At 43.8% G+C, this 57,671-nt stretch carries 42 protein-coding genes and 1 pseudogene (1 of these 43 running past the window's edge); 26 read left to right on the top strand and 17 right to left on the bottom strand.

Going from position 1 to position 57,671, the window contains the following annotated elements:
• Both DWX84_RS07850 and DWX84_RS07845 read right to left on the bottom strand, forming a co-directional pair.
• A protein-coding gene (locus tag DWX84_RS07850; protein ID WP_005867331.1) for a DNA topoisomerase IV subunit B crosses the window boundary here: on the bottom strand, window positions 1-449 show its start. The gene continues 1,417 nt to the left of window position 1, outside the view; 449 of the gene's 1,866 nt are visible here — the first part of the coding sequence; the start codon lies at window positions 447-449; the stop codon falls past the left edge of the window.
• A gap of 5 nt (window positions 450-454) precedes the next feature.
• The gene (locus DWX84_RS07845) at window positions 455-1,582 is read right to left on the bottom strand and encodes a hypothetical protein (protein ID WP_005859806.1); all 1,128 of its coding nucleotides are present in this window, start codon (window positions 1,580-1,582) and stop codon (window positions 455-457) included.
• A gap of 138 nt (window positions 1,583-1,720) precedes the next feature.
• Here DWX84_RS07845 and DWX84_RS07840 point away from each other — a divergent pair, with 138 nt between their 5' ends.
• Both DWX84_RS07840 and rnr read left to right on the top strand, forming a co-directional pair.
• On the top strand, window positions 1,721-2,629 hold the full coding sequence (locus DWX84_RS07840) for an SMP-30/gluconolactonase/LRE family protein (RefSeq protein ID WP_005859808.1): 909 nt from the start codon (window positions 1,721-1,723) through the stop codon (window positions 2,627-2,629).
• Between the two features lie 138 nt (window positions 2,630-2,767).
• A complete protein-coding gene (gene rnr / locus DWX84_RS07835) occupies window positions 2,768-4,954 on the top strand; it encodes a ribonuclease R (RefSeq protein WP_008779123.1) in 2,187 nt (728 codons plus the stop codon).
• Window positions 4,955-5,057: 103 nt separating this feature from the next.
• On the opposite strand, the gene DWX84_RS07830 is transcribed toward rnr, so the two are convergent.
• The 6 genes and pseudogenes from DWX84_RS07830 to DWX84_RS07805 form a co-directional block, all read right to left on the bottom strand.
• Window positions 5,058-5,270, bottom strand: coding sequence for an immunity 17 family protein (locus DWX84_RS07830; RefSeq protein WP_005859813.1), 213 nt, complete (start codon window positions 5,268-5,270; stop codon window positions 5,058-5,060).
• A gap of 4 nt (window positions 5,271-5,274) precedes the next feature.
• Window positions 5,275-5,694, bottom strand: coding sequence for a tRNA (adenosine(37)-N6)-threonylcarbamoyltransferase complex ATPase subunit type 1 TsaE (gene tsaE, locus DWX84_RS07825; protein WP_048927062.1), 420 nt, complete (start codon window positions 5,692-5,694; stop codon window positions 5,275-5,277).
• A 10-nt stretch (window positions 5,695-5,704) separates the two neighbouring features.
• Entirely contained in the window at window positions 5,705-6,043 is a 339-nt protein-coding gene (locus DWX84_RS07820) for a DUF86 domain-containing protein (protein ID WP_036617273.1), read from the bottom strand.
• Window positions 6,012-6,347 carry a nucleotidyltransferase family protein gene (locus DWX84_RS07815; protein ID WP_036617276.1) on the bottom strand — a complete coding sequence of 112 codons (336 nt, stop codon included), beginning with the start codon at window positions 6,345-6,347 and terminating at the stop codon, window positions 6,012-6,014. Before DWX84_RS07815 ends, DWX84_RS07820 begins: the two co-directional genes overlap by 32 nt.
• Before the next feature lie 57 nt (window positions 6,348-6,404).
• The gene (locus DWX84_RS07810; RefSeq protein WP_122377470.1) at window positions 6,405-7,955 is read right to left on the bottom strand and encodes a PglZ domain-containing protein; all 1,551 of its coding nucleotides are present in this window, start codon (window positions 7,953-7,955) and stop codon (window positions 6,405-6,407) included.
• Window positions 7,956-8,348: 393 nt separating this feature from the next.
• Window positions 8,349-8,741: pseudogene (locus DWX84_RS07805) on the bottom strand (PD-(D/E)XK nuclease domain-containing protein); the annotation flags it as partial.
• Between the two features lie 207 nt (window positions 8,742-8,948).
• On the opposite strand from DWX84_RS07805, the gene DWX84_RS07800 reads away from it, so the two are divergent.
• The 7 genes from DWX84_RS07800 to DWX84_RS07770 all read left to right on the top strand — a co-directional run bounded on the left by DWX84_RS07800 (window position 8,949) and on the right by DWX84_RS07770 (window position 21,149).
• The gene (locus tag DWX84_RS07800) at window positions 8,949-9,494 is read left to right on the top strand and encodes an RNA polymerase sigma-70 factor (protein ID WP_122377469.1); all 546 of its coding nucleotides are present in this window, start codon (window positions 8,949-8,951) and stop codon (window positions 9,492-9,494) included.
• 75 nt (window positions 9,495-9,569) lie between these two features.
• Window positions 9,570-10,499, top strand: a complete 930-nt coding sequence (locus DWX84_RS07795) for a FecR domain-containing protein (RefSeq protein WP_122377468.1) — start codon at window positions 9,570-9,572, stop codon at window positions 10,497-10,499.
• Window positions 10,500-10,660: 161 nt separating this feature from the next.
• Entirely contained in the window at window positions 10,661-13,894 is a 3,234-nt protein-coding gene (locus tag DWX84_RS07790; RefSeq protein WP_122377478.1) for a TonB-dependent receptor, read from the top strand.
• 13 nt (window positions 13,895-13,907) lie between these two features.
• Window positions 13,908-15,521: a RagB/SusD family nutrient uptake outer membrane protein gene (locus tag DWX84_RS07785; RefSeq protein ID WP_122377467.1), complete on the top strand. Its 1,614-nt coding sequence runs from the start codon at window positions 13,908-13,910 to the stop codon at window positions 15,519-15,521.
• Between the two features lie 63 nt (window positions 15,522-15,584).
• Window positions 15,585-17,132 carry a glycosyl hydrolase family 65 protein gene (locus DWX84_RS07780; RefSeq protein ID WP_122377466.1) on the top strand — a complete coding sequence of 516 codons (1,548 nt, stop codon included), beginning with the start codon at window positions 15,585-15,587 and terminating at the stop codon, window positions 17,130-17,132.
• Between the two features lie 87 nt (window positions 17,133-17,219).
• Complete coding sequence (locus DWX84_RS07775) at window positions 17,220-19,073, top strand: glycoside hydrolase family 127 protein (RefSeq protein ID WP_122377465.1); 1,854 nt, start codon at window positions 17,220-17,222, stop codon at window positions 19,071-19,073.
• 24 nt (window positions 19,074-19,097) lie between these two features.
• Window positions 19,098-21,149 carry a beta-L-arabinofuranosidase domain-containing protein gene (locus DWX84_RS07770; protein WP_122377464.1) on the top strand — a complete coding sequence of 684 codons (2,052 nt, stop codon included), beginning with the start codon at window positions 19,098-19,100 and terminating at the stop codon, window positions 21,147-21,149.
• A gap of 87 nt (window positions 21,150-21,236) precedes the next feature.
• On the opposite strand, the gene DWX84_RS07765 is transcribed toward DWX84_RS07770, so the two are convergent.
• The gene (locus DWX84_RS07765; RefSeq protein ID WP_122377463.1) at window positions 21,237-22,736 is read right to left on the bottom strand and encodes a potassium/proton antiporter; all 1,500 of its coding nucleotides are present in this window, start codon (window positions 22,734-22,736) and stop codon (window positions 21,237-21,239) included.
• 220 nt (window positions 22,737-22,956) lie between these two features.
• Between DWX84_RS07765 and DWX84_RS07760 the strand changes: the two genes are divergently transcribed.
• Complete coding sequence (locus DWX84_RS07760) at window positions 22,957-25,617, top strand: transglutaminase domain-containing protein (protein ID WP_232054473.1); 2,661 nt, start codon at window positions 22,957-22,959, stop codon at window positions 25,615-25,617.
• 56 nt (window positions 25,618-25,673) lie between these two features.
• Here DWX84_RS07760 and DWX84_RS07755 read toward each other — a convergent pair whose 3' ends face one another.
• From DWX84_RS07755 to DWX84_RS07740, 4 genes are all read right to left on the bottom strand, one after another.
• Window positions 25,674-26,420: a tRNA-dependent cyclodipeptide synthase gene (locus tag DWX84_RS07755; protein WP_121962691.1), complete on the bottom strand. Its 747-nt coding sequence runs from the start codon at window positions 26,418-26,420 to the stop codon at window positions 25,674-25,676.
• Window positions 26,404-26,856 carry a hypothetical protein gene (locus DWX84_RS07750; RefSeq protein ID WP_005863247.1) on the bottom strand — a complete coding sequence of 151 codons (453 nt, stop codon included), beginning with the start codon at window positions 26,854-26,856 and terminating at the stop codon, window positions 26,404-26,406. Before DWX84_RS07750 ends, DWX84_RS07755 begins: the two co-directional genes overlap by 17 nt.
• Window positions 26,831-28,279 (bottom strand): sodium:solute symporter, encoded by a 1,449-nt coding sequence (locus DWX84_RS07745; RefSeq protein ID WP_005863249.1) that lies wholly within the window; start codon window positions 28,277-28,279, stop codon window positions 26,831-26,833. The genes DWX84_RS07750 and DWX84_RS07745 overlap by 26 nt, the downstream gene beginning before the upstream one ends.
• 236 nt (window positions 28,280-28,515) lie before the next feature.
• Window positions 28,516-32,106 (bottom strand): DUF6383 domain-containing protein, encoded by a 3,591-nt coding sequence (locus tag DWX84_RS07740; RefSeq protein WP_121962693.1) that lies wholly within the window; start codon window positions 32,104-32,106, stop codon window positions 28,516-28,518.
• An 857-nt stretch (window positions 32,107-32,963) separates the two neighbouring features.
• On the opposite strand from DWX84_RS07740, the gene DWX84_RS07735 reads away from it, so the two are divergent.
• From DWX84_RS07735 to DWX84_RS07675, 13 genes are all read left to right on the top strand, one after another.
• Window positions 32,964-33,839, top strand: a complete 876-nt coding sequence (locus DWX84_RS07735) for an Rpn family recombination-promoting nuclease/putative transposase (RefSeq protein WP_005863254.1) — start codon at window positions 32,964-32,966, stop codon at window positions 33,837-33,839.
• A gap of 282 nt (window positions 33,840-34,121) precedes the next feature.
• A complete protein-coding gene (locus DWX84_RS07730; protein WP_034530110.1) occupies window positions 34,122-35,222 on the top strand; it encodes an efflux RND transporter periplasmic adaptor subunit in 1,101 nt (366 codons plus the stop codon).
• An 11-nt stretch (window positions 35,223-35,233) separates the two neighbouring features.
• On the top strand, window positions 35,234-38,269 hold the full coding sequence (locus tag DWX84_RS07725) for an efflux RND transporter permease subunit (protein WP_048927057.1): 3,036 nt from the start codon (window positions 35,234-35,236) through the stop codon (window positions 38,267-38,269).
• An 11-nt stretch (window positions 38,270-38,280) separates the two neighbouring features.
• Window positions 38,281-39,624 (top strand): TolC family protein, encoded by a 1,344-nt coding sequence (locus DWX84_RS07720; protein WP_048927056.1) that lies wholly within the window; start codon window positions 38,281-38,283, stop codon window positions 39,622-39,624.
• A gap of 135 nt (window positions 39,625-39,759) precedes the next feature.
• Complete coding sequence (locus DWX84_RS07715; protein WP_048927055.1) at window positions 39,760-40,551, top strand: O-methyltransferase; 792 nt, start codon at window positions 39,760-39,762, stop codon at window positions 40,549-40,551.
• Between the two features lie 19 nt (window positions 40,552-40,570).
• On the top strand, window positions 40,571-41,134 hold the full coding sequence (locus DWX84_RS07710) for a cob(I)yrinic acid a,c-diamide adenosyltransferase (RefSeq protein WP_005859850.1): 564 nt from the start codon (window positions 40,571-40,573) through the stop codon (window positions 41,132-41,134).
• Between the two features lie 71 nt (window positions 41,135-41,205).
• Window positions 41,206-41,427: a DUF2795 domain-containing protein gene (locus tag DWX84_RS07705; RefSeq protein WP_005633363.1), complete on the top strand. Its 222-nt coding sequence runs from the start codon at window positions 41,206-41,208 to the stop codon at window positions 41,425-41,427.
• Between the two features lie 147 nt (window positions 41,428-41,574).
• Complete coding sequence (locus tag DWX84_RS07700) at window positions 41,575-42,522, top strand: type IX secretion system membrane protein PorP/SprF (RefSeq protein WP_008772936.1); 948 nt, start codon at window positions 41,575-41,577, stop codon at window positions 42,520-42,522.
• 3 nt (window positions 42,523-42,525) lie between these two features.
• Window positions 42,526-43,953, top strand: a complete 1,428-nt coding sequence (locus DWX84_RS07695) for an SUMF1/EgtB/PvdO family nonheme iron enzyme (protein WP_005863265.1) — start codon at window positions 42,526-42,528, stop codon at window positions 43,951-43,953.
• A 51-nt stretch (window positions 43,954-44,004) separates the two neighbouring features.
• Window positions 44,005-45,096, top strand: a complete 1,092-nt coding sequence (gene gldL, locus DWX84_RS07690) for a gliding motility protein GldL (RefSeq protein ID WP_229103529.1) — start codon at window positions 44,005-44,007, stop codon at window positions 45,094-45,096.
• 6 nt (window positions 45,097-45,102) lie between these two features.
• The gene (gene gldM / locus DWX84_RS07685; protein ID WP_005859860.1) at window positions 45,103-46,671 is read left to right on the top strand and encodes a gliding motility protein GldM; all 1,569 of its coding nucleotides are present in this window, start codon (window positions 45,103-45,105) and stop codon (window positions 46,669-46,671) included.
• A gap of 10 nt (window positions 46,672-46,681) precedes the next feature.
• Complete coding sequence (gene gldN, locus DWX84_RS07680; RefSeq protein WP_005863269.1) at window positions 46,682-47,776, top strand: gliding motility protein GldN; 1,095 nt, start codon at window positions 46,682-46,684, stop codon at window positions 47,774-47,776.
• Window positions 47,777-47,825: 49 nt separating this feature from the next.
• Window positions 47,826-48,362, top strand: a complete 537-nt coding sequence (locus DWX84_RS07675; protein ID WP_008772940.1) for a GNAT family N-acetyltransferase — start codon at window positions 47,826-47,828, stop codon at window positions 48,360-48,362.
• Between the two features lie 63 nt (window positions 48,363-48,425).
• On the opposite strand, the gene DWX84_RS07670 is transcribed toward DWX84_RS07675, so the two are convergent.
• Both DWX84_RS07670 and DWX84_RS07665 read right to left on the bottom strand, forming a co-directional pair.
• The gene (locus DWX84_RS07670) at window positions 48,426-49,613 is read right to left on the bottom strand and encodes a DUF418 domain-containing protein (RefSeq protein ID WP_008779106.1); all 1,188 of its coding nucleotides are present in this window, start codon (window positions 49,611-49,613) and stop codon (window positions 48,426-48,428) included.
• A gap of 1 nt (window position 49,614) precedes the next feature.
• Window positions 49,615-50,571 (bottom strand): nitrilase family protein, encoded by a 957-nt coding sequence (locus tag DWX84_RS07665; RefSeq protein ID WP_036618765.1) that lies wholly within the window; start codon window positions 50,569-50,571, stop codon window positions 49,615-49,617.
• Between the two features lie 95 nt (window positions 50,572-50,666).
• Here DWX84_RS07665 and DWX84_RS07660 point away from each other — a divergent pair, with 95 nt between their 5' ends.
• The 3 genes from DWX84_RS07660 to DWX84_RS07650 all read left to right on the top strand — a co-directional run bounded on the left by DWX84_RS07660 (window position 50,667) and on the right by DWX84_RS07650 (window position 52,255).
• Window positions 50,667-51,176: a GNAT family N-acetyltransferase gene (locus DWX84_RS07660; protein ID WP_122297460.1), complete on the top strand. Its 510-nt coding sequence runs from the start codon at window positions 50,667-50,669 to the stop codon at window positions 51,174-51,176.
• Window positions 51,173-51,799, top strand: coding sequence for a chloramphenicol acetyltransferase (locus DWX84_RS07655; protein ID WP_122377461.1), 627 nt, complete (start codon window positions 51,173-51,175; stop codon window positions 51,797-51,799). Before DWX84_RS07660 ends, DWX84_RS07655 begins: the two co-directional genes overlap by 4 nt.
• A 195-nt stretch (window positions 51,800-51,994) precedes the next feature.
• Window positions 51,995-52,255: a DUF6582 domain-containing protein gene (locus DWX84_RS07650; protein WP_005859868.1), complete on the top strand. Its 261-nt coding sequence runs from the start codon at window positions 51,995-51,997 to the stop codon at window positions 52,253-52,255.
• Between the two features lie 68 nt (window positions 52,256-52,323).
• Here the strand turns inward: DWX84_RS07650 and DWX84_RS07645 are convergent, their stop codons facing one another.
• Both DWX84_RS07645 and DWX84_RS07640 read right to left on the bottom strand, forming a co-directional pair.
• Window positions 52,324-53,472, bottom strand: coding sequence for an acyltransferase (locus tag DWX84_RS07645; protein WP_008772944.1), 1,149 nt, complete (start codon window positions 53,470-53,472; stop codon window positions 52,324-52,326).
• Window positions 53,473-53,816: 344 nt separating this feature from the next.
• On the bottom strand, window positions 53,817-56,867 hold the full coding sequence (locus DWX84_RS07640) for a DUF6383 domain-containing protein (protein WP_122377460.1): 3,051 nt from the start codon (window positions 56,865-56,867) through the stop codon (window positions 53,817-53,819).
• Window positions 56,868-57,671 lie beyond the last annotated feature (804 nt).

Here is a 57,671-nt window from a genome sequence, read left to right as displayed (position 1 = left end):
CTATATTCCACCCGCTTACACTCTCCGTCACGGTAGCTGGTTATCAAGAAATAACTACTCAAGGCATTCACCGCCTTGATACCCACACCATTCAAACCCACGGATTTCTTAAACGCCTTGCTATCGTATTTAGCGCCGGTATTCATCTTGCTAGACACATCCACGACCTTACCCAGAGGGACACCACGGCCATAATCCCGCACGGCTACCGTACCTTCCTCGATAGTCACCTCGATACTTTTGCCGTACCCCATCATGTACTCGTCGATAGAGTTATCCAGCACCTCCTTCAACAACACATAGATACCATCATCGGCATAGCTACCGTCCCCCAGTTTTCCGATATACATACCGGGACGCCGGCGGATATGCTCCATCCAGTCCAGTGTCTTGATGTCATCATCGTTATATTCCGTAGGTTGTTGTATCGTTGAATTCAGCTCATCCATATCTCTTATAACTTTTTAATATACGCTCTTCTTGATTTATGATGCTCTCGCTTGAAATAATCCCATTGCGCTTGTACGGCGCTATTCGTTTCCAGCTCCGGGTTACTCTCGGCGTAAACGGCACCGATACGCTTATAGACCGGAATCAAGTCATTAAATAATAAAGCGTTCACGCCTTTACTTTGATATTCCGGCAAGACTCCTGTCAAATACAGGTCGATTACTTTCGGTTTGCTCTTCAACGCTTTCAGCAAATGAATCCACCCGAAGGGTAACATATGCCCACGAGCCTTTTGCAAGGCTCTCGAAAGGTTGGGCAGGGAGATGCCAAAGCCAACCACCGCATTATCCTCTTCCCTTACGATCAGCGTTACCAAATCATAACGCAGCATAGGGATATACATATTGATATAATAATCGATCTGCTTCTCGGTCAATTGCGCGAAACCATACAAGGGAGCGAAAGCCGCATTCAATGTATGGAATACCGGACGGGCGTAAGGCATAATCTCCTTAGCGTTCTTGAACTTCAGCACCTTCAATCCGTATTTCTTCTTCACGATCTCGCCGATACGCAAATGCTTCTCGGGAACGCCATCCGGTATATAGATCTTAAATTCATGCCAATCTTGATCCTTTCCGTATCCGATACGCTCCACTTGCTTGGGGTAATAGGGATAATTATAAATTGTAGCCATCGTACCGATCTGATCGAAACCCTCGATCAACATACCCTCGTGATCCATATCGGTAAAGCCCATCGGACCGTGGATCTCCTCCATGCCTTGTTCGCGGGCCCATTTCTCGACAGCACCGAAAAGGGCATCAACCACCTCGTCATCATCAATAAAATCTACGAAACCAAAGCGGGCACGTTTCTGTCCCCAAGCCTCGTTACTCGGGCGATTCACCATACCGGCGATACGGCCTACCACCTTCCCGTCCTTATAGGCAAGGAAGTAAATAGCGTCGCACACCTCGAACGCCGGATTTTTCTTCTTATCCAGCGTCATCATCTCTTCCTCTATTAAACCCGGTACGTGATAGGGATTACCCTTGTATAATTCGATATTGAACTTGACAAACTTCTTAAGCTCCTTCTTACTGGTAACTTCTCTTATCTCTACGCTCATCGGTAATTTTATTTAAGCGGCAAAGTTACATAAATAATCTTTTATCATGGCATTATAAAACAAATTTATACCTTTGTAAACTCAGATTCATAGCATACCATGAAAAAAATAGTTATTAAATTAATATTGGCATTTATCATGTTTGAAGGAACCTCTTGTATAAACGATCCTATTATAATCAGCCCCGATCTGGCGTTCCGGGCGGAAGCTACTACAGGGGAGGGATCGATTTGGCATCCCGATCGCAATACACTTTTCTGGGTAGATATTGAAGGAAAGACGTTATATGAGTATATACCGGACTTGCAAAACTGCCGTTCATGGCAGTTCGACCGCATGGTCTCTACCGTCGTACCGGAAACGGACAGTACGGTAGTCGTCGCTTTACAAAACGAGATCATACGTGTAAACCTAACGGATGGGAACACGACATCTATCGCCCCAATCCCGGACAATAACGGGAAGATTCGTTGCAACGATGGGAAATGCGACCCGTCCGGACGCTTATGGATCGGCACCATGGGATTTGGCGCACCTAAAGGGGCTGCCAGCCTTTATTGCGTATGGGCAGACGGAACCGTCGAAACAAAGTTGACAAAAGTCACGATCTCCAATGGGATCGTATGGTCCGCCAATAAGAAATACATGTATTACAACGACACACCTACCCGTAAGATCATACGTTTCCGGTATGACGATAGCTCCGGTGACATATTGTACGATGGCGTAGCCGTAAATATACCCGAGGGCACCGGCTCCCCGGATGGAATGACGATAGATTGCAACGACAACCTTTGGGTGGCTCAATGGGGAGGTGGCGGTGTTTATTGTTACAATCCCTATACCGGCGATCTGTTGACAAAAATTGTCGTGCCGGCCCCCCACGTAGCGTCATGCGCTTTTGGAGGGGATAAGCTCGACACGCTTTATATAACGACCGCCCGTGCCGGATTGAGTGAGGAACAGCTTGAGGAATATCCACTAAGCGGTAGCGTATTCTGTTGCAAGCCCGGAGCGAAAGGGGTGCCGGCGAATTGTTTCCATTAAGAATCTGCGAGCTTAATAAATCTAATTAACACAATTGTCAACCAAATATCAATTTAAATTGTTTCCTTTGTAGACATGGCGTGCAGAAGACGAGGCGTACCCCGTCTTCACAAAAACAAATGCAAATAATTATACAGAATGGCAAAGAATAGACCAGCAAAAAAAGATAACAATAAGGAGAAAAAAGGAAAAAAGGACAAGGGTGTTGGTAAACGTATGAAAAAAGAAGCGATGATCCAAGCCATCATTTCCGTTTTCCAATCCTCTCCCAAGGAACCTTTCAACTATAAACAAATCAGCAAGATCATCGGAGTCGAGAACCAAGTGCAGAAATTGCAGGTGGTAGACATCCTGTATGACTTGTCCGCCGAGGATATCATCACTGAGATCGACCGTGGCCGTTACCGTCTCAACGGATTGGGCACCCTAGCCGTAGGAACTTTCGCACGCCGTAGCAATGGAAAGAATTCTTTCATCCCCGAAGACGGAGGTACGCCGGTATTTATCGCCGAACGTAATTCCGGGCATGCCATGGATGGCGACAAGGTGAAAGTACAGCTTTTCGCCAAACGTAAAGGTGCCGAGCCGGAAGGTGAGGTCGTGGAAATCCTTGAGAGCAAGGAGCGTACTTTCGTAGGTAAACTTCAAGTAGCTAAAGGCTTTGCCTTCTTGATTACGGAAAACAAGACGTTGGCTAACGATATTTTCATCCCTAAGGATAAACTGAAAGGGGGCAAGAACGGCGACAAAGCGATCGTACGTATCGTGGAATGGCCGGATGAAGCCAAGAATCCACTGGGTGAGGTCATCGATATATTAGGTATCGCCGGACAGAATACCGCCGAGATGCACGCGATCCTTGCCGAATTCGGATTGCCTTACAAATATCCTTCCTCGGTAGAGAAAGCGGCGGATAAGATCCCGGAAGCGATCTCTCCGGAGGAAATTGAGAACCGGGAGGATTTCCGGGGGATAACAACCTTCACGATCGACCCGAAGGACGCGAAAGACTTCGACGACGCCCTTTCCGCACGCCGTTTGGATAACGGGAACTGGGAGGTTGGCGTACATATCGCCGACGTAACACATTATGTGAAAACGGACGGTGTCATCGATAAAGAGGCACAAAGCCGTGCGACTTCCGTTTATCTGGTAGACCGTACGATACCGATGCTTCCCGAGCGACTTTGCAACCAAATATGCTCTTTACGTCCCGACGAGGAAAAATTATGCTTCTCCGCTGTCTTCGAACTAAATAGCGATGCCGTGGTACAAAACTCCCGGATCTGCCGCACGATCATCAAGAGCGACCGCCGCTTTACCTATGAGGAGGCACAAGAAGTGATCGAAACCGGCGAGGGAGATTATAAAGAGGAGATTCTAGCCTTGAACGATCTTGCCAAGAAATTGCGGGAACGCCGTTTCAAGAGTGGCGCTATCAACTTCGACCGCTATGAGGTTAAATTCGAGATCGACGAACAAGGGAAACCGGTCCGTGTTTATTTCAAGGTCTCAAAAGACGCTAATAAGTTAATCGAGGAGTTCATGCTATTGGCAAACCGTACCGTAGCCGAGTTCGTGGGCCGTCCTCCTAAAGGAAAGACTAAGAAGACATTTGTTTATCGTATCCATGAGCTTCCGGACCCAGATAAAATGGAGAATTTCGCCTCTTTTATCCGTCGCTTCGGCTATAAGTTGAAAACAGACGGCACGAAGACGGATGTCTCCAAGGGAATCAACTCCTTATTAGACAATGTACAAGGAAAGCCGGAAGAGAACTTGATCGAGACAGTGGCGATCCGTGCCATGCAAAAGGCCCGTTACTCCACGGAGAATATCGGTCACTATGGCTTGGCTTTCGAATACTATACACATTTCACCTCTCCTATCCGCCGTTATCCGGATATGATGGTACACCGATTGCTGGAACGTTATCTAGCCGGTGGCCGTAGCGTTATACAAAAGAAGTATGAGGATTTATGCGATCATTGTTCCAGCATGGAGCAAGTCGCCGCCAACGCAGAGCGTGCATCCATCAAATATAAGCAAGTAGAATTCATGCAGGATAAGCTCGGCATGGTATTCGACGGCGTTATCTCCGGTGTCACCGAATGGGGGCTTTACGTAGAACTGAACGAGAATAAATGCGAGGGGCTTGTACCAATCCGTGATCTGGATGATGATTACTATGAGTTTGATGAGAAGAATTATTGTTTATTGGGCCGTCGCAAGAAACGTCAATATCGTTTGGGAGACCCTATCACTATCAAAGTAGCGCAAGCGAATCTGGAACGTAAGCAACTCGATTTCCAATTAGCGGAATAAGGCTTTTTTCAAAGTAAGTATAACTTCATCAGACAACGAAGTTATACTTACTTAGGCATTTTGATTATACTTACTAGGACAAGTAAGTATAATTTACTTTTTATCACCAATACATAAGTCCCAGCGCCCCACAAGCGATCAGCCCGATTCCCAACAACGCATAGAAGATACGTGCGCCGCCACGACCGAACCAGTTCACGAAAGTCATCGCCCCGCTGGTTTTAAAGTACCAATCAAAATTACAGATCGCCGCTACGATTGAGAACAATCCCAAAGCGATAAACAAGGATAAGATAAAGTATTCGGAAGGATCCATAGACTTACTTAACCTCTACAGTACGTGAACCGTCCGGATTCTCCGAGATCGTGACATTTACCACATCTCCGGGTAACAACTCATCTATTTTCTCCGGCCATTCAATAAAACATAAAGCTCCGCTATAGAAATAGTCTTCCGTTCCAATATCTTCGGCCTCACTCAATTTATTGATCCGGTAAAAATCAAAATGATAAATCAATTCTCCCGTCGTATCGCTACGGTACTCATTGATAATAGCGAATGTGGGGCTGTTGATCACATCCTCCACACCCAATTCCTCACAGATCGCCTTGATAAAGGTAGTCTTACCGGCCCCCATCGGACCATAGAAGGCAAAGACCGTACGATCATCCATCCCGGCGATAAACTCCTTAGCCGCCTCATGGATCTTATCCAAACTTTCTATTTTTATCGTGCTCATCTTATCTAACTTAACAATTTTCCAATAATGTTTTCACTTCACTTTTTAACGCCGGTAAATGATTAACGACTATCGCCCAAACCAATGTGTCATCCAAACTATCATAAGCATGTATAATCCGATTACGGAAACCAACAATTTGCCGCGTATTATTCAGCGATATACGTTCCGGTTGTTTGTCATATTGATTTAAAGCCTCACCTATAATAGCCAATTGCCTTTCCACCGCACTCTGCGTCTTTAGATCCATTGTATATTCTGTATAAGATCTAGTATTTGCGGTAAACGACTCGATCAAGCTTATCGCCCTCATCATGTCAGACAAATACTTCTTTTCTTTTATTGTCATACAATAGAATTTTTGTTTTATCGATATTCTCCAAAAGAAATGGATTTTTTAAACTTTTCCGAGTAAGCAGATCTACTTTTCTTTGAAAAAAATCTTCTAACTTATCCCATAAAGAAAGTAATTTTTCTCCTTTTTCTAAAGGATCCATATCCTCCATCTCTACCAACAAGTCAATATCACTCCTCTGTGGATTGAATTGCTCTGTCACTGAAGATCCAAACGCATACAACGATTTTATCCCATGATTCTTACATATATCAGAGAACAAGGAAAGATTCTTACGTATTTCATTATGGATAAACATACTTCTTTTTTCGCAAAATTAAACAAAACCTACCATCCACGAACAAAAAAACGATATTTATTTCGGTTCCATCGTAATAAACGGCACCAACATCTCCTCCATCGAGATTCCTCCGTGCTGGAATGTATTTTTATAATAGGATACGTAGTAGTTATAATTATTCGGATAAGCGAAGAAATTCTCTCCGTAGGCGAAAATATACTTACTGCTTAGATTCGGGGAGGGAAGCCCTACTTTTTCCGGGTCCCGGATCTCAAATACCTCTTTTGGATTGTAGTTCAAGTTCTTGCCTACCTTATAGCGTAGATTGGTATTCGTATTCTTATCACCTATCACCTTGATCGGATTCGTTACCCGAATCGTTCCATGATCGGTCGTAACGATTACTTTTCCTCCCCGCTCGGCGATTCGTTTGAACAACTCAAGCGTAGAAGAGTGCTGGAACCATGATTTAGTCAAGCTGCGATAGGCCGCCTCGCTTTGCGCCAACTCACGGATCATCTTGCTCTCCGTACGAGCATGCGAAAGCATATCCACGAAGTTTAGCACAATCACATTCAATTGATTACGAGTAAGAGAAGGGATCGTACCCAACAATTTCTCTCCATATTGGGAATCGTGTACTTTATTATATGAGAAGGTATATTTCTTACGGAACCGATCGATCTGGGTTTGAATCAGTGGAGCCTCATTCAAATTCTTACCTTCCTCGCTCTCCTCATCCACCCACAAATCCGGAAACATCTGCTCTATTTGCGAGGGCATCAAGCCCGAGAATATGGAGTTGCGGGCATATTGCGTGGCGGTTGGCAGTATGCTATAATACAAGCTCTCGTCAAACGTAAAATACTCAGTAAGCAATTCTTTTACCACCCGCCATTGATCCAGCCGGAAATTATCGATCAATATAAAGAAAACCTTCTCGTCATTATCCAACATTGGGAAGACTTTCTTCTTAAACAGGTCGGGGCTCATCAACGGGCGATCGACCGGATTCTGTATCCAGTCCACATAATTCTTCTTCACGAATTTGGCAAAAGCGTTATTGGCCTCTTCCTTCTGCATACGGAGCATATCTGTCATTGCCACTTGGCTGCTTTCCAGTTCCAGTTCCCAGTACACCAGTTTCTTATAGACCTCCATCCAGTCGTCAGTGGTCAAGGAATCATTGATTTGCATACCGATACGACCGAATTCCTGCTGATAACCCACCGTGGTCGTCTCGGAGATAATCACGTTCTTATGGACATTCTTCTTGATAGAGAGAAGCAATTGGTTTGGATTTACCGGTTTGATCAAATAATCCGCGATCTTATTTCCGATCGCCTGATTCATGATACTTTCCTCCTCACTTTTAGTCACCATCACGACCGGCACATTCGGAGCGATCTCCTTGATATGCGACAGCGTCTCCAACCCTGTCAAGCCGGGCATATTCTCATCGAGAAAAATAATATCAAACGATTGTTCCCTACAGCAGTCAATGGCGTCTTGCCCGCTCACCACCGGAACCACCTCATATCCCTTGTCCTGCAAGAACAAGATATGCGGTTTCAACAAATCAATCTCGTCATCCGCCCAAAGTACTCTGTCTTTCTTCGCTGCCATATGCTTACCTAGTTTATTTACAAAAATATCGATAATCCTTCATATAACAACGGATTATAGAGATGTTTCGTATATAGGATGATTTTTAACATATCAAGAAGCCAATATCTCACCATTCTGGGAATGGCAGAGAGACTGGCTCAAAAAACTTTTACTTTTCATCAAAACACGTACGTGAATTTCCAAAAACATGTACGTGTTTGGAGTAAAGCATGCACATGTTTATAAAAAGCTATTTATCAACGAATTAAACAAGCAGTTTCAAATAAGACTTATTGTTAATTATCGAAGTGTTAAGTGAATGACTTACGGCTTGTCAAGCCACAAGCTTACGAGTTAGGAAGTGATAAGTTATTCATTCGGGAAACTTTATTCTAGTGGTTTAGCGCAGGTCTAAACAATCTCCCAACAACCCAGATTCCGATCCTCTTTACTAAAGGAAACACCTATTTTCACCAGTTCACGCCCATCAGCCTCATAAGGCAGCAGATAACCTTTCTCGTCAATCTGCCTCAAGGCATCTTTCACGGAACCGTCCAGCTTGAACTCAAAAACATAAATATAATCTTTCGTCTTTACTACCGCATCCGCACGTCCCTTCGCACCGCGCACCTTCGCATCACAGAATTGTCCCATCAATTTAAACACCAGATAAAACACTACTTGATAATGACGCTCCGTTTTAGCCTTTAACTCATAAGGGAAATCAGCGAAAAAGGCTTTTAAACGAGTGAGGAAGGCATCCACATCTCCAGATCTCAATTCCCGAACAAACTTCCCGATATAAGAAAGACGAGGCTTCCGCCTCCACACCATCAATTAAAGTCCGAAGATCGTAGTTCCGCATTCCTATATCCATAAGACCTAATGATTTAATGCTTTTCACAAAGATATCCATTTTTCACCGCTCAATCTGTTCTTAACATCTTTTTTAGCCCAATACTGTTTTTCTATCCAAAAATTTCTACATTTGTCATCCAATCTACATTGAAAATGAAAGGAGATGATTTCAATAGTATCTATGAACGAAATTACCGACGGTCATTTCTGTTTACAAAATCATATGTACACGACGATATGGCGGCAGAAGATATCGTGGCAGAATCTCTCGTGAAATATTGGAGATTATCCCTATCACAAGAGGCAGAGACCTCAGAAGCTCTTCTGCTAACTATATTAAAAAACAAAGCCTTAGATTATTTACGACATAAAGTAATCCACGAATCCGCCATTGAAAACATCATGGAACTTAATGATCGTGAACTCAATATTCGTATATCGACACTTGAAGCATGTGATCCAGAAGAAATATTCTCTCACGAAATACAAACCATCATACACAATACACTACAATCATTGCCCGAGCAAACCCGCCGGATATTCGAGATGAGTCGTTTCGAGAATAAAACCGTGAAAGAAATAGCGGAAGAGACCAACATTACTGCAAAAGGAGTAGAATATCATATAACTAAGGCATTAAAGGTATTACGTATCAACCTAAAAGATTACCTGCCCTTATTTTATTTTCTTTTTTCTTAATTTTTTTCGCTTTTCCACTAGGGATCTACATCATTGTATCGTTTTTATAATACAAAGCGAAATTAATAGATATTCATGGAGCAATTACTACAACGATATATAAGAGGTGAGGTTTCCGAAGAAGAGAGACTGAAAGTAGCGTCATGGTTGGACGAAAGCGCGGAGAATATGCGTGAATTTCTAGCTTTGCGCAAATTATATGATCTCTCACTTTGGCAAAGTGATACAAACGAGAAATATTCCGTTAGAAAGAGACATTTCTCAATACAAAAAATAACTATCGAGCTCTTAAAGATCGCAGCCATCTTTTTGGTTGGTTTTTGGGGTAGTAAACAACTATTGACACAACAACCAGACAAGGCACAAATGCAAACTATTCATGTACCAGCCGGACAACGGGCAGAGGTCACCTTGGCCGATGGTACACATGTATGGTTGAACTCTCGCTCAACCCTAAGATTTCCTGAACAATTCAGCACGAACGCCCGAAACGTGGAATTAGACGGCGAAGGTTACTTCTCCGTCCAGCACAATGAAGAAAGTCCATTTATCGTGCAAACCCCAAAGTACGCAATCCAAGTGTTGGGGACAGAGTTTAACGTGAAAGCCTATCACAACAGCCCATTGTTTGAGACAGCTCTTATAAAAGGAAGTGTAGAAATAACCTCACCAGATTTATCACAACATCTTCGTCTAAAGCCTGATGAGATCGCCGTAGCCAATAATGGAAGACTAGAAACATCTCACATCTCTGATTATAATTATTTTAAGTGGAAAGAGGGGCTATTTTGTTTTGAAGATGAATCGATCCAAGATCTAATAGATAAACTGCAACTTTATTACGATATCCAGATAGACGTACAACGCCCAGCCCTACTCCAGTATCGTTACTCCGGTAAGTTTAGGATTAAGGATGGAGTCGAACATGTGCTAAAAGTACTTCAATTAAAACATAAGTTTACTTATACGAAGAATGAGGAAGAGAATTTGATTATAATAAAATAAACACATTTATTCACTACTTAAATCAATATGCCTATGAAACAGAAAAGTCGATAAATTCAATCGGTATGAAAAACCGGGAAATGTTGCAGCATCTCCCGGCAGAAGTCAGCACCGAATTATCCTTAAATTATTTAGTACTAACATTAAAACATCACAAATGTATGGAAAATAAAATATTTCGAGTCATGAAGTTAGCCTTAACAACACTATTTATTTTTACTACCGGATTATTAGCTTCTGTTCGCTCACAAAATATGCGTATAGACTTTATACTAAATAACGCTAAAACGTACAATATTCTGGAGGAGATTGAAAAACAGACAGACTATCTTTTCATTTACAACGTTGAAGAAGTGGATCTTGAACGAAGAATCTCAATTACAGCCTCCAACCAAACTGTAACGGAGATTTTGTCCAATATCTTCAAGAATACAGACACGATCTATAAAATAGAAGGGAAGAACATCTTTCTGATGAGAAAAGAGGTAAATAGAGATTCATCTCCCCAACAAAGTAAAAAAGGAATTACAGGAACTGTAATTGATAAAAATGGAGAACCTATCATAGGAGCCAACGTTCTTATAAAAGGGACCTCTATCGGAACCATTACAGACTTTAATGGAAAATATACACTGGAAGTTCCAGAAAACGCTACTATCCAAATTTCATACATCGGGTATTTGAGTCAAGATATCAATGTAAACGGCAAGAAAGAAATAACTGTTCGTTTAGCGGAAGATACACAAAGTTTAGATGAAGTAGTCGTTGTTGGCTATGGTACTCAAAAAAAAGGAGAAGTCGCGAGTGCAATCTCTTCTATCAAATCCGAAAATTTCATCAAAACACCGTCTACCGACCCAGCCCAACTTATTAAAGGACAAGTACCGGGTTTAAGCATCATCACACCAGACGCAAATCCAACATCTACATCCGAAATTTCTCTTAGGGGAATCACAACCCTAAAAGCCAGCGCAAGCCCACTCGTTTTGATTGATGGTATTCCAGGAGACTTAAATTCAGTTTCACCTGATGACATTCAACAAATAGACGTATTAAAAGACGGCTCTGCCGCAGCGATCTACGGAACACGTGGAACAAATGGCGTAATTCTGATCACGACTAAAAACACCTTAGGAGAAATGCCAACAGAGGTGGACGTGAACGCATATATATCCACACAACAAATAATAAAAAGACTGCCTTTTATGAATGCGGACGAATACCGTCAACGAGTTAAAGAAGGAGTAGCCGGGGCTCAAGACGATGGTGCTACAACCGACTGGCTAGACCAAGTAACCCGTACCCCATTTACTCAAATTTACAACATCAGCTTACGAGGTGGTAGTCGTACAACAAATTATGTAGCTAGTTTTGAATATAGGGGGTTAAATGGATTAATCAAGCGAACCAACAACCAGATGTATTATCCCCGTATTGAAATTACACATCGTATGTTCAACAATAAATTAAAATTAAACGCTAGTTTAAGCGGATATAAACAAAGTTATTTCTCTGGCTCGGATGGAGGAAGTTATAACAGCGAGGTTTACAGGAATGCTCTGATATACAATCCAACAACACCTGTCTATAATGCAGAGGGAAAATATTCGGAAAGTACCAAAAACGAATATTATAATCCTGTCGCTATGCTAAATGAGGTTGAAGGAGAAAATCAAGCTACAAATTTGAGGATGTTTGGAAATATCACTTACACTCCAATAGAAGGCTTGGACATTAAATATCTCGTTTCTTCCAACACTTATAATCAAACACGAGGTTATTACGAGACGCAAAACCATAAATCTACATGGAGAGATGGGAAAAATGGTTACGCATCTCGCGGAACAACACGAAAAGCGCAAGATCTATCAGAGCTAACAGTTCAATGGAGGAAAACACTACTAGAAGACCATTCATTCACGCTATTGGCCGGTTATAGTTGGCAAAAGGATACATATCAAAATTATTATATGCAAAACTATGATTTTCCATCTGACGATTACACATACAATAATATGGAAACCGGACAAGCCTTAAAAGATGGCAAAGCCACGGAATTCTCAGAAGCAAACGAAAGTAGGCTGATTGGTTATTTCGGCCGTTTAAACTACAGTTACAAGGGTAAATACATGCTAGCTGCCAGTATTCGTCACGAAGGATCCACCAAATTTGGCGCAGATCATAAATGGGGAAATTTCCCCTCCGTATCCGGTGCATGGAATATTAAAGGCGAGAATTTCCTAAAAGATATAGAAGAACTATCCACCTTAAAATTACGTGCAGGTTTCGGTATAACCGGTACAGTTCCCGATGATCCCTATATGTCCTTAAACACATTGGATTTCGGCACATATGTATATTACAATGGGTTATATATAAAAACCATCCGCCCAGATTCTAACGCTAATCCAGATTTAAGATGGGAGAAAAAGAAAGAGGTTAACATTGGTATAGATTTCGGATTTCTGGATGATCGTATCAGCGGTAATATTGACTATTATAATCGTAAAACAGAGGATCTGCTATGGGATTATACCGTACCATCTCCACCTTATCTCTATTCTAGTATGGTGGCAAACGCAGGTTCTATGAGAAATTCAGGTATCGAGGTTGGTATAACCGCAATACCCATACAAACCAAAGATTTTCAATGGACAACCTCGACCAACTACTCAACAAATAAAAACAAGCTATTATCACTATCTAATGATCAGTTTATATCTAGTGGTTACTCAGATAAAGGTTCCACCGGAGAACCATTACAAACCACTACACATCGCATTCAAGAAGGTGAACCAATAGGTAATTTTTGGGGATACAAAACAATTGATATTGACGATAATGGACATTGGATCATAGAGGGAGCAGATGGTAACCCTAAACCAATCTCCGAGCAACAACCAACAGATAAACAGGTCATCGGAAACGGCTTACCTAAGCACTACCTTAATTGGAACAATTCTATCAATTGGAAAGGTTTCGATTTTTCAGTAACTATGCGTGGAGCTTTCGGATTTGATATCTTGAATATGCCACGCTTACAATATGGGGCTCCTGTCATGCTAGCAAGGGGTAATGTACTAAACGAGGCATTCGACACAAAATTTGGCAACTCTCCTTTGGCGATAGATCAGGAACTTCAATATGTAAGCTACTACATCGAAAAAGGTAACTACTGGAAAATAGATAATATAACCCTCGGTTATACATTCAATTTCAATACATGGATTAAACGGTTAAGGATATATGGGACAGTCTCTAACTTAGCCACCATCACTGGATATTCAGGAATCGATCCTGAGGTCAGTTTAAGTGGTTTGACTCCTGGCGTAGATAACAAAAACCGTTACCCGTCTACCCGAACTTACACATTTGGTATTTCTGTTAAATTTTAAATCGCAATAAATCATGAATACTTATATAAAAATTCTATTAGGCACTTGCTGCTCTTTTAGCATACTTTCTTGCAGCAACAATCTGGATGAGACCGTATATTCGAAAGTAACAGAACAAACATACAATTATACAGTAGATGATTTCACTCCTTCTATAGCGAGTGTATATAGTTATTTACGTAGCCAATCAGATCATTGGGGATACTTTTGCGCACAAGAAGTAAGCGCAGACGCAATCGTTATGCCACCTAATGCCTCTGGTTGGGATGATGGTGGCGCATACCGCCGTATGCATTATCAAACCTGGAACTCAGAGCAAGACCATGTGAAAAATATATGGTCATGGTTCTATCAAGGGGCTTTACTATGTAACAAAATTATCGAACAAATTGAAACAGGGGTAATACCCACACCCTCCGACACAGAAAAAACACAAGGATTAGCAGAGCTTCGGGCTATGCGAGCTTACTACTATTGGCAAATATGTGACAATTTCGGGGACGCTCCTCTTGTAACAACAACTGCGATGGATTTACCTGCCAAAAATACACGCAGAGAAATTTTCGACTTTGTTGAAAACGAACTTATAGAGGTAATACCTGATTTAAGCGAAGAAGTAGGAGGCAATTATTACGGGCGAATGACGAAATGGGCAGCCAAAGCTCTATTAGCCAACTTATATCTAAACGCACAAGTTTACGTAAACGAAGCACGCTGGAATGACTGTATAACCCAATGTGATGATATTATAAACAGCGGGAAATTCACTTTAGCTGAAAATTACAAAGATCCTTTTAGGACCCAGGGTGTCGAAAGCTGTAAAGAAATCATTTTTACAATCCCTTACGACGAGAATTTCGCTACGGGAAACAGTATATTTATGTTTTCTTGGCACGGTGAACTAAAAAAGAAATACAATACGATTGATACACCTTGGGGATGTGGATCTGCCATGGGAGTTACTCAATTCATAGACACTTACAATGAAAAAGATTCACGTTTAGCCGATACTTGGCTTATGGGGCAACAATTGGCCGCTGATGGTACTCCTTTATACGGAACTTATGATAAAATGGGAGAACCCCTGATCTACACGAAGGATATTCCTAGCGGTAATTATACCAGTGAGTTGGAAGGCTACAGAATGAATAAATTTGAGGTCGCTGAAAATTCATATTCCAGTTCAAACACAGACATTCCTGTATTCAGATATGCGGAAATTATGATGATGAAAGCCGAATGCTTGTTACGTACAGGAAAATCCGGGGCTGGTACTTTGGTTACTCAAGTGCGCCAAAGGGCGTTTAAAGATAATCCTGAATTAGCGACAGTAACAGACTCCCAATTAGCGGGAAATACTTGCTATCAATATGGTTATGTGGAAGATTATAAAATCGTAGATAGAGGAAACACTGATCCAGTCCAATTCGGAAGGATGTATGATGAGCTGGGTTGGGAATTTGCTTGGGAAATGCATCGCCGCAGAGATGCCATTCGTTTTGGTATATATACGACAAAGAGCTGGTTATCTCACAAGCCTGAGGGGGATTATCGTTCAGTATTCCCTATTCCGGAAACAGTATTGACCTCAAATCCAAACCTAGAGCAGAATCCTAATTATTTATAAACAAACATAATGTCCAACCTAGGTGCCCTTCTTTTAGAAGGACACCTACAATAAAACCATTATATGAGCAGGAGTCATACACACATTTTCTATTTACTTATTGGACTTTGTTTTTCTGTAAATATTCAAGGGCAGATTTTAGATCGTCATTTATCTGATTTATATGCGGATAAATTCAACCAGCAAGATAAGGAAATATACATACAGTCCATATCGAACAAACAAGCTAAAGATTTTCTCGCCGAAAACATTCCTTTTTTCGAATGTCCCGATAAAGATATCGAAGAGATTTATTATTTCCGATGGTGGACTTATAGAAAACATATAAAAGAAACACCAGAGGGATTTATAATAACAGAATTTCTGCCTGATGTTTCTTGGGCTGGGAAATATAACGGAATTTGTTGTCCAGCTTGGTTTCATTTCAGGGAAGGGAGATGGCTACATGAACAGCGTTACTTGAATGATTATGCCTATTACTGGTTAAGGGGTGGAGGTGATGTTCGATCCTATAGTTTTCCTATAGCGAATGCAATCTACCAATATTTTTTAGTCACAGGGAACGACTCTATATTAAAAAAGTTATATCCTGAGCTGGTCTCTAACTTCAACGGATGGGAAAAAGAGAAATTTAATTCCGAAACCGGTCTTTTCTGGCAAACAGACAACCGTGACGGCATGGAAATTTCTATCGGAGGAAGTGGCTATAGGGCTACCATTAACTCATATATGGCAGCAGAAGCAAATACTCTTTCTTGGGTCGCTCAGAAAAAGAATGATCCTCAAGGTTCCTATTTTCACGAGAAAGCAGAGGCTATCCGTAACAAAATGTTTGATTTACTATGGGACGAACAGGCTTCTTTTATAAAAGTACTGCCTATGGATAGCAAAGCAATATTACGCGATGTCAGGGAATTGCATGGTTACACGCCTTGGAGTTTTGATCTAGCAAATCATTCTTATGCTATCGCATGGAAATTTCTAATGGACAAAAACCATTTTTTTGCTCCATATGGTCCTACAACCGCAGAACAATGTCATCCCAAATTCAAAGTTGTCTATGAAGGGCACGAATGCCAATGGAATGGTCCGTCTTGGCCTTTCGCCACAGCCATGACATTGACAGGGTTAGCGAATTTACTGAACGATCAAGAACAAAACTATATATCCAAAGACGATTTTTGGACATTACTGAAAATATATACAAAAAGCCAACATCTCACACTCGATAATGGTAATGTCATTCCTTGGATCGACGAGAACCTAAATCCTTTTACGGGAGATTGGATATCCAGAACCATGTTGAAAAATCACCAACCTAAAGAGAGAGGCAGAAACTACAACCACTCCTCTTTTTGTGATTTAGTCATAAGTGGGCTGGTAGGAATTCGTCCGCAAAGCGAAGACGTTCTTATCGTCAATCCTTTGATACCAGAAGATAAATGGGACTATTTTTGCCTAGATCATATAATGTATCATCATAAAAAAATATGTATTCTATATGATAAAACAGGAAAAAAATATAGTAACGGGAAAGGATTCTTTATCTTCGTCGACGGAAAAAGAGTAGCATCAGCAGATGCTTTGACAAAAATGGTTTGTAAACTTTAAACTTTTTATTATAAATCAGACCTACTAACATCAATAGGTCTGATTTATAAAAGCATTGATTAGATTATAACTTTAAATCTCAAAAAAATGAAACAGTTCGTATTATTATCTTTGACATGTCTAACATTATGGGGATGTAAACAAGCTCCCCATAAAGAAGCTCCTTTCAAAATGATTGACCAAGTGGACTTCTCACAAGTTCATATACAAGATAATTTCTGGTCTCCCAGGTTAAAGAAACATATATCGACCACTTTGCCTGTTTGTATTGATCAGATCGAGAACCAGACAGGGCGCATCCGCAATTTTGAGAATGCGGCAAAAAGGGAAGGGGAACATTCCGGTATTTTCTTTGATGATTCTGATGTATACAAAGCGTTGGAAGGCATGGCATACAGTTTGATCAACAATCCAAATCCAGAGTTGGAGAAAAAAGCGGATGAATGGATCGATAAATTCGCCGCCGCCCAACTACCGGATGGATATATTAATACGTATTACACATTGACCGCCCCGGAAAAACGATGGACTAATATGGACAAGCATGAAATGTATTGTGCCGGACACATGATAGAGGCAGGAGTGGCCTATTATAAAGCTACCGGAAAACGAAAACTACTAGATGTTTGTATACGAATGACCGATCACATGATGAGTATCTTTGGACCGGGAAAACGAGATTGGGTTCCCGGACATGAGGAAATTGAGTTAGCCCTTGTCAAACTATATCAAACCACAGGAGAGCAAAAATACCTAGATTTCGCTGATTGGCTGATCGAGGAACGAGGACACGGGCATGGCTCGAAAGGTGGGGAAGGTGAATGGGATCCATTCTACTACCAAGATGACAAACCTGTACGTGAGATGAGTGATATCGCTGGTCATGCCGTTCGTTGCATGTACTTGTATTGTGGTATGGCGGATGTGGCAGCGTTAAAGCAAGATTCTGGATATATCGAATCTTTGAATCGGTTATGGGATGATGTCGTACTCCGAAATATGTACATTACCGGGGGGATCGGCTCCTCACGCCATAACGAAGGTTTCACAGAAGACTATGACCTGCCAAACCTAGATGCTTATTGTGAGACTTGCGCTTCGGTTGGAATGGTATTGTGGAATCAACGAATGAATCAATTTACTGGTGACTCCAAGTATATTGATGTCCTCGAACGATCCATGTACAATGGAGCTTTAGCCGGTATATCGCTGGAAGGAGATCGTTTTTTCTATGTTAATCCTTTGGAATCTAAAGGAGACCATCACCGTCAAGCATGGTATGGTTGCGCTTGTTGCCCAAGCCAAATATCTCGCTTCCTTCCATCTATCGGTAATTATATTTACGGAACCTCCAATGAGGCGATCTGGGTAAATCTGTACATAGGTAATTCTACTGAGATAAACACAGACAACACAAATGTCACGTTGAGACAAGAGACCAATTATCCTTGGGATGGAACTGTAAAACTAACTGTAACTCCTTCTAATCCGTTGAAAAAAGAGATACGTTTACGTATCCCTGGTTGGTGTGAGCAATATACCTTATCGGTAAACGGGCAACTAGTAAAAGTTCCAACAGAGAAAGGATACGCCGTATTAAATAAAGAGTGGAAACAAGGAGACGTAATCTCCTTATCAATGGAGATGTCAGTCAAATTGATAACCGCAGACCCTAGAGTTAAGCAAAACATCGGTAAGCGTGCCATACAAAGAGGGCCTCTCGTATATTGCATGGAAGAGGTAGATAACCCTCAAGATTTTGATAACCTAAAAATCGCGGCGAACACCTCTTTTAATGCCCAGTTTAATCCGAAATTATTAAATGGGATCACAACCATAAAGGCCACTACGAATGAGTTGGCAATCACTTTGATCCCTTATTATACATGGGATAACCGGAAAGCGGGGAAAATGAAAGTATGGATTGATTATAACGAATAATATAAACTACTAATTTACTAACTTATGAAACTTCTTCCTAAAATATTAGCATTATCGCTCGCTATGGTCGTTACCACTTCCGTAGCGGCCAATCAGCTTGCTAATGAAAAAACAGCTATCTCTGTTAATTACAAGAACAACCGTTATCCGTTGCTACAGAAACCTTACATAGAATTACCGATCGGTTCTATCCGGCCTACCGGCTGGATGCAGGAGCAATTAGTACGGATGAAGAACGGCATGACTGGAAACTTGGATCAAGTATACGAGAAAGTCATGGGCCCTCGTAATGGTTGGCTAGGTGGTGATGGTGACGTATGGGAACGTGGCCCTTATTGGATAGACGGTCTTCTTCCACTAGCCTATATACTCAATGATCAAGCGCTTATCGATAAGGTAAAGCCATGGGTCGAATGGACCTTGGCTTCCCAAAAGCCCAACGGCTATTTCGGACCGGATACAGACCGGAGTTACGAACCGGGATTACAACGGGACAATTCCCGGGATTGGTGGCCTAAGATGGTGATGATGAAAGTAATGCAACAATATTACTCAGCCACAGGCGATACACGGGTCATTGATTTCTTTACTCGATATTTTAAATACCAATTAGCCGAGTTGCCTCAAAACCCACTAGGTAAATGGACCTTTTGGGGAGAGCAAAGAGGGGGTGATAATTTAATGATCGTCTATTGGCTATATAATATCACAGGCGACAAGTTCTTATTGGATTTAGGAGAGTTGATTCATAAGCAGACGTTTAACTGGACGGATATCTTCTTAAATCAAGATCATCTATCCCGCCAACTCAGTTTGCACTGTGTCAATCTGGCGCAAGGCTTCAAGGAACCGGTTGTTTATTATCAACAGAATCAAGATCCGAAACAGATATGCGCCGTTAAGAAAGCGGTAAAGGATATACATAATACGATCGGTCTCCCGACCGGGCTTTGGGGTGGCGACGAACTACTTCGTTTCGGTGAGCCGACTACCGGTTCCGAATTATGTACCGCCGTGGAGATGATGTTCTCATTGGAAGAGATGCTGGAAATTACAGGGGATGTTCAATGGGCCGATTATCTGGAGCGAGTGGCCTACAACGCATTGCCGACTCAAGTGACAGATGATTACTCTGCCCGCCAATATTATCAGCAAACCAACCAAGTAGCCGTTACTCGTGAGTGGCGTAATTTCTCCACGCCACACGATGATACGGATATCTTATTCGGAGAACTTACGGGTTATCCTTGTTGTACCTCAAACTTACATCAAGGCTGGCCTAAATTAGTTCAAAACCTTTGGTACGCTACGGCGGATAATGGTATAGCCGCTCTTGTATACGCACCTTCGAGTGTCAAAGCTAAGGTAGCCAACGGAGTGACCGTGCAAATCGAGGAAGAGACCGCTTATCCGTTTGACGAGACTCTGCATTTTAAATTCGCTTTCGAGGATAAAAAAATAAAGAGAGCCTTCTTCCCTTTCCATATTCGCATCCCGGCATGGTGTAATCAGCCGGTGATCAAACTGAACGGAGAGAATGTCGTCGTGGATGCATATCCCGGGGAGATCGCCCGTATCAACCGGGAATGGAAACAAGGTGATGTCCTAACCGTTGAACTCCCAATGCAAGTAGCGGCCAGCCGTTGGTACGGAGGCAGTGCGGTAATCGAACGGGGGCCATTGGTTTATGCCTTGAAGATGAACGAGAAATGGGAGAAGAAGACATTTGAAGGAGAGAAGGCGGCTCAATACGGTAGCTGGTATTATCAAGTGACTTCAGATTCCCCTTGGAACTATGCGCTTACACATAAATCCTTGGAACCAGACCAAATCAACGACAACTTTGTCGTAGAGAAAACGAAAGTGACTACCGACTATCCTTGGAACGTAGAGAATGCCCCGATTACAATCAAGGCGAAAGGCAAACGTCTTAATGGGTGGTCTTTATATAGAGGTTCCTCTGGTTCTATCTCGTATTTTACCCAGCAAGGCAATGATATGGGCGACGAAGAAAGCATCGAGTTAATCCCTTATGGCTGTACCACTTTACGTATAACTGAATTTCCGGTACGGTAAAAATAATGTACCAATATGCCAATGCTTATTCTACACAAATAGTATCTGCATTGGCATATTGGCACATTCCCCCATTGGCACATTATTTCAATTTTTCTTCATCGTATAATCCTTCACCCCCAAGGAATCATACGCCTGCAAAAGCGCCTCGTCATTATCGGAGATCATTAACAACTTATCATTCTCCTTTAATTCCGTATTTCCTTTCGGGATAAAATAGCGGCCTTCCCGTTTCACCATTACCGCCAAGGTATGATCGGGTAAAGTCAGCTGCATCAATTTATTTCCATGGGATAATACCGCCGGGGTAATATCGATCTCGCTCATTGCGCTCTTGATCTCCTCGGGAAGCTCGATGCCAAACTCATCCTTTCGTTCCGGCTCATCCACCATATCCAGCCATTTAGCGGCTTGGGTAACCGTGGTTCCTTGGATCAGCAAAGAAAGAATCGTGATAAAGAATACGATATTAAAGAACATACTAGCATGCTCGATCCCGGCGATCATCGGGTAAGTAGCGAAAATAATAGGAACCGCCCCGCGTAATCCCACCCATGAGATATACAGTTTACCTTTGAAGGAGAAATTCTTATAAGGTATCAAACAAAGGAACACGCTAATCGGACGGGCGATCAAGATCATAAAGACTCCCACCATAACACCTACACCCGTCACCGGTAATAACTCATGCGGGTTCACTAGCAAGCCTAACGTAAGGAACATCACGATCTGCCACAACCAAGCGAAACCGTCAAAAAACGTCCCCATACTTTTCTTGTGAACAATCTTAGCGTTACCAACCACCAAACCAGCGATATAAACCGCTAAATAGCCATTACCTTTACATAAGGTCGTAGCGGCGAAGGTGAAGAAAGCCGTAGCCAATAAAAGGATCGGATACAAAGACTCGTTATCTATATCGATCTTATTGATAATCAACACAGCCAGTCTCCCCAATAAGAAACCGGCGATAGCTCCCACCGATAATTGAATGACCAAGGATAGCCCGGCCTCCCAAATATTCATACCTCCGCTTTGTATGTAAGCGATCAGAAGCAAGGTAAGCATATAAGCCATCGGGTCATTACTACCACTCTCCAGCTCCAAGGTAGGACGCAGACGCTCTTTCAAATAAACCCCTTTACTGCGCAAGATGGAGAAAACCGAGGCTGAGTCCGTAGAGGACATGACCGCCGCCAGCAATAAAGATTCCGGGAAAGTCAACGTAACATATTTGCCAAATAAACCAAATAACCAATAGATAAACCCGCCCGTGATAAAAGTCGTGGCCAGCACCCCGAGCGTAGCCAATACCACACCTTGCGAGGCGATAGGTTTGACCTCCGCAACTTTCGTATCCATACCACCCGAGAACAAGATGATACTCAACGCCAACATGCCGATAAACTGGGCCACATTCGGATCGCTGAACTGGATGCCCAGACCATCGCTGCCAAACAACATTCCCACACCAAGGAACAACAACAAAGCGGGTAAGCCGAAACGATAACCGGCCTTACCGGCGAATATACTTAAAAACAGGATCACAGAAGCTATTAATAGCACTTGCTCAGGATTTTGAAACATACGCAAAACGGGTTTTATGATTAGTGATTTGATACTTTGTTACAAAGTTCGTAAACTTTTTGTAATTATAATCACACAAAAAGAAGAAATCCGGTCCCAAATTTACAGGAAGACCAGATTTATTCTTTCTATAGAAAAACAAATCTTTCTTACAAATTGTTCGAGAATTTTTCTATCTCGCATAGAATCATTACTTTTGGCAAACATACATATCCGCTTTATGAACAAAAAACATCTATTTACGCTGTTGTTCACATTACTCGTATGGACGAGCTGTAACAACCAACAACATTTTATTACCGACGCCGCTTACCGAGCTGAGGTCGAGAACGATTTCCAAGCGAAACAGGCCGCTCTGCCTAACGGAGACCTTTTCGCAGTATTTAACGATCAAATGACTCCCGAAGAGAGGGAGGCGTTAACCTTCATGTACGCCTATATGCCGATTGGAGACATCACGGACTATAGTGGCGATTTCTATTTGAAAAACATCCGTTCCTCTTTCCAAGCACGGAATGAGATGCCTTGGGGCGATAGCATCCCAGAGGATATCTTCCGCCATTTCGTATTGCCGGTACGAATCAACAATGAGAATCTGGATGAAAGCCGCATGGTTTTCTTTGATGAGTTGAAAGACCGGGTGAAGGGTCTCTCGTTGTACGACGCCGTACTGGAAGTGAATCACTGGTGTCATGAGAAGGTTATCTATACTCCTTCCGATGGGCGCACAAGTTCCCCTTTGGCATCCGTAAAGACCGCTTACGGTCGTTGCGGTGAGGAGTCTACCTTCACGGTAGCCGCTTTACGTTCCGTGGGTATCCCCGCACGTCAGGTATATACGCCTCGCTGGGCGCATACGGATGATAACCACGCATGGGTAGAAGCTTGGGTGAATGGTAAATGGTATTTCCTCGGCGCTTGCGAGCCCGAACCGGTATTGAATCTGGGTTGGTTCAACGGCCCTGCTTACCGGGGTATGTTGATGCATACGAAAGTATTCGGTAAATACAATGGCCCGGAGGATGTCATGGAACGTACCGATGGGTATACCGAGATCAACGTGATCGATAATTACGCGCCTTCGGCTAAAGCTGTTATCACGGTTACGGATGCCAATGGCAAGCCGGTAAAGGACGCTTTGGTAGAATTCAAGATTTATAACTATGCCGAGTTTAACAGTGTAGCCCGCAAGAAGACGGACGCGGATGGCAAATGCTCATTATCCGCCGGAAAAGGGGATATGTTGGTATGGGCCAGCAAGGACGGCAAATTCGGCTACAGCAAGGTCTCTTTCGGCAAAGACGGAGAGGTTACGATCGCCTTGAACAAAAAACCGGGAGATGTGGAGACGATCGCCCTAGATATCATACCACCGGTGGATGGCTCTATCCCAGCGGAAGTTACACCGGAGCAAAAGGAAGCGAACGCCAAACGTTTATTGGAGGAAGACGCTATCCGTAATAAATATGTAGCCACTTTCTATACGGAAGAGAAAGCGGAGGCTTTAGCGAAAGAATTGGGTATCGACCCGATGAAGACGGAGGATTTCATGATTGGTAGCCGTGGTAACTGGATGGAGATCGAGAAGTTCTTACGGGAGACTCCCGCCGAGAAGCGTGCGCAGGCGATGGCATTATTGGATGTCGTGTCCGCTAAGGATCTACGTGATACACCAGCGTCTGTCTTCGCAGATCATTTGAATAATACGCCGGCCGTTCAAAGCGAATGGTTCAATGAATATATCATGAATCCTCGTGTGGCCAATGAGTTCCTGACTCCTTATAAGAGTTTCTTCGCCGCGAATATTGAGCCTTCCCTTGCGAAACAAGCCGTAGAGAATCCACAGGCATTGGTGGATTGGGTGAAGAATAACGTCTCCATTAACGACGCACTAAACGCGCAACGTATTCCGATCATGCCGATGGGTGTCTGGAAATCTCGTATCGCTGATAAGGGCTCCCGTAATATCTTCTTCGTGGCCGTGGCTCGTAGCTTAGGTATTCCGGCACGTATCGAGCCGGTAGCCCGCAAGATCCAGTACTTCAAGGACAACGCTTGGGTAGACGTCGATTTCGAGGCTGCCGTACAGACGACCGCTAAACAAGGCAAGGTAATCGCTTCTTACCAACCGATCAAGGCGCTGCAGGACCCGAAATATTACAGTCACTTCACGATCGCCAAGGTTTTGCCGAACGGTACTTTACAGACCTTGAATTTCGAGAGAGGCGGTAATGTGGATATGGGCTTGGGAGATACTTGGAGCGGATTACTGAAGAAACCGTTATCCATGGATGAAGGTAATTATATGTTAGTGACCGGTACTCGTATGGCAAACGGTAGCGTATTGGCCGAGATCGAGTTTTTCAATGTGGAGGCAGACAAGACCACCCCGATCCAATTGGAGATGCGCGAAAGCAAGGACGAGATACAGGTGATCGGTAATTTCAACTCCGAGAATAAATTCAAACGTGCGGACAACGGCGAGGAAACTAGCTTGCTAGCTACTACCGGACGTGGCTACTATATCGTAGCGCTTCTAGGCTCCCGCCAAGAACCGACAAACCATGCGATGCGTGATATCGCCGCCGTGAAGAAGGAACTAGAAGATTGGGGACGAGGCATCGTGCTTCTCTTCCCTGACGAGAAGGGCTATAAGAACTTCGATCCGAAAGAGTTCGGCGATTTACCGGGCACGATCACATACGGTCTGGATATCGACGGGGCGATCCAAAAGGAGATGGCTACAGCGATGAAATTGCAAAACGCCAATACCTTGCCGATCTTCTTGATCGCCGATACGTTCAACCGTGTCGTATTTGTCTCTCAAGGCTATACAATTGGCTTGGGCGAGCAGTTAATGAAAGTCATACATAAGCTATAACGAACTCACAAAAAAGTAAAGGAGTTATCTACAACTATAAGGAGGGGCGGTTCTATCTATAAGGGCGCCCCTTTTGTATTAACCTTAATCATTCTGCCAGTGAGATCCTTCTCCCCCATAATTTCTATATAACCAATATCCTTTTTAGGCACAAGCAAGTCTTTCAAAAAAGTACCGTCATACAAGATTTCCAATAAAGGGGTCATAGGTAAAGGTGAGATTTGATATTGGCACACCGGATCAAAATATAAATGGAAATATAAAATAACCGCCAGTTCGTTCAGTATATAAAGAGAAGCTAGATCATAATCAGAAGAGTCGATCCTTGCAAAACGAAAACCTTCCGGCAACCGCCTGTTACGTTCTAGAATCTGCTTGATAACTTCCCGCCGAAAAAGGATTTCAGTTCCATATAATAATCTAAGTCTTTGCAATAAAGTCTTGAATCGAGGCTCTAAGGCTACCGCTTTCCAAGAAAGCAATCGAACATTGTCATAGTCACCTTTCTTGATAACCCTTTCTATGAATCGATACTTTATATCGCCTATTTGCAAAGCTTTCGCACAAGCCTCTTTTCGTTCCAAACCTTTAGAAGCCATAAAAGTGTACATTTGTATCTCATCGGCTATTAATACATAAACAGATTTGACATTTACCTTGCACCAATCAAACAGAGCAATCAAAGTCTTCTCTGAAAATAAACGAGAGCAAATACTCACTCCTAAAAAAGCATTCGATTCCGAATACGGATATATTCGTTCTATATAGCAAGACTCCAATCGTCGCTCATACAAGAGGCTCATAAGTATTTCTTTTAATCCACTCTCCTAAAACAAGAGGGAACATAACAACCACTGATTCAAAAATAAATATCAATACACTTTGCTGCATCGGAACACAAGCTTTCTCGAATACTTCAGATCCATCAACAAGAAAATAGTTATACAAATAAAATGCATCAACAAGAAAAAAGAACAAAAAAACAACCGGCAGCAAATAATAAGAAATGGAGACAAGCCTATATAAAAAATAATAGTTAAACAGTTTCTTACAAGAAGACCGCTTCATAAAATCCCCCAAACAACTGCAATCCGAAAGCCCATCTAAGGGCTGTTTTTCAAGGTATTCCCTTACTTTTCGCATATTCGTAGATTTCATCCATTTACATAACAATAGGAATCCTCCTAAAGCTGAAACCATTAGTTCGAAAATCTCACCTTTTGTTAACTCCAGTATCATAACCTTCTCCTTTCTTAATAAAAAACCAAGGTATCGCAGAAACCAGAATCGAAACAAGTGGAGCCGACAGATAAACGTATTCCACCGGATGAAAAAGCATCCACACCATCATGCATACAGAAGCCAAGAAACCAGCAGAAAGAGAGAATATCGCATACTTTCTCATCCGTACACAATCCTTACGGAATATCGCCACGCAAATCGGTATAAGCAATATGATCTGAGCACTATAAACTAAAAAAAACAAATCCAGAACACCCGGTATCACAATACTAACCAAGTAAATGAACAAAGGGCTGATAAGTCCGAATAAATAAACCATTTTCCTTCCATAGCGCAATAAACCCTTCATTTTCTCCGGGTCATTTGTATCTTCTATCGTCTTCAATGAATGTGAAGGATACAATATATCAAAAACAAAAGTCTGTATAGAAGCAATCAATAATGTATCTGCCGTAGACACTAATGCGGCAAAGCAGCCCGCCGCAAACAGAGCAAACGCCCAAGGTTCTTGGAGATAACTCAATAGCAAGGAACCGTAATCATTATTCGAAGGAGCCGTAAAGTCCGGAAAATAATTCAGTAAAACACCCAATGAAATCAACACACACCAAGAGATTCCAATTGAGTAAATAGATTGTGACAATCCTTTCTTTATATCCTTTTGATCTCGCATGGAACAGACTCGTTGCCAAACGGACATATCGATCAACTGCCAAGGTACATTCACCACAATTAATGAAAGGACAAATAACACTGATAAGTTTGAAAATCCCCAATGGTCCGAAGCCAATGTCTCAAGACTCAATACATTCTCATTATGAGATATTAAGAATCCAAAAACGGCAGCAATCCCGACGTATGAAAACCACAATTGCATCTTTTCCGTATCAATAACAGCCTTAAAACCTCCTAGTGCAGTATACGTACACACCACCAGACTCAAACCCAAGATAATATAAATAGAGGAGACATTAGGGAAAAGGACATTAGCGATCTTTATCCCAACCAAGATCTCTATACCATAGGTACCCAAGAATCCGATGATCGATAACAAAGAAGCGAAATAACCGATAAATCGACTATCATAACGATTGGCCAAAAAGCCATGCAATGTTCTCTTTTCCGAATTTTCTATACGAGGAAATACCTTATACAAGATAAAGAAACCCAGCAGCCATGTCAAAGGAGAGATAAAAGCGGCAAGCTTATAAGAATATCCAAAGCTCAAAAACGCAAAGATAGCAGAACCTACACTGATATTCGATGCGGTCAAAGAATCCCTCAACTTCTCTGATGACATTCCTTCCGGATACCAGAAGAAATCACTTGGTTTATTTATCCCCCTAAAGACCCGGAAACCTATCCATAAAGACCATATCACAGGGATAGAAACAAAAAGGTACCACCAACTAAACTGCATATCCTTTAATTTTTAGATTAACAATACAACATATGGAATAAAGTCTTGGCGGCATATACAATGCCAACCAAGACTTATTCTTACCGCCCTCTCTCCTCACGGAGGTAACGACGGATGAACTTTAATTTATTACTTTAGTATTAATATTAATCCATTCCCGCTTGTTCATCCATCACGGAGTACTTGGTTACCCGCACGGGAATGTATTTTCGATTTATTTTATTTCTTTATAAATCTTATTTTACGATAGCCTTAACAGCTTCCTCGCCATCAACAGCCACAGCTACGATACCAGCAGGTACGGCGATTGTAGCGTTATCAGATGTAAGAACAGTCTCTGCGACTACCTTACCTAAGATGTTCGTGATAACTACTGACTTACCGGCTGCGCCTTGAACAGTTACAGTACCGTTGCCAGCGATGATAGATACACCTTCAGCGTTAGCGCCTTCGATAGATGTTACCATATCCTCAGCGTCAGTCTTTTGGTATGCGTTGAAGATCAAAGCACCGTCAGAGCCAGTCTTAGCTGCGCTAAACTCTGAATCACCACGAGTTAATACCAAGCAACCATTCTGCATCTTCAACCATGCGGCGTAAGAAGGAGCGATTGAACCGGCAACGGTCTTATCGAAGCCCTTAGTAGCCTTACCTGTAGAAGCAACGCCTGCCTCGTTATAGATGTTCGACTCGAACAAGAATTCGTTATCAGCACCCTCTTCCGTTACAGCACCAGCCTTATCCGGGTTTACATAGCGGAATGACCAAGTTACGTTCTTGTGGTTGTCACCCTGTAAATTCACGATAAAGTTCTCGCTCTTGCTCTTCTTATAAGCATTGATAATCGTAGCTGTATCCAATGTAGCCGGATCCATGTTCTCAAAACCTTGTGTCAAGACGAACAAGCTGTCACCAGCGTGGATTGCCTTAACAAAACCTACGCGAGTATAACCACCATCGATATCCATATACGGAACCTTCAATTCATGGCCCTTAATAAGGGCAGAGTCGCCAAAGCTTACCAAATACTTACCGTAGTCGAAGCCTGAATGGCCTTGAGTTGCATGAGAGCAATGCGCTGCGTCAACAGGATTACCAGCGTTATCAAAGTGATTATGCTCATACGTACAAGGAATACCCGGAGTACCGGCTTGATCATTGCGAGCGACAGAGATCAAATATTGCGGCTTGATATCGCCATTACCACGGTTAACCCAAGCGGTATCAACGATGAATCCTAATTTACCGTCAGCTTTCTCCTTATTCCAGATACCAGCGTAATCTACATTCTTGTCTGTCAAGTTCTTGTTCCACTCATCCATCAAGTATTCCTTACGGATCTTCTCTACGAAGAACAAGCTATCAGCGGTTTCACTCTCGCCTAACGCAGCGTTGTTGAAACGACGGTACAATGGAGAGTCGTCTTTTGATACGGCGAATGCAGAGGTACGGATCTCTGAATAGAACTTATCATTTAAAGTACCCTCAGTCAAATCAAGAGTATTGTCGTCAACAGATACTTTTACAGATGCATAGTCCCAAGAATTTGAACGAGAAATCGAATTGAATGCTTTTTGTAATGATACAACGCCATCCTTTGCTTTATAAGCATATACATCACCAATTTCACTACCATCCACAATCAAACGATTACCATCCTTATCATAATATGGAGCGCTCGCAATATTACCATTTGCATCGGCGTAATATTTTACTGTGACGGTGGAACCATCCGGTTGCTCATAACTACGAGTTACCTCCTTTGTATTCAGTGCAGCAAAAGTCTTAGCATCAGCAACCTTTTTACCATTTTCCGAAGCAGGGTACCAAGATAATGCGATATCATTGTTACCTTCTTTAACCAATACCTCAGAACGCAAATTAGCTTCTACCAAAGTATAATAATGAGTACCGTCAATGCAATTGTTCTCTTTCAAGAAGAAAGGAGTCGGAACTGATTTCATCATATACTTATTCGCTACACCGTCGAATGAGATATAACGACCTTTTCCGTCAGAAACATAGTAAGCGTTTCTTACCAAACCATCCTTATAACCATATTTGTCATCCTTTGCGATCAAAGTCAAACGGAAGTTCGCTTTCTCTCCATTCTCGTCTACACGAACAATAGAGTCTTTTCCTGCCGGAGTATACAGATATTTATTCAACGCCAGCCCATGCAAATAGTTGAACAAATATGTCTGAACAGAAGCTTCTTCAGCCGTTACATACTTATAACCTAATTTTGTATCCTTAACCAATGCCTCATCAACTTTGATAAAACTCAAAGTATCAGCTACACTACCATTGAAATAGAATACATCATCACTACCTTCCACCGCATAGAATTGAGTCATTTGAGACGGAAGAACACTTGTATTAGAAACATCACTGAACTCACGATTATCAATCGTAACCATAGCAGTAGAAGAAGTGCCATTCTTATCCACTACCCATTGAGCGGCAGGCATATGCTTGAACTCTTGGTTACGAGCCAAATTAGCCCAACCCAAGTTTCCTGCTAAGTTTGCCAAAGCATATAAACCATTTTGTTTGATTTTCGGATTTCCTGCCGAGGCCTTGTACTGTACCAAATATACGCCATCAGGGATCGTAGTAAGCGTCAATCCGGAGAAGTTCGTGCCAAGCTTGACAACTGTTTTCTGAACATTAGCCATAGCTACAGGTGCAGAAGTACCAGTTAGATCTGTCTCATCCGTATTGATAGTCAAGACATTCGTTCCAGCCAATCTAGCCATGTAGATAAACTTATCAGTTTTGGTCGCTAACGTACGAGGGTTTTCTTCATCTTGAATGCTCCAGTAAGAATTGTTGTTATTCTCTTTGATATACTTAGCAAAGTCCGCATCAGTCTCACCTGCATTTTTCGTAAGCTTATAAGCTACCTTCTGAACTTGAATATATAATTCATCTTTAGCTGCGTTATAAGTAAACTTAAAGTAATAAGAACCTTCTTCACGATTGTCCGCTTTGAAAGCATCGTAATTAAGTTGCAAGAACTTACTAGTCTCAGTACCATCATAATAAGCGGTATCAACGACAACATAGGCATCTTGATCCTCACCATCAACCTTCACTTTTTTATCTTTGGCTTGTAAAGTTACCCAATTACCAGCACCACTTACGTCCGTAGCCTTAAGAGGAGTGTCTGTCAACCGATTTGCTTTGCCAGTAGAGACACTAGGGTTCATATTCAAACCAAAGAAAGTAGCAGTAGGAACTGATTGCAATAACGTGTTCAAGTCAGCTGCATCCAAAATCATTGATTCAGGAAAATTCTTAGCAGAGGACAGATCAATAGCTTTAGATGAGCCTAATTTAGCTTTTGTTGTTTTTTCCAAATAAAGATCACCTCCGTTCTTTGCGATATAAACAACAGAGTCTCCCGTGAAATAAGAAACCAACTTATCACCTTCAGCCACCCACTCTGATGCGGTACCGCCCAAAGTCAAAGCTTTCGCACCGACACCAGCCTTATCTGCATCAATAGCTATGGTAGGATCAACAGCAAGCGTTAAACCTGTAGCTTTATTCTCAAAAGAATAAATATCTCTACCTAGAGTGTTCTTCTTTGCAGAAACAGTCCAAGTAGCACCATTTAAGCCCTTTAATTCCCAATCATTAAGATCGGCAGGAGTACTGGTTAGGCCCAATTTCCCAAAGTTAGTCCCCGTTAAAGCTGACAAATTATCAGTGCCAGACTTCAACAAGATCGCATCCCCTTTTTTAGCGTCTACAGCTGCCCCTGCCGAGAAAGCAGTCGCAAGCATGGCACTAGCCAAAAGCATAGTAAACTTCTTGTTCATAATTTAAAATTTAATATTAATAATAGTGTTAATTAAGCACTTACCTTCTTCTCGATGGCTAATCGTCATTAGTAAACGACTAGTCTAAACGATCGTCTAAATCTTGCGTTTTTTTAGTGTCGGAACAGGAGGTTTGTTGAAGGAATCGGTTGTTTCGTAAAGGATAACCTATCCTATTGATAAGAAAGAGGATAAGTGATAAAAAAATAGCCCGGAAGGGTTGCAGGTATCGAAGAAACGCGTACCTTTGCAAATGACTAAAAGAATCGATCGTTTAAACTAGTCATTTATACCTTTTATATAATGTACGCATGTACATTATATATGGTATCCATCCATACCGCATAATAAATATAAAATACAAACATTCACATGGTAATCATAGCGAATACCACAAACATATAATTCAATGCTTGTCTAGTGAATAACGGGGCAGTAGAAACTCAGTCGGGATAGGCGTATCTGTTAGCCACGCAAAATTAGGAAGAACTTCGGGCAGTAGCCAATCTTATTTTTTAATACAAAAACAAGGTATCTTTGTTTCATTGAGAAAGTATCCTAAGTTCATTGGCGAAGTATCTTAGGTGCATGGGGCGATGAAACTAAGATACTTTCTTCATGCGCACCTTGTGTGAGTATCAGTGTCGCCATATTATTCACGATACCTAACGGCACTACTGGCGTTGCCTTACACCACCTATCACCATTATATCCCCCAAAAACACGTACGTGTTTTTTTAAAAGCCAAAACTAAGCCTTTCGTATTAAAAAGATTGTATCTTTACAACCGGAAGACAGGATAGCCTGTCTCATTATATATAATCATTCATTATTAATCACTAAAACCTATAAACACTATGGGAAAATTTATCAACCCCTTTACCGATTGGGGATTTAAGCACATCTTCGGGAGGGAAGTAGACAAGGACATATTAATCGAGTTCTTGAACGACCTGTTAGCCGGTGAGCATGTCATCACGGATCTGCGAATCATGAATAACGAGCAAATGCCGGAGACGGCTTTGGAGCGAAAAGTGATATTTGACATTCACTGCGAGACAAGCAACGGGGAGCGGATTATCATCGAGATGCAGAACCGGGAACAGCCCTATTTCAAGGATCGTACCTTGTATTATCTCGCACGATCGGTGGTAGACCAAGGGATCAAAGGGGTATGGGACTATAAATTGGCGGCCGTATACGGGGTCTTTTTCTTAAACTTCACATTGGAGGAGGGAAAAGGAACCGGAAACAAGGGGAAATTCCGAAGAGACATCGTCTTGGCGGACCGGGAGACCAGGGAGGTATTCAACCCCAAGTTCCGCCAGATCTATATCGAGCTTCCCCGATTCAAGAAAGAGGAGGAAGAATGTGAGACAGATTTTGAACGTTGGATTTATGTATTGAAACATATGGATACTTTAGACAGAATGCCTTTCAAGGCACGCAAGGCCATCTTCGAGCGACTGGAACGGATCGGCTCGATGGCAAACCTCACTCCCAAGCAACGGGCGCAGTACGAGGAGGAGTGGAAGATCTATAACGATTATTACAACACCTTGGACTTCGCCGTAGAGAAAGGCCGAAAGAAAGCGATGGAGGAAGGCCGGGCGGAAGGCTTGAAGGAAGGTAAACGATCCATTGCCCTCAACCTAAAGAGGATGGGACTCGGTATAGAACAAATTTCCTCGGCCACCGGCCTTTCCCTTGAAGAAATTGAAGCTCTGAAATAAGAGAGCTGCACGATTGATATCTACTTGAACCGGATTGTATCGTCTATATCAGGTAGATATCAATATGTGGTATTGACACCCTTTCTATCACAGATCAGACTTCCTCCCTAGATTCGTTTTAATTCCCTTATTTTTCCCGTTCTTCCCAATCAGGGATTCATCTCTCAAAAAAATAATATCTTTGATTAAACCTTTTTACGAAAGGGGAGTCTAAACTTGCGTTTAGTTATATATTTTGGAGTAACGAGTGTAAATTATCAGTAAATACCATACGAGAACATGATGACAAAGAGAGCGAAATGGGGAGTTACGGCGGCTATCTTATTAATGATAGCGGGAATGATCGCTTACCCTCAATTGAAAAACAAGTTCAAGGCATCCCAAGATGCCGCTTCCGTCGTACCCACATCGGGCACGAGCCTGCGAAACCAGACACTTAACATCAACGCCGAGGTATTGAAATACCAATCATTAACCGATAAGATCATGAGTACCGGGAGTACCCTTCCGGACGAAGAGGTGGATTTGGCTTTCGAGTCCTCCGGTAAGGTGGTAGCAATCTATTTCACGGAAGGTACCCACGTAAAGGCGGGCGATCTGTTGGCCAAAATCAATGACAAGCCGCTGCAAGCCCAGCTAAAGAAGCTGGAGGCTCAAGTTCCTTTAGCCAAGGATCGTGTCTATCGCCAACGTACCTTGTTGGAGAAAGACGCCGTCAGCCAAGAGGCCTACGAGCAAGTAGCCACCGAATACGAGAAGCTAATGGCGGATATCGAGCTAGTCAAAGCGAATATCGCCCAGACAGAGCTTCGGGCTCCTTTCGACGGGATCATCGGACTTCGCTCCGTGAGTGAGGGCGCATACGTTACCTCCTCCTCTTCCGTAATCGCCAAGTTGACCAAGATATCCCCTTTGAAAATCGAGTTCTCCATCCCCGAGAGCTACGCGGCCGAGGTACAAGACGGAACCCCGATCCTGTTCCGCATGGAGAAAGACGGTATGATGCAGAACTATAAGGCGACCGTTTACGCCGTGGAAAGCAAGGTAGATATGGCAACCCGTACCTTGAAAGTACGTGCCACTTACCCGAATCCGGGCGAGAATATCTTACCCGGCCGTTATACCTCCGTCGAGATCAGCAAGCGGGAGATCAAGGACGCTTTAGCCATCCCCAGCGAGGCCGTTATCCCCGAGATGGGAAAAGACATCGTTTACTTATATAAGAACGGCGTGGCCGAGCCTCAAGAGATCACGATCGGTATTCGAACCGAGAGCCGTGTACAGGTATTGCAAGGGTTGAATGTGGGCGATACGCTGATCACGTCCGGCGTGATGCAGTTACGTACCGGCATGAAAGTTTCTATTGACAACTTGACTGAATAAGGAGAAGAACGATGGCAAATATTTCAGAAACCAGTATAAACCGGCCCGTACTCTCGACAGTGATGATGCTGGTCATCCTCCTGTTCGGCTTTATCGGTTACCGGTTCCTTGGCGTCCGGGAGTTCCCGAGCGTAGACCAGCCGATTATCTCGGTCAACGTATCTTATCCCGGAGCGAACGCCGACGTGATCATGAACCAGATCACCGAGCCGTTGGAGCAGAATATCAACGGTATCCCGGGTATCCGTTCATTGAGTAGCGTGAGTAGCCAAGGCAGCAGCCGTATCACGGTAGAGTTTGAGTTGTCCGTGGATATGGAGACGGCGGCGAACGATGTACGTGATAAGGTATCTCGTGCCCAACGCTACCTTCCCCGTGACTGCGACCCACCTACGGTATCGAAAGCGGATGCCGATGCCTCCCCGATCATGCAGATCGCCATCCGAAGCAACAAACGCTCGTTGATGGAGTTGAGCGAGATCGCCGAGCTGACGGTGAAAGAGCGCTTGCAGACCATCGAGAACGTGAGTGGCGTGGATATCTGGGGACAAAAACGGTATTCCATGCGTCTATGGCTGGACCCAATCAAGATGGCGGGTTACGGAGTGACCCCGATGGACGTGAAAAACGCCGTCGATAACGAGAACGTGGAGCTTCCTTCCGGTAGTATCGAGGGAAATACGATCTCCTTATCCATACGTACCTTAGGATTGATGCATACCGCCAAGGAATTCAACGATTTAATTATCAAGGAAGACAACAACAACATCGTGCGCTTCAGTGATATCGGACGTGCGGAGGTAGCTCCCGAGGACTTGCGGAGCTTACTGAAGAAGAACGGCGAGCCAATGGTTATGACCGTTATCATCCCCCAACCGGGAGCCAACCATATCGAGATCGCCGACGAAGCCTACAAGCGTATCGAGCAATTACAAAAAGACCTGCCGGAAGATGTCACGATCGAGATGATGTATGACAACACTCGCTTTATCCGGGCCTCTATCAGTGAAGTACAACAGACGATTTACGAGGCTTTCCTCTTGGTCGTATTGATTATCTTCTTGTTCCTCCGCGACTGGCGGGTCACGCTGGTTCCTGTCGTCGTTATCCCCGTATCGTTGGTAGGAGCTTTCTTTGTGATGTATATCTCCGGATTCTCCGTCAACGTATTGACGATGTTGGCGGTCGTGCTCTCGGTCGGTCTGGTGGTAGACGACGCGATCGTGGTGGCGGAGAATATATATGTACGTATCGAGCAAGGCATGTCACCGAAAGAGGCGGGTATCGAAGGATCGAAAGAGATCTTCTTCGCCGTGGTATCTACCACGATCACCCTGATCTCCGTATTCTTGCCGATCGTGTTTATGGAAGGTATGACGGGGCGCTTATTCAAGGAGTTCAGTATCGTGATCGCCGGTTCGGTCGCTATCTCCTCGTTCGTGGCCCTTACGTTTACACCGATGTTGGCTACCAAGCTATTGAAGAGGAGAGAGAAGAAAAACTGGTTCTATCGGAAGACCGAGCCGTTCTTCGAGGGATTGAACACGATCTACGCCAAGTCGTTGAACGCGTTCTTGAACCATAAGATATGGTCGATCCCTATCGTTATCCTTCTTTTCGGATCGATCGGGTACTTCTGGAAGAACATTCGTTCCGAGTTATCGCCTTTGGAGGACCGTTCCATGATCTCCGTGAATATGCGCGGGCCGGAAGGGGCTACCTTCGAGTTTATCCGCGACTACGCGGACCGTATCGAGCAAATAGCCGACTCCATCGCTCCCGAGAAGCAATCCATCATGACCCGCTCGTGGGAAGGAGGAGGTTCGCTAAACCTCATATTAAGCGATATCAAGGAACGGGAACGCTCGCAGATGGAGATCGCCGAGACCTTGTCGAAAGAAGTCCGCAAAGAGACCTTGGCCCGCGCCTTCGTACAACAGCAATCCACCTTCGGCGGACGCCGGGGCGGTATGCCTATCCAATACGTACTGCAGGCCCCGACCTTGGATAAACTGCAAGAGTTCCTGCCTACGTTTATGCAAAAGGTGAACGAGAGCCCGGTCTTCCAGATGGCGGACGTGAACTTGCGCTTCACCAAGCCGGAGGCACGTATCGAGATCGACCGGGATAAGGCTTCCTTATTGGGCGTCAGCACCCGGAATATCGCCCAGACCTTGCAATATGCGTTGAGCGGACAGCGTATGGGCTACTTCTATATGAATGGTAAGCAATACCAGATATTGGGCGAGATCAACCGCCAGCAACGAAATACCCCTGTCGATTTAAAATCGATCTATGTACGTAGTAACAATGGGGAAATGATCCAGCTGGATAACTTGGTTAAGGTTACGGAAAACGTGGCGCCGCCCCAATTGTATCGCTATAACCGTTTCGTATCGGCGACGGTTTCCAGTGGATTGAATAAAGGATACACGATCGGCGATGGTCTGGACGAGATGGATCGTATCGCCTCGGAGGTGCTGGATGGTAGCTTCCGCACCGCTCTTTCCGGCGAGTCGAAAGAGTTCCGTGAGAGTTCTTCCAGTTTGATGTTCGCCATGATCTTGGCCTTGCTGATGATTTATTTGGTGTTGGCCGCCCAGTTCGAGAGTTTCAAGGACCCGTTGGTAGTGATGTTCACCGTGCCTTTGGCTATCGCCGGTGCGCTGATGTTCATGAGTTATTCGGGTATCACGATGAATATATTCAGCCAGATCGGTATCATTATGTTGATTGGTTTGGTGGCGAAGAACGGTATCTTGATCGTAGAGTTCGCCAATCAACGGCAAGAGTCGGGACTTAGTTTGCCGGAAGCGATCCGATCGTCCGCGACCCAGCGTCTGCGCCCGATCTTGATGACTAGCGTATCCACCATCCTCGGTTTGGTGCCATTGGTATACGCTACGGGCGAGGGTGCCCAAGGGCGTATCGCCATGGGCGTAGCGGTAGTAGGCGGAATGTTGGTATCGACCTTCTTGACCCTGTTTATCGTACCGGCCATGTATTCGTTTATATCCACCAACCGAAAAAAGAACATTACTGAATAATAAATAAACACATGAATAAGTACCTATATACATTACTATTGGCCTTCTCTTCCCTCTTTATGGCGGAGGCGCAGCAACTATTCGATCTGAAACGGTGTATCGAAACCGGATTAGAGCAGAACTACTCCATCCGTATCATTCGTAACGAGCAACAGATCAGCGACAATAACGCCACCCCGGGAAACGCCGGTTATCTGCCTACCGTAGATATGAGCGGCGGATTCAGCGGAAATTTCAATAACAACCGTAACAGCCTGCAAGACGGATCGATCGAGAAGGCGAATGGTATAAACAGCGAGACGGGTAACGTCGGACTAAACGTTAACTGGACGGTTTTCGACGGTTTCGGTATCCAAGCCGAATACTCTCGCTTGAAAGAATTACAGCGAATGGGAGAATTGAACACCCGCATGACCATCGAGGATTTCGTAGCCAACCTTTCCAGCGAGTACTACAACCTGATCCGGCAGAAAATCCGTTTGCGTAACCTCCGTTCCACCTTGGACCTTTCCAAGGAGCGTCTACGGATCGTGGAGGAAAGGTATTATATCGGCTCCATGTCCCGTCTGGACTTGCAACAGGCTCAAGTGGACTTCAACTCGGATAGCTCCAAGGTATTAAACCAATTGGAGGTCGTGCATACCTCCCGTATCCGCCTGAACGAGTTAATGGCATTAAATAATGTGGAGGAGGAAATCCAGATCAAGGACTCCTTGATCTACCCGAACCCGTTCCTCGACGAGGTAGATCTATGGAAGAATACCCTCGAAGCCAACGCCTCACTCCTGATCGCCCAAAAGAACCAGACGTTGTCTGAGCTTGATTATAAAAAGGTAAAAAGCCGCTATTATCCCTATGTCAAGCTAAACGCAGGCTACGGCTACACGGCAAACTGGACGGAAGTGGGCAATTACGACCTCCAACAACGGCTGGGGCTTAATTACGGCGTGACCATCGGTATGAGCCTCTTCGACGGTTTCAACCGGAAACGTGAGCAACGCAACGCCCGCATCCAAATCGAGAACCAGCAATTGCGCATCCAAGAACTGGAACTTGCCCTGCGTGCGGACATGAGCAACTTCTGGATGGCCTATAAAAACAACCTCGACCTATGGAGCCTAGAGAAAGAGAACCTCGTAGCCGCCCAAGAGAACTACCGGATCGCCATCGACCGCTATAAACTCGGCGAGTTGTCTGGTATCGAATTGCGTGAGGCGCAAAACAGTCTACTGGAAGCGGAGGAGCGTCTTTCCGTGGCGGAATATTCCACCAAGATCTGTGAGATCTCGCTGCTTCAGTTAAGCGGACAGATATTAACCTATATCCGTCCCGAGCCGGAGAAAGCCAGTTTCTAGGATAAAGGCCAGTGCCACGCCTATGGCACAAGTTATTATAACTCCGTTTAAAGACTAGAGGCTTATGCTAATTGCGTTTTTTTATGTAAGTTCGCGGCAAATGGCAAGGTCATCATTGCCCAATGACAAAAAGAAATGCAAATACTACCAAAGGTTAATACATTACGAAAAGGATCGCTCTTGTACCGCAGCATCCGTTACCGTAAAGGATTCGGAGTACATTCGCCTTTCGTTTTTAACCTCATCACGAAGGTCATCGAGGAAAAATGCTCTTATTATAGTTTCTATGATATAGAGCTTTTACGTAAGCAGTTATTATTCAGGGAAGGAGAGATCACCTATCCAGACCGGCAGAACAAAGGGAAACGAAAGACCCGTTCCATCAGCGAGATCGTAAAACGGGAATCCATCCGGCCCAAGCATGGCGCCTTATTATTCCGTTTAACAAACTATTTCAAGTCCAAGAATATCCTCCAGATAGGAACCACGATGGGGCTGTCTACCTTATATCTAACCTCCTATGCCACGGGATTGAAATGTATCGCCTTGGAAAATGTACCGGAATTCGCCACGATTGCCCGTCAAGCATTCGCTAAAGAGGGACGTAATCCCGTCGATTTGCGTATCGGTAATTATAAGGACTTGCTTCCCCAAGCCTTAAATGACATAAATAGCTTAGATTTTATTTTTTTCAACACTTTATATGAACAACATAACAACCTCTGGCTGTTTAATGAATGTATGAAATACGCGCACAACGATACGGTATTCGTTTTTGAGGGAATCAAGGCGAGCCGTAAGATGCGTGAACTTTGGGAAGAGATCTGCGCATGTCCGGAAGTGACGGTCACCTTAGATCTTTACTCGCTAGGGATTGTCTTATTCAACAAGAAATTGCACAAACGAGATTATATTGTTTATTTTTAGGATTCAAAACAAGTCAGATATGAAGAAGAGTATTATCTATACCAGAACAGGCGATAAAGGAACCACTTCACTGGTAGGTGGACAACGCGTGTCGAAAGCGCACGATCGGATCGAGAGCTATGGCACCGTAGATGAGCTGAACTCCTTTATCGGATTATTAATCACGGCCTTGAATGATGAGAAAGATACTGATTTCTTATCATTCATCCAGCATAAGCTATTCACGATCGGTTCTTACCTAGCCACGGATCAAGCGACCACGGAATTGAAAATCGAGAGCAAGGTAACGCCCGAGAGCATCGAGCGTATCGAGCGGGAGATAGACCGTCTGGATAACGAGCTGCCGAAAATGCACGCGTTCATCCTACCGGGAGGATGCCGCTCGGCCGCCCTCGCACACGTTTGCCGCACCGTTTGCCGTCGTGCCGAGCGACAAATCTATCGCTTGGCCGAGAATTGCCCCGTTGAGGAGCCTGTATTGATATTTATGAACCGTTTATCGGATTATTTCTTCGTTCTGGCACGAAAAGAATGCATAAATAATAACGGTAAAGAAATTATTTGGGATTATACTTGCGTATAATAAATAAAGTCATATTTTCGCGGAAAAATAGAGAACCAAATCGCTTCGGCGGTTATTAATACTTGACAGCTATGTATTGGACATTAGAGTTAGCTTCAAAATTGGAAGACGCACCCTGGCCTGCGACTAAGGATGAACTTATTGACTATGCACAACGTTCTGGTGCGCCATTAGAAGTGATTGAGAATTTGCAGGAAATGGAAGATGAAGGCGAGATTTACGAATGCATGGAAGACATCTGGCCGGATTATCCAAGTAAAGAAGACTTCTTCTTCAACGAGGAAGAATACTAGTTCAATTGAGAATTGAAAATTGAAAATTAAGAAATAGAAGAACGAGGTGGCGGACGATCGAGCTCCCCTGCCTCGTTGTTTTTTTGTGAAAATACAATTTATCCGGATTTGCTGCGTTTGTAGTTACAACGTGAAGTGAATGTTTAAATGAGAAGACGTCTTCTTTCGATCTTGATCCTTTTGTGTACTTGTGCGGGAATCGTACGGGCGCAATATGACGCACGCTTAAGTCAATACTTCATGGCGAAACCGTATTATAACCCGGCCGTGGCCGGAGCTACGGAGGACTTGAATATATTGGCTCTCGCCCGCTTGGAAATGATCGGCGTACATGGGGCACCCAAGTCGTTCTTCATTACCGCGGATATGCCACTCACTTTAGGCAAGACGAATCATGGTGTCGGATTGGTTGTATTTACCGAGGCGATCGGACTTTTCCAGAATACACATGTAGGGGCGCAATACGCCTATAAGTATAAATTATTCGGGGGAGTCTTGAGCGGAGGTCTGCAAATCGGCTTAGTCAACCAATCGTTCGACGGAACCAAGGTGATAAAGGTTGAGTCCGAATACCATCAAGAGACCGACGCCGCCATTCCTGTAGAGCAGGTCAGCGGCATGGGGTTGGATATGAACTTCGGTATTTACTATACCCATAAACGGTTTTACGCCGGGTTTGGCATGACGCATATCACCCAACCGGAGCTTCAACTGGACGAGAACGCCTATACCTATATAGGTCGTTCACTTAATTTAATGGGTGGATACAATATTCAATTAAAGAATCCGTTGATAGAATTACAGCCCTCGGTGTTCTTGCTGACAGACATGCAAAGTTTTCATGCGGATATTACCGCTAGGCTGGAATATAATAAGATGTTTAATGGAGGTTTTTCCTATCGGGTGAATGAATCGGTGGGCATCATGTTCGGCGTAAAGCTAGGTCGTTTCCATGCGGGTTACGCCTTTGATTTCCCGACCACGGCCCTAGGCCGGGCAAGTAGCGGTAGCCACGAGCTATGTGTCAAGTATGCCTTAAAGCTGAACAAGACGAAGACAGGGAAAAATAGACATAAAAGTGTACGTATATTATAGTATATGAAAAAAGTATTATTAGTACTTGTAACGGTAGCCTTGCTTACCTCCTGCGGTAAATCTCTCCGGAGTGCCGGCGGTGAGGTGACAGGTGTCAGATCGGTAGCGTTCAATGAACCAGCGCCGTATGGAATGGTCTTGGTTAAAAGAGGTTCGTTCGAGATGGGTCCCGCCGACAAGGATTCCTTGTGGGGAATCATGCCGGAGACGAAAGGGGTCTCTTTCGACGCGTTCTGGATGGATCAGACAGAGGTAACGAACGCCAAATATCGCCAGTTCGTTTATTATGTGAGAGACTCTATTATCCGTGAACGCTTGGCGGACCCGGCTTATGGAGGCAACGATCTGTTCAAGATCACGGAAGACCGTTACGGGGAGCCTGTCACTCCGCATTTGGACTGGAACCGTCCGATTCCTTGGAGACGGGCGAACGAGGATGAGCAACGTGCGATAGAAAGTGTCTATTACACGAATCCCGTTACCGGAGAGAAAGGTTTGGACCCTAAACAAATGATCTATAAATACGAGTGGTACGACTATACCGCCGCCGCCCTCCGCAAGAATCAGTTGAACCCGGCGGACCGGGTTCGTAATACGGATATTCAGGTAGATCCGAACGAGGTAGTCATGATCTCCAAGGACACCGCTTACATCGATGATGAAGGACGTGTAATCAACGAGACGATCACCCGCCCGTTAAGCAGCGAATGGGATTTCTTGAATACCCGTATCGTCAATATCTACCCGGACGAGAATTGCTGGGTGAACGATTTCAAGAATGCGTACAACGAGCCATATACCCGTATGTATTTCTCTCATCCGGGTTACGATGATTATCCCGTAGTCGGTGTTTCTTGGGAACAAGCGACTGCCTTCTGCGTATGGCGTACGAATTTATACAAAGAATCCTTGAGCTTGCCACCGGGACAATTGGTAGAGCCATTCCGTCTTCCGTCCGAAGGAGAATGGGAATATGCCGCCCGTACAGGTAAGAACGAGAATAAGTTCCCTTGGTCTACCGACGAGCTTCAAGACAGCAAAGGCTGTTTCTTGGGTAACTTCAAGCCGGGTAAAGGTAATTATACGGAGGATGGCCATTTGATTACGTCTCGTGTAGGCTCTTTCGCCCCGAATGAGTTCGGGTTATACGATATGGCAGGAAACGTGGCGGAATGGACCTCAACGTCTTACTCCGAGTCTGGCCCGAGCCAAATGAGCGACATGAACCCGGATCTGCGTTACAACGCCGCCAAGAACGATCCCTACGCCATGAAAAAGAAAGTAGTGCGAGGAGGTTCTTGGAAAGATGTCTCACAATTTATCCGTTCGGACATGCGTACTTTCGAGTTCCAGAACGAGAGCCGTTCTTACATCGGTTTCCGTTGCGCACGTACCCAAATAGGATTCTCTCGCTCCAAGGGAAAGAAATAAGCGGGAATTATAAATTTAAAGTTTTGAATCATTTAAGACAATAATACGACGATGGGAAAATATAGAAGATATAAAAACAGACTGGAGATGTTCCTCTCCAGCGAAAGAGGAAAACGAGTATTGAACTTCCTGTATAGTTGGGGTGCGTCCATCGTAATCCTCGGTGCGTTATTTAAGTTATTACATATACCATACGCTAACCAAATCTTGTTCGTGGCGATGATCACCGAGTCTATCGTATTCTTTATCTCGGCGTTCGAGCATCCGAACAAGGAATATCATTGGGAAGATGTTTTCCCCGTATTGAAATCAAAGAACCCGATGGATCGTCCGGATTTCACCGGTACGCCGATCTCAACCATGATCAATTCTACGGATAATGTAGAAGACGATGAGATAGCCGGGGGAATAAATATCGGTTCGGTAGCGTCTAAGGCGAACGCGCAAAGAGGTGGTTCCTTGAATATCGCAGGTAATCTGGACGTGACGGAAGAAGATACCAAGAACTTATCCGAGAGCATCAAGAAATTAAGCGGAGCGGCCGAGCAAATTTCCAAGATGGCGGAATTGACGGAAGCTACCCAAAAATATCTGGAGCAATTATCTGGCATGTCTGAGAACATGGAGCGTTTCAGCCAAGTGACTAATTCGCTTACGAACGTATCCGATACACTGTTGAACTCTTATAAGAGTATCACGGATAATTCCGATGGCATCAACCAAAACTCCCGTGGTTACGTACACCAGATGGAACAATTGAACCGTAACGTATCCGGATTGAATACCATCTATGAGATCCAGTTGAAGAGTATCAGTTCGCAGATCGAATCTATCGAACACATCAATAGTGGATTGAATCGTATCCGTGAGATGTATGACGGATCGGTGGTAGATAGTTCCGTATTCCGTAACGAGACGGAAAAGATGACTCGTCAACTGGCCGAATTGAACCAAGTATACAGTCGTTTATTGCAAGCGATGACCGTGAATATGGGCTACCAACAACCGGCGCAGCCGCAACAACAACCTCAACAACCGATGTATCAGCAGCCACAACAGCCCGGTTACCAACAGCAATATCAGCAACCCTATGGTTACCAACAGCAACAACAGGCTCCGTATACAAACAACCCAATGAAGTAAAGAAATATGGCAGGAATATCAAATAATCCCAATTCTCCCCGTCAGCGGATGATCAACCTGATGTATCTGGTGTTCATCGCCATGATGGCACTGAACGTGTCGTCGGAGGTGCTGGATGGTTTTGAGTTGGTGGAAGGTAGCTTGCGAACCTCTATCGATAACTCCTCCCGCCGAAACAAGATCGTAGCGGACGAGATGGAAGCTTATTACCAAGAGAATCCCCAGAAAGTGGGTGAGTGGGCATTGAAGGCCCGTGAGGTGAAAAGAGCCTCAGATAGCCTCTATACGTATATACAAGATTTAAAGATCCGTATCGCTAAGGTAGCTGATGGCGAGAATGCCAACGTAAACAGCATCGAGCATAAGGATGATTTGGAAGCCGCTTCCCGTGTAATGCTCTCTCCTGTAAGCGGAGAAGGTAAAAAGCTGAGAGCGGAAATCGATAAGTATCGTATCTGGATGGGCGGCTTTATCGAAGATTCGGCGAAGACTGCCGTATTGGAGGCGAACCTAAGCACGACTCCCCCTCATAAAGCGGGGATCAATACCCGTACTTGGGAAGAGGCCTTGTTCGAGAATATGCCGGTAGCGGCGGCTGTTACCCTGTTAACAAAAATGCAAAGTGACGTTCGCTACGCCGAAGGTGAGGTCTTATCGAACTTATTGAATAGCGTAGACGTTGGCGATTACCGTGTGAACCAGATCACGGCGCAGGTAATCCCGGAAAGCCAGATCGTAATGCGAGGAAGCCAGTACAAGGCGAATATCGTATTATCGGCGGTAGACTCCACGAAACGTCCTACGATCTATGTAAACGGAAAAGAATTACCTTACGAGAATAAAGGAGTCTTCACGGTGAATACCGGAGCTGCCGGGACATTCCCGATCAAAGGTTATATCGAGATGCCGAATAGCGACGGCAGCATCATGCGCCGGGATTTCGAGAGCGAGTATTTCGTGACCGAGCCGACAGCTACCGTGGCCCCGACATTGATGAACGTATTATATGCCGGTATCGCCAACCCGATGCGTATCGCCGTCCCGGGTGTACCGAGCGGTAATGTGACAGCTACCATGACGAACGGCACATTAACCCGCAGCAAGGATGGTTGGGAAGCCCGCCCGTCTAAAGTAGGAACGGAAGCCGTGATCACGGTAAACGCTCGTATGGCGGATGGCCGGAACATAGAGATGGCAAAGACTACCTTCCGCGTGCGTGCCCTCCCCGATCCCCTACCTTATATCGAGTATAAGGATCAAAACGGTAACGTCCGTAAGTTCAAGGGAGGTATGATCGCCAAACGTAGCTTGGTAGAGGCTGACGGTATTCTGGCCGCTATCGACGATGATTTGCTAAATGTAAAATATACGGTATTACGTTTTGAGCTGACTTTCTTCGACTCCATGGGTAACGCTATCCCGGAAGTGGCCGAAGGAACCAACTTCTCGCAACGTCAGAAAAACTATATCCGCAATTTAAGTAAGGGTAAACGTTTTTATATCACCCGTGTAGTCGCGAAAGGTCCGGACGGTATCGAACGTACCATACCGACTATCGAAGTAATCGTAAATTAAGATTCGCAGTATGAAACATCTGTATTACATAGCCGCTTTGGCCGCCACTTTTTTAACAGCGATGCCTCTTCACGCGCAAGAAGAAGCAGAGAACGATGCTACGCAGCAACAACAAACGCGTCGCCGTTCGCCTCAAGCCAGCCGTGGGGAAAGAAACGATAAGAAAGATACCGGTTTACCCGAACTGACCGTACGGGCCCAAGATATGAACGAGCGTTTGACGCAAGAGATCGGGAACGCTCGCTGGATGCGTATTATCTACCGGCAGGTGGACTTGATGAAAGAACAGAACGCTCCGCTTTATTACCCGACCCGCCCGATGAACGGACAGATGAATCTTTTCTCCGTAATCTTCCAGCTTTTAGGTGAGAACAAGATCAAGGCCTATGAGTATCTGGACGGATACGAGGAGTTTGACGAAGCCCATTTGATCAACTTCAAGGATTTGCTGGATCGCTTCTACATCCTTTATGAGGAGATACCGGGGAGAGCGGGTGAGGAACCGACTTTCGTAATCAATGAAAGCGATATACCTGCAGCCGACGTACGGTCTTACTATGTAAAAGAAGCATGGTATTTCGACCAGAATAATTCCGCTTTTGATGTCAAGATATTGGCGATTTGCCCGATCCTTACCTCTACAGGTGATATGGGAGAGACAACCATGCCTATGTTCTGGCTTCCTTACGAGAATATACGTCCGTATATCAGCAATTCATACATCATGACGTCTAATATGAATAACGCCATGACTTTTACGATGGATGACTATTTCCGTCGCCGGATGTTCGAGGGGGATATCATCAAGACCCAAAACTTGATGAATCTGCCATTGCAGGCGTATTGCCCGACACCGGATTCCTTAAAGAACGAGCAAGCTCGTATCGAAGGTCAATTAACCAGCTTTGAGAAATCACTCTGGTATCAACCGGATACGACTCAAGTAGCGGTAGACAGCAAAGCCGCGAAGAAAGCCAGAAAGAGCGCCGCAAGAGGAAAAGGTACTACAACCAAAGAACCTGCCTCCGAAAAGAAAGCTCCCACTGTCAAGGCTCCGAAAGCAGAAAAATCCGCTCCGGTACGCAGTGTTCGACGCAGAAGATAAAAACGGACTCACGATACGGGTCTGAGCGATAACCGGTGATACGCAACATATGAATAAAGAAATCAAGATTAGACCAGAGCAAGAGAACGACTTTCAAGCAGTAAGGGAAGTCGTGGAACTTGCTTTCCGTGACGTGGAGGACAGTGATCAAAGCGAACCGTACCTTGTAGAACGTTTACGAAAAACGGACGCTTATATTCCGGAGCTCTCCTTAGTCGCTGAATTAAACGGCGAAATCATAGGGCATCTCATGATGAGTAAGGTGGAAATCGTATCAGAAGACCAAAGCGTGATCTCTCTTGGGCTAGCACCGGTTTCGGTGGTACCGAAGTACCAAAGGATTGGCGTTGGTAGCGCTTTGATCCGTGAAGCGCATAAGCGAGCGGGAGAGCTAGGCTATAAATCGGCCGTCTTATTAGGACATAAGGATTATTATCCGAGATTCGGATATAAAAGGGCGATTGATTTCGGCATTGAGTTCCCATTCGATGTCCCCAGCGAATATTGCATGGTTGTCGAGTTGGCACCGGAAGGACTCAAGAACGTGCATGGAATGATTAAATATGCCAAACCTTTTATGGAGTGAGAACTGTCTGTAATGAAATGAGACGGGACATACCCCATCTCATTTCACCAGATAATCAGATCCTTATTTAGAACCTACCCATGTCCACTTATGCCAAAGACCTTCCAACGGTCCGTGTTTATGTCTTTCAGCCCACCACTTACAGAAGCGTACTTGCAAGAAGAAAAAGGCGATACCGATGAACATGCTGACCGTATAACCGCAGTAAGGAGCCAGATTCAAGCCGATCGGGAAATAGATCAACGCACCAGCAAAAGATTGTGTCACATAATTCGTCAAGCTCATCTTTCCATAAGAGCGTAAGATAGAGGTAAAACGCTTAAAGGCCTCGCGCTGATACAGTAACACAAAGGAAGCCACCAATACGAACGTAAAAGCGAATTTCTGCCACATATCAAACACAACACCTGCCGTCTGGCGCACGGTAGCGCTGTCCGCCGTATCCATCAACAATACTTTCAGTTGGTATAAAGGACCGAAAGCGATCGCAGTAATGATCAAGGTCTTTATCCAAAAACGGGAATTCTCCTCCGAGGGGATAAATAACTTTTTGCGCCCGATCAACATTCCCAGCATAAATAACCCGCAGGTCTGTACATACCGGCCGGCACCAACAGCCCAGAGCAAACTAGCCTTTTGTCCTAACGTCACGTTCTGCCAGATGAAATTCCATAAATCCCCCCGCTTGGTATGCTCCGCCATCTCTGAGTACATCTCCCCTACTCCTAAATTGGGTAATTGGTAATCCGGATTAAACAGGCTAGCGATATAATGATACCACTCCACCGGCTGCAATAAAAAGATAATAGCCGTTATCAAGACAGCCTTATCGCTCCATTTACGCACGATAAACAAAACAACGCCCACGATCGCATACAGCAGCAAAACATCGCCTGCCGGATAAAAAGCGGCGTTCAACGTAGCGAAGATCGTCAACAGCAGTAATCTCCAAAGGAAGCGGTAACCGAAGTCTTTTCCCTTCGCCTGCTGGTTCGAATACTGTATATAAAAGGTAAAACCAAATAACAAGGCAAAGATAGAATACGATTTCCCGGCAAACAAAGCGAATACCACCGTAAACACGCCTTCATTCAATACGTTCAACCATCCCGGCAGCGTAGCCGGGTCCGGATAGACCGGATAGATAAAATGTTCCACATTATGCACTAATAAGATTGCCAAGACAGCGAATCCACGTAGCGCATCCACCACCTCTACACGAGGTGACTTAGAGATTGTTGTTTGTTGCATACTATTTATTTGTTGTTTCTGTTAACCATGCTACCTTTTGATTGGACTCATGCGGTTGGCCGATAATATCCGCATAAAGTTCCGGACGACGGGCATTTCGGTAACGATATCCTCCAGCCTGTCTCAATTTCTCAGGGATAGCCGTAGCGATCACGAAATCATCACCCAGTTTACGGCATTCCGCCACGATATCGCCGAAAGGATCCAGAATCATCGAGCAACCGTTCTTGATCTCATTATAATCACGCCCGATCGGATTGGAGAATACCACATATACCGCATTGTCGTACGCCCTAGCGGGAAGCCATTTCATAAGCCAAGCACGTCCCTTCAGGCCATCGAACTCCTGTCGCAAGGAAGTCGGGTCGTTTGCCCGGTTCTCCCATAACATAGGATTTATCAAACCAGCCCCGGGGCGAGGGGAAGGGGTACACATCGTCACGTGAGGCATGAAAATGATATCCGCCCCTAATAAGGCCGTGGCACGGACATTCTCTATGATATTATTATCGTAGCAAATCAATATGCCACATTTCCATCCCTTGATCTCAAAAACCACATATTGATCGCCCGGCAAGATATTCGGATTAATAAACGGATGTAGCTTGCGGTACTTTGCCTTCAAGCCATTGCCATCCACGCAAACTTGCGCTTTATAGATGCGATCCCCATCCCGCTCAAAGAATCCGGCCAGTAGCGTGACGCCAAACTCTTTGGCGATGGCGATCAAGGCTTGCGTACTCTCCCCCGTGGGGATCGGTTCGGCAATAGCCAACAATTCCTTGCGAGACAAGTCCTTGGCAAACGTATATCCACAAACCGAGCATTCGTGAAAAGCCACTACATCCGCTCCCTCTACCGACGCTTTCCGGCACATCTCCCGGATGATAGAAAGATTATACACTTTATCGTTATCCCGTGTCTCGAACTGCACGGTAGCAATTTTTAATGGTTCCATGATATTTTGATTTAATTGGTTTATATATTTTTCGACTAGATTCGCAAAGATAACAATAATATACTACTTTTGCGGGATAACTTTTTCTACCGATCATGAATATCAGACAAACACGACAAGAAGATCTGGCCGAGGTAATGGCAATCTACGATTACGCACGCAGGTTCATGCAAGAGCATGGCAATGGCAATCAATGGATCAATGGATATCCTTCCGAGGAATTGATCTCCAACGAGATCAAGGCCAGCCATAGTTTCGTATGCGAAAATGAGCAGGGCGAGTTAGTGGGGACCTTTTGTTACATCGAGGGAATCGACCCTACTTACCTAAATATCTATGAAGGCGAATGGCTGAACGATGAACCTTATGCCGTGATCCATCGCATGGCCTCCAACGGTAAGCAAAAGGGGATCTCGACCGAATGTCTAAAATGGGCATTCGCTCATTGCGATAATATCCGTATCGATACACACCGGGATAATATTGTCATGCAAAACTTATTGAAAAAGCATGGCTTCAAGCAATGCGGTATCATTTACATCGCGAATGGTACGGAACGCATCGCTTTCCACAAAATAGTAAACCCAACAAATAAAGAATCATGAAGCATCCTATTGACCTAGAGCATTGGAACCGGAAAGAACATTTCCTGTTTTTCGGTTCTATGGACGACCCTTTCTTTGGACTGACCACCCAGATAGACGTGACCTCCATCTATAAAGAGGCGAAAGCGGATCATGCCTCTTTTTTCCTCTACTCCTTACATAAGATTATGACAGCCGTTAATGAGGTGAAAGAGTTCCGGTACCGGATCATCGACAACATCCCTGTCTGCTTCGACCGAATCCACGTGGGAACAACGATTGGGCGGGAAGACGGAACATTCGGCTTCGGCTTCTTCGAATATACACCGGACAGGCAACTGTTCCTTCAAAACGCACAGAAAGAGATAGAACGTGTGCAAGCTCTCACAGGCCTTTGCAAAGATAGGGAATCTGACCGGCAAGACCTAGTCCGTTTCTCCCCGGTCCCATGGATCGCCTTCACGGAGATGAAACATGCTTCCTCTTTCCGTACAGGCGATTCCGCTACCCGCATCTCCACCGGAAAGCTGATCGAACAGAACGGGCATCGGATGCTCCCTATCTCCGTAACGGCTCATCATGGCTTGATGGACGGCAGACATGTGTCTATCCTCTTAGATCGTATAGCGGATAAAGACGGATGAGACGGATGAGCAAGGCAATCCGTTTCCGATTCTAAGGATGAAACTAAAGATGTGTTCTTATGAGCTTTGCGAGGCATGTTTTCTTTATGAATCAGATCTATTTGATAAACATTAATTCTTTCCCAACACTTTTTAGCGAGAAGTGATTGTTTCCATCGAAACGTTTCATAAACAGATCATTAAAAAATTATCACGATGGAAAGAGAAAGAGAACAAGGTTCCGACCGACTTGACACGGAGGAACGCAAAGAGTTGAACGACTCTGATTTCGGATTACCCGAAGAACGAAAATATCCTATGCCGGACGCCACACACGTACGGGCGGCCGAATCCTATTTTCGATACGCTACCGATCAGCAAAAGCCGGAATTAGCTCATAATATCTTGAGAAAAGCCAAAGAGTTCGGGGTTGATGTCGAAAGTCCGACAATCTTAGAATGGGCAAATCGCTACTAATACCCATTCTGATCCGCTTATTCACCGATACACCGTATGTGTTGGGTGGCACATACGGTTATGGCAGGTTATTTGCGTACCTGTAAAAAGCGCTTTGTCAAATATCTGCGAACCGGCTCGTCATAAAGTTTCAAACTAATGTAAGCCAATACTATACTTCCGATCACTAATGCCAACGCTTCCGGCCATGCTTCCGCAAATGTAAGGTTCTCCTTCTTCACCCACCCAAAATACAAGTATATAAGAGGGTAATGTACCATATACAAAGGATAAGAGATATCTCCCAAGAATTTACAAATACGGGCGGAATGTTTATCGGTTGTCTTCCCGGAAGCCCCCAGATAGACAAGCATAGGGAATATTAGGATCGCGCATACAGAATCATAGATACCGTTCATCCATAAAGCCTCACCGTCACCGACATAGGGCATGGAAAGTAAAACAACGATCGCCAAGCTACAAATCCAAAAAGCACCTTTGACATGAATGGGCTTAAAGACGCGCGACATCAACAATCCCATCGAGAAAGAAAATAACACTCGTAAAAAGCCACCGATCAAATTGTACTCTTCCATCGTCCACCCCACACCTAGGTGCCCCGCACCGGAAAAATTGAATATAGCGAACGAAGCCAATCCGATTCCCGCCAAGACAATAAGTGCCATAAGCGCCTTCGTTGACATCCGACGAATAAACAAGGCATACATAATATTCCCGATATACTCGAAGAACAAAGACCAACTAGGGCCATTTAAAGGAAACATCTCACCATTTCCACGGATCTCAGGCCCGGAACCGGGTACAGCCGGTATCAAAAAAAGGTTGATAAGCAAAGCTAGCATCACCATGGATATAGAGACATGCGTACCATCCCACTTCTCACACCCTTGTATACAAAACGCGATAACTCCCAAAACGGCTCCAAGGACAACCATCGGATGCAAACGGATCAACCGACGTTTGATAAAATCCTTTGTCGTCATGGTTTTCCACCGGTCGTCATAAGCATAACCAATCACGAACCCGGACAGGATAAAGAAGAAATCAACGGCTAAATAACCGTGATTAAATTGTTGATCAATGGGACTCGTAGCAAAGGCTTCGAATACATGATAAAATATAACCATTAACGCTGCGACACCTCTCAATCCATCAAGAAGGTCATAATGAGGTTTTGTGTCCGCAAATGCGGCCGCTGAGATTTTTGAGTTTGACATTAATTGTTTGAGCTTATTTTTGATACTACTATTACTCCTAATTTCCGCAAAAATACAAAAAGGCCCCATCTTTCACGTTATTAGACAGTTCTTTTTTCATTAGTTACACATAAATAAGGTCGCAAAATACGAAGTCCCCAGCAAAGCTTACGCCTGCCGGAGACTTGTTTCTTTATCCGTACTCCATCCTCACGGAGGTACTTACGGACCTCTTAATTTATTACTTTAGTATTAATATTAATCCAACTCCCGCCTGTTCATCCGTCACGGATTACTTGGGATCGAAACCCTCACGGGAATTGTTGATTATCTTATTTCATTATTCCTTTACTTTGAATATTCAATTATTTAACGACAACTTTCACAGTCTCCTCGCCAACCGTAACGAATACGATACCGGCAGGTACAGCGATTGTAGCGTTATCGGATGTAAGAACAGTCTCAGCTACAGACTGGCCTAATACAGTACGTACATAAGCGTTCTGACCAGCAGCGCCTTGGATCGTTACGACACCGTTGCCACCTACTACAACGATAGAGGAAGCAGCATCTTCAACAGAACCGTTAGAAGTCGGAACGTCAGTACCTAATGTGAAGACCATAGCGATATCATTGTCAGCAGTCAAACCAAGTTTTCCATTCAAGGCATAAACATAAACTGTCTTACCATCAATCTTTCTTTGAGAAGAAATAACATACTCATCCTCAGAATCCTTAGCTAAAGTTATATTAAACTTGAACGCATCCAGTCTATCAGAATTTACAGTCTCACCATCAGACTCCAATTCCTTAACAACTTTTACAGCCTCACCATTTACGGTAGTAGCGATTGTATCAACACCCTCAAGGATAGCCGGACGGAAGATTACCTTAGTATCCTCTGTTCCTTCCAAATAATATGCCTCATTTGTATATTCTTGAGCAGAGCCTTCTACGAAATATTTCAAAGAATCCTGAGCATTGAACATGAACATTCTCTCAGCCGGTGCTTCTTCGCCTTCAGCAACCTCAATGCCTTTAGAGATATAGAATGAAGGAGTCTTAGCCTTGCTATCCGCCGTATCCAACCAGAAAATCATGCTTTCCGCAGAAAGGATACCTTCAGTGATACCATTCTTATTCAACTGATAGTTGATAGAACCTAACATATTGTCAAATGATGCGTGACGTGGTTGAGAGGCCAATGACGGGTTGAACGGATTAGCGTCCAAGATCTCAACGTTTGCGTAACCATCATTCAAGTCACTAGCTGCTACATAACGCTTCTTATCATAAGCTACAGTTAAATTTGTGCTATTAACGCTCGCAGTTTTAACCGCAGAAGTATTATCAATTGAAGCAGCATAATCAAGCGTACCCCCAGAAGTCGCAGCTAACGAAACCAAAGAATAACCGCCTGCGGCATTCTTAATGATAGCGAACTCTGTAGCGGCATCCTTTTCTTTATCAGTAGCAGCGGCAGCACCTAAATATCTAGCATCGTCACCCTTAACTTCCGTCGTACGCAAGATATAAGTTGGAACAACCAAAGTATCCTTATCCGCAACTCTTACAACCTCATTCTTATCATTTAAGTAAGCATAAGTATTCGTATTCAAGATGTAATCAGCTACACCTTGCAAAGATTTATCCAAAGTTTCAGCACCTTTTACTCTTTCCGGATAAAGGGTCAACATTGTCGCCTTCTCATCGGTAGAGACCTTCATACTCTTTTTATCATTAGAAAGAACTGCATAAAGAGTCTTGTCACCAAATACGTTCTTACCATTGAATGTCATCTTAAAGCCCTCGGCGATCTGAGTATCCGTGAATACTTTATAACCGTCCGTACGAGTTGTAGCGATCGTGTTGAACTTAACGGAAGTTGTATTCAGTGCTAAATCTTCTGTTACACCTTTGGAAGCTTTTTCATCTCCTTTGATTGTTACTTCTTCTCCATCATAAGTTGCTTTATCTACTTTATAGCCACCTTCTTTTCCATCCGGTTGTAAACGTAATACCAAATCCTCACCTGTCTCACGGTTTGTCAATGTAAAATTATATTTGCCATCAAAACCAGAAACGATCCATTGGGATACCGGCATCGTAAAATCCGCACTATTATAAGCAACCACTCTTAAACCGTCACCTGTAGCAGGATCAACCGTTAAATACTTATGGTACTCTGTTTGAGCGTTTGGCTTACCCTCAGAGCTCTTGTCCTCATCATTACTTGTAAAGTAAATATTTACCACATTCTCAGCGTTCTTCTTCAATAATACAGAAGCGTCAAGATAAGAATTCGCACCCAGTTGCGGATGGATAGGAGTATAGTTCGTTTTTGTACTTCCTGATAATACAGTAGTCACATAAGTCTTCGTATCAGAAACAGAAGGCTTAACCGCAGCTACATTTACATCATAAGATTTCCAAGTATTACCGACAGAAGGTTTCATCGTTAAAATCAACTTACCATCCTCATTAAAGGCATCTTTCAATGAGATCGTAAAGCTTGCGTTTGCACTAGAGTCTTTAGCAGCGACCTCACCTTTCATCCAATACAAAGCGTAACCTTCACCATCTTGTTTACCATTGATGTTGTAACGTTGAGTAGGATCCACGGCTAAGAAAGAGATTTCTTTTGCAGCTGATATGGCAGCTTCATTATTTGTACCATCTTCAACTTCAGCAACAAATGCTTCTACCTTCTTTGCGTCACCTTTCACAAAATAAGTACCTGTCTGGATTTTCGCATCCGCAGCAGTAATATCCGCACTAACAGTTACCGGAGTTACGGAATCAAACAAGTTACCAACCAATTCGCTAGTCGTATAATCGAAGGACAAAGTTGTACCTTTTGAATTGTATTCAGTCAAATACTCATCTCCGATCTCTTTAGCATAAGAGAAGGCCTGTAAATTACTACCAACCTCGCTAGCAGGCAATGCAGCCGTAAACAAGCCTTTAAATTTCAGCTTACCATCTTTTACAATAAACTTCGTGTTGAAGTCTGAAAGATTTTTCGTTGACTGATCTCCGGTAACGGCAGTACCATCGCCCTTTGTTATAACTTGGTATTCCTTACCATCAATAGTTACCCACAACTCGAAAGTACGAGAAGAGTAGTTACGGATCGTAAATTCGGCGGCAGTTTCATTCGTAGCAGAAGCAGTTGTAGCTGTTAAAGAAACAACTTCCTTATCGCCCTTCAATTTTAAGATATCACTACTCGTATACTTTGCATACAAAGTAGTATTTGACGCTCCTAAATAGAATGTCATGCCATTGCCCAAAGCGGTCTCTGTAGTTGTATAAGAAACAACGGTCTTGTCTCCAACAGCGGCATACGCAGCATTAAAAGCAGGTCCACCTAGCAGTAAACCAGCTGTTAACAAGGTAAAAATCCTTTTGTTCATAAATTCAAAATTTAATATTAATAATAGTGTTAATTAAAGTCCATCCCGTCGTTTAGCACCCTTGTTTTACTCGAAAACGACTAGTCTAAACGATCGTCTAAATCTTGCGTTTTTTTAGTGTCGGAACAGGAGGTTTGTTGAAGGAATCGGTTGTTTCGTAAAGGATAACCTATCCTATTGATAAGAAAGAGGATAAGTAATAAAAAAATAGCCCGGAAGAGTTGCAAGTATCGAAGAAACGCGTACCTTTGCAAATGACTAAAAGAATCGATCGTTTAAACTAGTCGTTTCTATCCCATAAAAGATTGTCAAACATCAAGGTTTTTAACTATATATAATGTACAGGTGTACATTAAAATAATGTAAACCTATCAAAGCATAAGATCTGAATCAAGCTTCCTCTTTGACACAAAAGTATTGATAGTACCGCTAGCTTCGAGTTATAGGTATTTTATAGGCTCACCCGATAATCATTGGGGATATCTTCAGGCTCATCTATATTTCAGCCGGCAGCCTAAGATAAGTCGGCCAACAGATGAGATCATGAGATAACTATTGCCATATAAATCGCTGTCTTATAAACTATTAATCAACAGACCAACTCACTTGAGAAAGGCTTCCCAAGTGAATAACTAACCACTTCCAGACTCGTAAGCTTACGGCTACCCCCAGCCGTAAGTTATTCACTTGACAAACCGTAAGTTATTCACCTGACAAGGCTAAATTATACATTAACCGTCTCTCCCCCGGTGGTTATCGGGAAATGGCAGAGGAGCTATAGATACAAGTGGCCCATTTGTCTTT

The sequence above is a fragment of the Parabacteroides sp. AF21-43 genome (assembly GCF_003635435.1).
Lineage (GTDB): Bacteria > Bacteroidota > Bacteroidia > Bacteroidales > Tannerellaceae > Parabacteroides > Parabacteroides distasonis.
This window is presented reverse-complemented; position numbering and strand designations above follow the sequence as displayed.

Excerpts from the sequence above, each read along its gene's own strand:
- DWX84_RS07845 (WP_005859806.1), bottom strand. The coding sequence starts at position 1,582 with ATGAGCGTAGAGATAAGAGAAGTTACCAGTAAGAAGGAGCTTAAGAAG.
- DWX84_RS07840 (WP_005859808.1), top strand. The coding sequence starts at position 1,721 with ATGTTTGAAGGAACCTCTTGTATAAACGATCCTATTATAATCAGCCCC.
- rnr (WP_008779123.1), top strand. The coding sequence starts at position 2,768 with ATGGCAAAGAATAGACCAGCAAAAAAAGATAACAATAAGGAGAAAAAA.
- DWX84_RS07830 (WP_005859813.1), bottom strand. The coding sequence starts at position 5,270 with ATGGATCCTTCCGAATACTTTATCTTATCCTTGTTTATCGCTTTGGGA.
- tsaE (WP_048927062.1), bottom strand. The coding sequence starts at position 5,694 with ATGAGCACGATAAAAATAGAAAGTTTGGATAAGATCCATGAGGCGGCT.
- DWX84_RS07820 (WP_036617273.1), bottom strand. The coding sequence starts at position 6,043 with ATGACAATAAAAGAAAAGAAGTATTTGTCTGACATGATGAGGGCGATA.
- DWX84_RS07815 (WP_036617276.1), bottom strand. The coding sequence starts at position 6,347 with ATGTTTATCCATAATGAAATACGTAAGAATCTTTCCTTGTTCTCTGAT.
- DWX84_RS07810 (WP_122377470.1), bottom strand. The coding sequence starts at position 7,955 with ATGGCAGCGAAGAAAGACAGAGTACTTTGGGCGGATGACGAGATTGAT.
- DWX84_RS07800 (WP_122377469.1), top strand. The coding sequence starts at position 8,949 with ATGAAAGGAGATGATTTCAATAGTATCTATGAACGAAATTACCGACGG.
- DWX84_RS07795 (WP_122377468.1), top strand. The coding sequence starts at position 9,570 with ATGGAGCAATTACTACAACGATATATAAGAGGTGAGGTTTCCGAAGAA.
- DWX84_RS07790 (WP_122377478.1), top strand. The coding sequence starts at position 10,661 with ATGGAAAATAAAATATTTCGAGTCATGAAGTTAGCCTTAACAACACTA.
- DWX84_RS07785 (WP_122377467.1), top strand. The coding sequence starts at position 13,908 with ATGAATACTTATATAAAAATTCTATTAGGCACTTGCTGCTCTTTTAGC.
- DWX84_RS07780 (WP_122377466.1), top strand. The coding sequence starts at position 15,585 with ATGAGCAGGAGTCATACACACATTTTCTATTTACTTATTGGACTTTGT.
- DWX84_RS07775 (WP_122377465.1), top strand. The coding sequence starts at position 17,220 with ATGAAACAGTTCGTATTATTATCTTTGACATGTCTAACATTATGGGGA.
- DWX84_RS07770 (WP_122377464.1), top strand. The coding sequence starts at position 19,098 with ATGAAACTTCTTCCTAAAATATTAGCATTATCGCTCGCTATGGTCGTT.
- DWX84_RS07765 (WP_122377463.1), bottom strand. The coding sequence starts at position 22,736 with ATGTTTCAAAATCCTGAGCAAGTGCTATTAATAGCTTCTGTGATCCTG.
- DWX84_RS07760 (WP_232054473.1), top strand. The coding sequence starts at position 22,957 with ATGAACAAAAAACATCTATTTACGCTGTTGTTCACATTACTCGTATGG.
- DWX84_RS07755 (WP_121962691.1), bottom strand. The coding sequence starts at position 26,420 with ATGAGCCTCTTGTATGAGCGACGATTGGAGTCTTGCTATATAGAACGA.
- DWX84_RS07750 (WP_005863247.1), bottom strand. The coding sequence starts at position 26,856 with ATGATACTGGAGTTAACAAAAGGTGAGATTTTCGAACTAATGGTTTCA.
- DWX84_RS07745 (WP_005863249.1), bottom strand. The coding sequence starts at position 28,279 with ATGCAGTTTAGTTGGTGGTACCTTTTTGTTTCTATCCCTGTGATATGG.
- DWX84_RS07740 (WP_121962693.1), bottom strand. The coding sequence starts at position 32,106 with ATGAACAAGAAGTTTACTATGCTTTTGGCTAGTGCCATGCTTGCGACT.
- DWX84_RS07735 (WP_005863254.1), top strand. The coding sequence starts at position 32,964 with ATGGGAAAATTTATCAACCCCTTTACCGATTGGGGATTTAAGCACATC.
- DWX84_RS07730 (WP_034530110.1), top strand. The coding sequence starts at position 34,122 with ATGACAAAGAGAGCGAAATGGGGAGTTACGGCGGCTATCTTATTAATG.
- DWX84_RS07725 (WP_048927057.1), top strand. The coding sequence starts at position 35,234 with ATGGCAAATATTTCAGAAACCAGTATAAACCGGCCCGTACTCTCGACA.
- DWX84_RS07720 (WP_048927056.1), top strand. The coding sequence starts at position 38,281 with ATGAATAAGTACCTATATACATTACTATTGGCCTTCTCTTCCCTCTTT.
- DWX84_RS07715 (WP_048927055.1), top strand. The coding sequence starts at position 39,760 with ATGCAAATACTACCAAAGGTTAATACATTACGAAAAGGATCGCTCTTG.
- DWX84_RS07710 (WP_005859850.1), top strand. The coding sequence starts at position 40,571 with ATGAAGAAGAGTATTATCTATACCAGAACAGGCGATAAAGGAACCACT.
- DWX84_RS07705 (WP_005633363.1), top strand. The coding sequence starts at position 41,206 with ATGTATTGGACATTAGAGTTAGCTTCAAAATTGGAAGACGCACCCTGG.
- DWX84_RS07700 (WP_008772936.1), top strand. The coding sequence starts at position 41,575 with ATGAGAAGACGTCTTCTTTCGATCTTGATCCTTTTGTGTACTTGTGCG.
- DWX84_RS07695 (WP_005863265.1), top strand. The coding sequence starts at position 42,526 with ATGAAAAAAGTATTATTAGTACTTGTAACGGTAGCCTTGCTTACCTCC.
- gldL (WP_229103529.1), top strand. The coding sequence starts at position 44,005 with ATGGGAAAATATAGAAGATATAAAAACAGACTGGAGATGTTCCTCTCC.
- gldM (WP_005859860.1), top strand. The coding sequence starts at position 45,103 with ATGGCAGGAATATCAAATAATCCCAATTCTCCCCGTCAGCGGATGATC.
- gldN (WP_005863269.1), top strand. The coding sequence starts at position 46,682 with ATGAAACATCTGTATTACATAGCCGCTTTGGCCGCCACTTTTTTAACA.
- DWX84_RS07675 (WP_008772940.1), top strand. The coding sequence starts at position 47,826 with ATGAATAAAGAAATCAAGATTAGACCAGAGCAAGAGAACGACTTTCAA.
- DWX84_RS07670 (WP_008779106.1), bottom strand. The coding sequence starts at position 49,613 with ATGCAACAAACAACAATCTCTAAGTCACCTCGTGTAGAGGTGGTGGAT.
- DWX84_RS07665 (WP_036618765.1), bottom strand. The coding sequence starts at position 50,571 with ATGGAACCATTAAAAATTGCTACCGTGCAGTTCGAGACACGGGATAAC.
- DWX84_RS07660 (WP_122297460.1), top strand. The coding sequence starts at position 50,667 with ATGAATATCAGACAAACACGACAAGAAGATCTGGCCGAGGTAATGGCA.
- DWX84_RS07655 (WP_122377461.1), top strand. The coding sequence starts at position 51,173 with ATGAAGCATCCTATTGACCTAGAGCATTGGAACCGGAAAGAACATTTC.
- DWX84_RS07650 (WP_005859868.1), top strand. The coding sequence starts at position 51,995 with ATGGAAAGAGAAAGAGAACAAGGTTCCGACCGACTTGACACGGAGGAA.
- DWX84_RS07645 (WP_008772944.1), bottom strand. The coding sequence starts at position 53,472 with ATGTCAAACTCAAAAATCTCAGCGGCCGCATTTGCGGACACAAAACCT.
- DWX84_RS07640 (WP_122377460.1), bottom strand. The coding sequence starts at position 56,867 with ATGAACAAAAGGATTTTTACCTTGTTAACAGCTGGTTTACTGCTAGGT.